This is a genomic window from Gracilimonas mengyeensis (assembly GCF_900182705.1).
Taxonomy (GTDB): Bacteria; Bacteroidota; Rhodothermia; order Balneolales; family Balneolaceae; genus Gracilimonas; species Gracilimonas mengyeensis.
On record NZ_FXTP01000008.1, the window covers coordinates 115,343 to 173,013 of the forward strand.

51 protein-coding genes (2 of these 51 running past the window's edge) are annotated in these 57,671 nt (G+C 44.6%); 24 read left to right on the forward strand and 27 right to left on the reverse strand.

Annotated elements, in window-relative coordinates; all coding sequences use genetic code 11:
* Together FN815_RS10330 and FN815_RS10335 are read left to right on the forward strand one after the other, a co-directional pair.
* Positions 1–113, forward strand: the 3' portion of a protein-coding gene (locus FN815_RS10330; RefSeq protein WP_142454565.1) for a CHAT domain-containing protein. It extends 2,815 nt beyond the left edge of the window; the window shows 113 of its 2,928 coding nt (coding positions 2,816–2,928); the start codon falls outside the window, past its left edge; it ends in the stop codon at positions 111–113.
* Positions 114–879: 766 nt separating this feature from the next.
* The gene (locus tag FN815_RS10335; RefSeq protein WP_142454566.1) at positions 880–2,532 is read left to right on the forward strand and encodes a M20/M25/M40 family metallo-hydrolase; all 1,653 of its coding nucleotides are present in this window, start codon (positions 880–882) and stop codon (positions 2,530–2,532) included.
* Positions 2,533–2,886: 354 nt separating this feature from the next.
* On the opposite strand, the gene FN815_RS10340 is transcribed toward FN815_RS10335, so the two are convergent.
* On the reverse strand, positions 2,887–4,515 hold the full coding sequence (locus tag FN815_RS10340) for a M28 family peptidase (protein WP_142454567.1): 1,629 nt from the start codon (positions 4,513–4,515) through the stop codon (positions 2,887–2,889).
* 35 nt (positions 4,516–4,550) lie between these two features.
* Positions 4,551–5,291, reverse strand: coding sequence for a segregation and condensation protein A (locus FN815_RS10345; RefSeq protein ID WP_142454568.1), 741 nt, complete (start codon positions 5,289–5,291; stop codon positions 4,551–4,553).
* Positions 5,292–5,497: 206 nt separating this feature from the next.
* On the opposite strand from FN815_RS10345, the gene FN815_RS10350 reads away from it, so the two are divergent.
* Positions 5,498–6,043, forward strand: a complete 546-nt coding sequence (locus FN815_RS10350) for an RNA polymerase sigma factor (protein ID WP_142454569.1) — start codon at positions 5,498–5,500, stop codon at positions 6,041–6,043.
* A gap of 82 nt (positions 6,044–6,125) precedes the next feature.
* The gene (locus FN815_RS10355) at positions 6,126–6,932 is read left to right on the forward strand and encodes a tetratricopeptide repeat protein (RefSeq protein ID WP_142454570.1); all 807 of its coding nucleotides are present in this window, start codon (positions 6,126–6,128) and stop codon (positions 6,930–6,932) included.
* Positions 6,933–7,034: 102 nt separating this feature from the next.
* Here the strand turns inward: FN815_RS10355 and ppk1 are convergent, their stop codons facing one another.
* The gene (ppk1, locus tag FN815_RS10360; protein WP_142454571.1) at positions 7,035–9,275 is read right to left on the reverse strand and encodes a polyphosphate kinase 1; all 2,241 of its coding nucleotides are present in this window, start codon (positions 9,273–9,275) and stop codon (positions 7,035–7,037) included.
* Positions 9,276–9,367: 92 nt separating this feature from the next.
* Between ppk1 and ruvB the strand changes: the two genes are divergently transcribed.
* The gene (gene ruvB / locus FN815_RS10365) at positions 9,368–10,384 is read left to right on the forward strand and encodes a Holliday junction branch migration DNA helicase RuvB (RefSeq protein WP_142454572.1); all 1,017 of its coding nucleotides are present in this window, start codon (positions 9,368–9,370) and stop codon (positions 10,382–10,384) included.
* Positions 10,385–10,636: 252 nt separating this feature from the next.
* Here ruvB and FN815_RS10370 read toward each other — a convergent pair whose 3' ends face one another.
* On the reverse strand, positions 10,637–11,941 hold the full coding sequence (locus tag FN815_RS10370) for an MATE family efflux transporter (RefSeq protein WP_142454573.1): 1,305 nt from the start codon (positions 11,939–11,941) through the stop codon (positions 10,637–10,639).
* A 167-nt stretch (positions 11,942–12,108) separates the two neighbouring features.
* On the opposite strand from FN815_RS10370, the gene FN815_RS10375 reads away from it, so the two are divergent.
* The 7 genes from FN815_RS10375 to FN815_RS10405 all read left to right on the forward strand — a co-directional run bounded on the left by FN815_RS10375 (position 12,109) and on the right by FN815_RS10405 (position 17,383).
* Positions 12,109–12,582, forward strand: a complete 474-nt coding sequence (locus FN815_RS10375; RefSeq protein ID WP_142454574.1) for a DUF350 domain-containing protein — start codon at positions 12,109–12,111, stop codon at positions 12,580–12,582.
* Entirely contained in the window at positions 12,582–13,442 is an 861-nt protein-coding gene (locus tag FN815_RS10380) for a hypothetical protein (RefSeq protein WP_142454575.1), read from the forward strand. The genes FN815_RS10375 and FN815_RS10380 overlap by 1 nt, the downstream gene beginning before the upstream one ends.
* 85 nt (positions 13,443–13,527) lie before the next feature.
* A complete protein-coding gene (gene rsmD / locus FN815_RS10385) occupies positions 13,528–14,082 on the forward strand; it encodes a 16S rRNA (guanine(966)-N(2))-methyltransferase RsmD (protein WP_142454576.1) in 555 nt (184 codons plus the stop codon).
* A 9-nt stretch (positions 14,083–14,091) separates the two neighbouring features.
* The gene (coaD, locus tag FN815_RS10390; protein WP_142454577.1) at positions 14,092–14,586 is read left to right on the forward strand and encodes a pantetheine-phosphate adenylyltransferase; all 495 of its coding nucleotides are present in this window, start codon (positions 14,092–14,094) and stop codon (positions 14,584–14,586) included.
* A 122-nt stretch (positions 14,587–14,708) separates the two neighbouring features.
* On the forward strand, positions 14,709–15,905 hold the full coding sequence (locus FN815_RS10395) for a pyridoxal phosphate-dependent aminotransferase (RefSeq protein WP_142454578.1): 1,197 nt from the start codon (positions 14,709–14,711) through the stop codon (positions 15,903–15,905).
* Between the two features lie 140 nt (positions 15,906–16,045).
* Positions 16,046–16,834: a zinc metalloprotease gene (locus FN815_RS10400; RefSeq protein WP_142454579.1), complete on the forward strand. Its 789-nt coding sequence runs from the start codon at positions 16,046–16,048 to the stop codon at positions 16,832–16,834.
* A 9-nt stretch (positions 16,835–16,843) separates the two neighbouring features.
* Complete coding sequence (locus FN815_RS10405) at positions 16,844–17,383, forward strand: gamma-glutamylcyclotransferase family protein (protein WP_142454580.1); 540 nt, start codon at positions 16,844–16,846, stop codon at positions 17,381–17,383.
* Positions 17,384–17,423: 40 nt separating this feature from the next.
* On the opposite strand, the gene FN815_RS10410 is transcribed toward FN815_RS10405, so the two are convergent.
* The 6 genes from FN815_RS10410 to hisG form a co-directional block, all read right to left on the reverse strand.
* Positions 17,424–18,953, reverse strand: a complete 1,530-nt coding sequence (locus FN815_RS10410) for a SulP family inorganic anion transporter (protein ID WP_142454581.1) — start codon at positions 18,951–18,953, stop codon at positions 17,424–17,426.
* A 424-nt stretch (positions 18,954–19,377) separates the two neighbouring features.
* On the reverse strand, positions 19,378–19,992 hold the full coding sequence (gene hisH, locus FN815_RS10415; protein ID WP_142454582.1) for an imidazole glycerol phosphate synthase subunit HisH: 615 nt from the start codon (positions 19,990–19,992) through the stop codon (positions 19,378–19,380).
* A 7-nt stretch (positions 19,993–19,999) separates the two neighbouring features.
* Positions 20,000–20,884, reverse strand: a complete 885-nt coding sequence (gene hisB / locus FN815_RS10420) for an imidazoleglycerol-phosphate dehydratase HisB (RefSeq protein WP_142454583.1) — start codon at positions 20,882–20,884, stop codon at positions 20,000–20,002.
* A 206-nt stretch (positions 20,885–21,090) separates the two neighbouring features.
* Complete coding sequence (gene hisC, locus FN815_RS10425) at positions 21,091–22,140, reverse strand: histidinol-phosphate transaminase (protein ID WP_142454584.1); 1,050 nt, start codon at positions 22,138–22,140, stop codon at positions 21,091–21,093.
* A 275-nt stretch (positions 22,141–22,415) separates the two neighbouring features.
* Complete coding sequence (hisD, locus tag FN815_RS10430) at positions 22,416–23,702, reverse strand: histidinol dehydrogenase (protein WP_185957269.1); 1,287 nt, start codon at positions 23,700–23,702, stop codon at positions 22,416–22,418.
* Positions 23,703–23,937: 235 nt separating this feature from the next.
* Complete coding sequence (gene hisG / locus FN815_RS10435) at positions 23,938–24,819, reverse strand: ATP phosphoribosyltransferase (protein ID WP_142454586.1); 882 nt, start codon at positions 24,817–24,819, stop codon at positions 23,938–23,940.
* 81 nt (positions 24,820–24,900) lie between these two features.
* Between hisG and FN815_RS19235 the strand changes: the two genes are divergently transcribed.
* On the forward strand, positions 24,901–25,026 hold the full coding sequence (locus FN815_RS19235) for a hypothetical protein (RefSeq protein WP_281286792.1): 126 nt from the start codon (positions 24,901–24,903) through the stop codon (positions 25,024–25,026).
* Between the two features lie 22 nt (positions 25,027–25,048).
* Here FN815_RS19235 and FN815_RS10440 read toward each other — a convergent pair whose 3' ends face one another.
* Positions 25,049–25,303, reverse strand: a complete 255-nt coding sequence (locus FN815_RS10440; RefSeq protein ID WP_142454587.1) for a TIGR03643 family protein — start codon at positions 25,301–25,303, stop codon at positions 25,049–25,051.
* A 123-nt stretch (positions 25,304–25,426) separates the two neighbouring features.
* On the opposite strand from FN815_RS10440, the gene FN815_RS10445 reads away from it, so the two are divergent.
* The 3 genes from FN815_RS10445 to FN815_RS18910 all read left to right on the forward strand — a co-directional run bounded on the left by FN815_RS10445 (position 25,427) and on the right by FN815_RS18910 (position 26,685).
* Positions 25,427–25,879 carry a DUF4174 domain-containing protein gene (locus FN815_RS10445; RefSeq protein ID WP_142454588.1) on the forward strand — a complete coding sequence of 151 codons (453 nt, stop codon included), beginning with the start codon at positions 25,427–25,429 and terminating at the stop codon, positions 25,877–25,879.
* Positions 25,880–25,936: 57 nt separating this feature from the next.
* Complete coding sequence (locus FN815_RS10450) at positions 25,937–26,356, forward strand: OsmC family protein (RefSeq protein ID WP_142454589.1); 420 nt, start codon at positions 25,937–25,939, stop codon at positions 26,354–26,356.
* Between the two features lie 158 nt (positions 26,357–26,514).
* A complete protein-coding gene (locus FN815_RS18910) occupies positions 26,515–26,685 on the forward strand; it encodes a YegP family protein (protein ID WP_020404701.1) in 171 nt (56 codons plus the stop codon).
* A 647-nt stretch (positions 26,686–27,332) separates the two neighbouring features.
* Here FN815_RS18910 and FN815_RS10455 read toward each other — a convergent pair.
* From FN815_RS10455 to gap, 3 genes are all read right to left on the reverse strand, one after another.
* Positions 27,333–28,241, reverse strand: a complete 909-nt coding sequence (locus FN815_RS10455; protein ID WP_142454590.1) for a M20/M25/M40 family metallo-hydrolase — start codon at positions 28,239–28,241, stop codon at positions 27,333–27,335.
* A gap of 139 nt (positions 28,242–28,380) precedes the next feature.
* On the reverse strand, positions 28,381–29,373 hold the full coding sequence (locus FN815_RS10460; protein ID WP_142454591.1) for an acetamidase/formamidase family protein: 993 nt from the start codon (positions 29,371–29,373) through the stop codon (positions 28,381–28,383).
* Between the two features lie 221 nt (positions 29,374–29,594).
* Positions 29,595–30,593 carry a type I glyceraldehyde-3-phosphate dehydrogenase gene (gene gap / locus FN815_RS10465; protein ID WP_142454592.1) on the reverse strand — a complete coding sequence of 333 codons (999 nt, stop codon included), beginning with the start codon at positions 30,591–30,593 and terminating at the stop codon, positions 29,595–29,597.
* Between the two features lie 234 nt (positions 30,594–30,827).
* On the opposite strand from gap, the gene pruA reads away from it, so the two are divergent.
* On the forward strand, positions 30,828–32,444 hold the full coding sequence (pruA, locus tag FN815_RS10470) for an L-glutamate gamma-semialdehyde dehydrogenase (RefSeq protein ID WP_142454593.1): 1,617 nt from the start codon (positions 30,828–30,830) through the stop codon (positions 32,442–32,444).
* A gap of 136 nt (positions 32,445–32,580) precedes the next feature.
* On the opposite strand, the gene FN815_RS10475 is transcribed toward pruA, so the two are convergent.
* The 7 genes from FN815_RS10475 to FN815_RS10505 all read right to left on the reverse strand — a co-directional run bounded on the left by FN815_RS10475 (position 32,581) and on the right by FN815_RS10505 (position 38,806).
* Positions 32,581–33,276 (reverse strand): ankyrin repeat domain-containing protein, encoded by a 696-nt coding sequence (locus FN815_RS10475; protein ID WP_142454594.1) that lies wholly within the window; start codon positions 33,274–33,276, stop codon positions 32,581–32,583.
* A 125-nt stretch (positions 33,277–33,401) separates the two neighbouring features.
* Positions 33,402–34,319 carry a methionyl-tRNA formyltransferase gene (gene fmt / locus FN815_RS10480; protein ID WP_142454595.1) on the reverse strand — a complete coding sequence of 306 codons (918 nt, stop codon included), beginning with the start codon at positions 34,317–34,319 and terminating at the stop codon, positions 33,402–33,404.
* A 36-nt stretch (positions 34,320–34,355) separates the two neighbouring features.
* Positions 34,356–34,922, reverse strand: coding sequence for a peptide deformylase (def, locus tag FN815_RS10485; protein ID WP_142454596.1), 567 nt, complete (start codon positions 34,920–34,922; stop codon positions 34,356–34,358).
* A gap of 7 nt (positions 34,923–34,929) precedes the next feature.
* The gene (gene ruvX, locus FN815_RS10490; protein ID WP_142454597.1) at positions 34,930–35,352 is read right to left on the reverse strand and encodes a Holliday junction resolvase RuvX; all 423 of its coding nucleotides are present in this window, start codon (positions 35,350–35,352) and stop codon (positions 34,930–34,932) included.
* A gap of 23 nt (positions 35,353–35,375) precedes the next feature.
* A complete protein-coding gene (locus FN815_RS10495; protein WP_142454598.1) occupies positions 35,376–35,696 on the reverse strand; it encodes an HU family DNA-binding protein in 321 nt (106 codons plus the stop codon).
* Between the two features lie 178 nt (positions 35,697–35,874).
* A complete protein-coding gene (locus tag FN815_RS10500; protein WP_142454599.1) occupies positions 35,875–38,121 on the reverse strand; it encodes a RelA/SpoT family protein in 2,247 nt (748 codons plus the stop codon).
* A 127-nt stretch (positions 38,122–38,248) separates the two neighbouring features.
* Positions 38,249–38,806 carry an outer membrane beta-barrel protein gene (locus FN815_RS10505; protein ID WP_142454600.1) on the reverse strand — a complete coding sequence of 186 codons (558 nt, stop codon included), beginning with the start codon at positions 38,804–38,806 and terminating at the stop codon, positions 38,249–38,251.
* Between the two features lie 251 nt (positions 38,807–39,057).
* On the opposite strand from FN815_RS10505, the gene frr reads away from it, so the two are divergent.
* Positions 39,058–39,627 carry a ribosome recycling factor gene (gene frr, locus FN815_RS10510; protein ID WP_142454601.1) on the forward strand — a complete coding sequence of 190 codons (570 nt, stop codon included), beginning with the start codon at positions 39,058–39,060 and terminating at the stop codon, positions 39,625–39,627.
* Positions 39,628–39,759: 132 nt separating this feature from the next.
* Positions 39,760–43,287 carry a chromosome segregation protein SMC gene (smc, locus tag FN815_RS10515; RefSeq protein ID WP_142454602.1) on the forward strand — a complete coding sequence of 1,176 codons (3,528 nt, stop codon included), beginning with the start codon at positions 39,760–39,762 and terminating at the stop codon, positions 43,285–43,287.
* 450 nt (positions 43,288–43,737) lie between these two features.
* On the opposite strand, the gene FN815_RS10520 is transcribed toward smc, so the two are convergent.
* From FN815_RS10520 to lysA, 5 genes are all read right to left on the reverse strand, one after another.
* Positions 43,738–44,817 (reverse strand): mannonate dehydratase, encoded by a 1,080-nt coding sequence (locus FN815_RS10520; RefSeq protein ID WP_142454603.1) that lies wholly within the window; start codon positions 44,815–44,817, stop codon positions 43,738–43,740.
* A 570-nt stretch (positions 44,818–45,387) separates the two neighbouring features.
* A complete protein-coding gene (locus FN815_RS10525) occupies positions 45,388–46,482 on the reverse strand; it encodes a bile acid:sodium symporter family protein (protein ID WP_142454604.1) in 1,095 nt (364 codons plus the stop codon).
* Between the two features lie 79 nt (positions 46,483–46,561).
* Entirely contained in the window at positions 46,562–48,010 is a 1,449-nt protein-coding gene (locus FN815_RS10530; protein ID WP_142454605.1) for a mandelate racemase/muconate lactonizing enzyme family protein, read from the reverse strand.
* A gap of 11 nt (positions 48,011–48,021) precedes the next feature.
* Entirely contained in the window at positions 48,022–48,966 is a 945-nt protein-coding gene (locus FN815_RS10535; RefSeq protein WP_142454606.1) for an RraA family protein, read from the reverse strand.
* Between the two features lie 443 nt (positions 48,967–49,409).
* Positions 49,410–50,582: a diaminopimelate decarboxylase gene (gene lysA, locus FN815_RS10540; RefSeq protein ID WP_142454607.1), complete on the reverse strand. Its 1,173-nt coding sequence runs from the start codon at positions 50,580–50,582 to the stop codon at positions 49,410–49,412.
* 255 nt (positions 50,583–50,837) lie between these two features.
* Here lysA and FN815_RS10545 point away from each other — a divergent pair, with 255 nt between their 5' ends.
* The 5 genes from FN815_RS10545 to FN815_RS10565 are packed head-to-tail and all read left to right on the forward strand — an operon-like array spanning position 50,838 to position 56,994.
* Positions 50,838–51,770 carry a DMT family transporter gene (locus tag FN815_RS10545; RefSeq protein WP_246075230.1) on the forward strand — a complete coding sequence of 311 codons (933 nt, stop codon included), beginning with the start codon at positions 50,838–50,840 and terminating at the stop codon, positions 51,768–51,770.
* 6 nt (positions 51,771–51,776) lie between these two features.
* The gene (locus FN815_RS10550; protein ID WP_185957261.1) at positions 51,777–53,519 is read left to right on the forward strand and encodes a polysaccharide biosynthesis/export family protein; all 1,743 of its coding nucleotides are present in this window, start codon (positions 51,777–51,779) and stop codon (positions 53,517–53,519) included.
* Positions 53,520–53,540: 21 nt separating this feature from the next.
* Positions 53,541–54,680 carry a GumC domain-containing protein gene (locus FN815_RS10555; protein WP_246075231.1) on the forward strand — a complete coding sequence of 380 codons (1,140 nt, stop codon included), beginning with the start codon at positions 53,541–53,543 and terminating at the stop codon, positions 54,678–54,680.
* Between the two features lie 2 nt (positions 54,681–54,682).
* Positions 54,683–56,080: an O-antigen ligase family protein gene (locus tag FN815_RS10560; protein ID WP_142454610.1), complete on the forward strand. Its 1,398-nt coding sequence runs from the start codon at positions 54,683–54,685 to the stop codon at positions 56,078–56,080.
* 5 nt (positions 56,081–56,085) lie between these two features.
* Positions 56,086–56,994 carry a glycosyltransferase family 2 protein gene (locus tag FN815_RS10565; RefSeq protein WP_142454611.1) on the forward strand — a complete coding sequence of 303 codons (909 nt, stop codon included), beginning with the start codon at positions 56,086–56,088 and terminating at the stop codon, positions 56,992–56,994.
* On the opposite strand, the gene FN815_RS10570 is transcribed toward FN815_RS10565, so the two are convergent.
* Positions 56,981–57,671, reverse strand: the 3' portion of a protein-coding gene (locus FN815_RS10570) for an oligosaccharide flippase family protein (protein WP_142454612.1). The gene runs 830 nt beyond the window's last position; 691 of the gene's 1,521 nt are visible here — the last part of the coding sequence; its start codon lies off the right edge, out of view — the gene reads right to left on this strand; the stop codon is at positions 56,981–56,983. The genes FN815_RS10565 and FN815_RS10570 overlap by 14 nt on opposite strands.

Below are 57,671 nucleotides of genomic sequence, written 5' to 3' on the forward strand. Positions count from 1 at the left end.
CGCTATTTGATTACAAAGCCAACGCCCTCCGCGATGCCAAACTGGCTATGATTGATCACCCCTACTACAATCACCCGGTGTACTGGGCTCCTTTTATTTTGGTTGGGAAGTGAGTTTTGGGCTCTATTGGAGCTCAAAGCCTCGTTTCAGACCTCACCTAAATCCTCTCCTTCATAAGGAGAGGACTTTTTCGAGACCTGCCCCATATTTGTTGTTTAATATAACTTTGATGGCTTAAATGAGTCCTCCTCCTTGCCAAGGAGGAGACAGAGGAGGTCAGGATAGTGGATTTGGGGCCCGCTGCTTAATTCGAATTCCTGAGTTCGTAATTCAACCTGAATGGGTTCTTTGCCTATCTAAAGTTCATAACCCTGCACTTTGACCTCTCCTATATCCTCTCCTTCATAAGGAGAGGACTTCTTCGAAGCCTGTTCCACATTTGTTGTTTATTACAACTCTTATGGCTTAGCAAAGTACTCCTCTTTACGAAGGAGGAGACAGAGGAGGTCAGGATGGTGAATTGGGCCCCGCTGATTAATTCGAATTCCTGGGAGTTCGTAATTCAACCTGAATGGATTCTTTGCCTATCTATAGTTCATAGCCCTGCACTCCGACCTCACCTAAATCCTCTTCTTCATAAGGAGAGGACTTTTTCGAGGCCTGTTCCAGATTATGTTGTTTAATATAACCTGATGCCTTAACAGAGTGCTCCTCCTTGCCAAGGAGGAGACAGAGGAGGTCGGGATGTTCGCCTCAAGATATCTGTATCCATCGAACCACGCTCACTAACCAAGACCATTTTACGCCCTTTCTTGTTGTACTTCAGAGTCCTATTTTTAGGCGTCTTTTCATAAATAATTATCTAATTCATCGCTTACCATGAAAACATTTTTGCTCTCGTTATCTGCCGTGTTTTTATTCATTAGTTGTAGTTCAGACCCCGCTCAAAAAGCTGCAAATGATATCCATAAAGATTCCCTGCTAAGGCATATTGAAACTCTTTCTTCGGATGATTTCATGGGCCGTGGTACCGGTACAGAAGGTGAACAAATGAGCGTGGATTACTTGGTGAATGAGTTACAGGAAATAGGAGCTCAGCCCGCTGCCGATGATGGCTCGTATGTTCAGGAGTTTCCTCTTTTAGGGCAATCCACTTCCAATGCAGAGATGTCGGTTTCAACCAATGGCCGTACTCCTTTCAACCTTCGTTATTTCGATGAGTTTATGGCATGGCCTGCAAATCAATCGGAAGAGGTGGATGTTAGCAACGCGGAGCTGATTTATGTGGGCTACGGTATTCAGGCGCCAGAGGAAAATTGGGATGACTTTAAGGGCACCGATGTGGAAGGCAAAATCCTGGTGGTAAAAAACAGCGATCCGGCCTATGACGAAGACCTTTTTGGGGGTGATGCCCGGCTTTACTACGGCCGCTATAGCTACAAGTATGAAAAGGCCAAAGAACTGGGAGCCCTTGGGGTATTGATTATTCACACCGATGAAACAGCGGGCTACGGATGGAATGTAGTTGCAAACAGCTGGAGCCGCGAGCGCTTTTATTTGAAACAAGGTGAAGATGGAAGCGCCGGGAACACCGAATTCAATGGTTGGCTAACCCAAGATGCCAGTAGCTTACTTTTTGAGGAAGCCGGACTGAACCTCATGGAACAACTGGAAGCTGCCGACGACCCTGCTTTCGAGCCCGTACCGTTAGAAGGCCTGAGCATGAACGTAAGCATGGAAGCCGAGTACCGCGAAATTCAATCCAAAAATGTGATTGCGAAAATTGAAGGGAATGATCCTGAACTTAAGGATGAGTACCTGATGCTCACCGCTCACTTTGATCACCTTGGAGTGACTACTCCGGTTGAAGGCGACTCCATCAACAACGGTGCTTCGGATAATGCGGCTGGCGTGGCAGCTTTATTGGAAATGATGGAGGGTTATAAAGAGCTGCAGCCTATTTTAAAACGAAGTGTGCTGGCGGTACTGGTTAGCGCTGAAGAAGTTGGGCTGCTGGGTTCTCAATACTGGGCCGAAAATCCCACGGTGGAACCCGGTAAAGTGACGGCCAACATCAATCTGGACGGTATGAATGTGTATGGACAAACCAATGATGTAGTCGTGGTAGGTTATGGGCGCACCAGTCTAAGCGATTTGTTGGAAGACGAAGCTCAAAAACAAGGTCGTACGGTAAAACCGGATCCCTATCCTGGTCGCGGTTATTTTTATCGGTCTGATCATTTCAATATGGCCAAAGTGGGTATTCCTGCGATCTTCCCTAACCCCGGAACCGAGTATGTAGGCAAAGGGGAGAACTTCCTCGCCCTCCGCGATAGTGTAGCCGATGCCAACTATCACACCGTCAACGATGAAATCAATGAGTACTGGGATTTAACCGGAGCTCAAATTGATACGCGATTGTTTTTCATGACCGGTTTCCGTGCCCTCAATGCAGAAAACCTGCAAACCTGGGATTCCGGCGACGAGTTTGAAGCTACCCGTCTGCGCATGCTGGAACGTATTGAGCAGTAAATTTTAGCTGTTTTATTTCCCTCTTGCGATTTTTCAATACTAAAACTGGTTCAAGCACCCGCTTGGACCAGTTTTTTTGTTTAAAGCTATGCTAACAAGGCCTGATATGGATATAATGAAAAGCTCCGAAGGAGCACAATCATCAACATAGGGCAAGGCCCTATGTTAACAATCGCCCCGTAACTAAGCCCAAACGGGGTATAATCTATTCAGCCCCATACGCATGGTACATCATTATCTTTTTAACGGTTATCGAAATTCCTGCTCAAAACTCATCTTGAAAAGAAGCACCTGAAATAAACATTCTGGATGTGTTATAAAAAGAACTCATCGCCATTCTGGAGCAATAACTCTCTACCGGGCCTCGGCCTGCGTTTTTTCGATGAATTCCTGGTTGTCCACCTTGGGACGTTCCGGAGAGTTGGCTAACAATGCGGTTAAATTATAGATAAGCCGGGTGCGCTGGGTGTATGGACCAAAGGTGATTTTTTCGATATGATCGGAGGGACGGTGGTAATCTTCGTGCACCCCGTTGAAAAAGAAGACAAAAGGCACGCCAAGTCGGCCAAAGTTCCAATGGTCACTGCGCCGGTAAAATTGATTGGGATCTTCCAAATCGTTGTAGCGATCGCTGAGGGTAAGATTTGGCCCCATCACGTTAGCCATTTGGCTGAGGCTATCCAGCGCCGAAGAAATAATTTCTCCCCCGATGATATACACATAACTGCTGTCATCTACGTGTTCAGGGTCTACCCGTCCAATCATATCCATATTGATGTTGGCAATGGTGTTATGAATAGAACGCGTGGGATGATCAGAATAATACCGCGACCCTAAAAGGCCTTTCTCTTCACCGGACACATTCAAAAACAAGACGCTTCTGCGTGGACCATGCCCGGCTTTTTTGGCAGCCATCATCGCTTCTGCCACCTGAATGGTGGCAGCCGTTCCACTGCCATCGTCATCAGCCCCATTGTAAATGGCATCGCCGGTGGAATCAGGTTCGCCAACGCCCACATGATCGTAATGCGAACTAAGCACCACTACTTCATGCCGCATAGTTGGATCACTTCCTTCCAAAAAGCCCAATACATTTTTGGATTGAACCAGGTTTTCATTGATCTCCGGATCGTGTAAAAGTGAAACATCCAGCGGACGAGATATGAATGCTTGTGGGCTGTCCAATATATCTTGCTGTAGCTCCATCAAGGTTTCCGTGTTATCAAAACCCAGCAGTTTAGCAGCTAATTCGGGGTGAATACGATTAAAGGCTGGGGAATTAGAGCCCGATTTATCCTGTAAGTATTTTAATGAAAGACCTCTGCCTTGCCCCAGATATTGTTGCCTGCTTTCGGCCTCCTGCTGGTAGTCTTCCACATCATTGCCTATCATTATAATAGCACCCAATGCCTTCCCGGAAGACAACACCTGCTGTACTTTCTGCATATTGGTTTGGCCTTCTACGTAAAACACAAGAATCCACGCTCCCGAAGCATCTTTAGGAAAATGATTAACCTGCTCTCCCGGGTTGAACATCCCGGTTCCGGCAAAATGGACCGGGCCTTCCAGTCGATCGCTGCCTCCAAAAATAGTTACAAAATCAGCGGTTTTTTCTTTAGTAAACGCTGTTGAACTTATTACGCTATCCCGGGAAATACTGTGTACTGTATACTCATAACCATTCACCGTGGGCTGTATCAAGTCAAAAGACTGGAACCAGGTATTCTCGTCGCTGCCTGGCTGTAACCCGATCTCTTCGTATCTATCAGAGATAAATTTTGCTGCTTTTTCTTCTCCCGGAGTGGCAGTTTCACGGCCCTGGAGGGAATCGTGAGCCAATACTGCCAAATCATTGTATAAGCTTTGTTCAGTTATATTCTGGGAAAAAGAATAGATGGTGCTGTCATTTTGGGCGCTTTTCTGCGTGGCACTACAGGCTGATACAACAAGCAGCAGAGCTGCTAACAATACATGTTTAGTCATAATGATAAGAGGGGGATAGCTTAAGAATTAGGTGTTTATGCGCCGATGATTTCATCAACGGGTTTCAGGTCGATATAAAAATCTGTGGGTTCGTCTTCGAGAAACAGGTTGATTTGCTGTTCCTTAATCATTTCAAGTACCGCCAGGAAGGTTACCACTACATAAATTTTGTTTTTAAGGGTAGCACATACTTCCATGAATGATTGGCGTCCATGTTCCTGCAACCGGTTCAGCACAAATTCAGATTGTTCTTCTACCGTGGTACTTACTTTTTCTACATGGTGTACGATATTTTTACGCTCAATATCCTGCAGTACCTTTTTGAAAGCCGCAATCAAGTCAAACATCGTCACGTCTTGAAGAGCCTCACCGGATGCCTGTTGCTCCACATCATCGGCCTCAGGATATCCGCGCATATATTGCTTACGCGTCTCATCATCCATGTCAGCCATTTTTACCGACATTTCCTTATACCGCTTATACTCAAGCAGCCGTTGTACCAATTCGTAGCGCGGATCGGTTTCATCCAATTCCTCTTCGTCCGAATCTTCCCTTGGAATCATCATCTTGGCTTTGATAGACATAAGCATGCTCGCCATCAGGATAAATTCGCTGGCTACATCCAGGTCCAGTTCTTCCATCACGTGGATATATTCCAAAAACTGGTTGGTGATATAGGAGATAGGGATATCGTAAATATCCAGCTCGTCTCTTTTAATAAAAAAAAGCAGCAGGTCGAGCGGTCCTTCAAAGTTATTTAATTGTACGCGATACATGCACTAAAACTACACTCTTAAAAACTAAATTTCTTTATTTTCTTTTTCTATGTGAATGTTATTTTAAAGTAATTGATTGATGCCAATATTAATGGGCACAATCAGCTCAATAAACTTTATAATATGATACGGTTGCGGGGTTAGTATCTCCAGGATTTGTACGCAACTTAAGAGCCGATATAAGTAAAAGGGCAATAATGAAGGGCATGGATTACTCAAAATTTGTGGACGCTGTTCTTGAAAAGGACGATGCTGAAATCAGTCGGCAGGTTAAAGTGATCACTGCTGTACTCATCAAATTTCTCACCGTCCGTATGGATGCACCTCTCGAAGATGCACAGGATTGCGCACAAAATACCCTGCTTATCGGTATAGAAAAAATCCGTAATGATGAAATTGACCACCCTGACGCCCTCATAAACTACCTGTTTACCACGGCTAAATATGAATACTTGAAGCGCGTAAACAAGAAGCGTGAAGTGCCTTATGATGAACTTCCCGAACACCATTCTGACAGCCCTGATCAGCTGAATCGCTTACTGGATAAAGAGAAAATGACCCTTTTAAAACGCTGCATGGAGGCTTTAAAGAGTGATTACCAAAAATACATCGAATATTGGTTTCAGCATCCGGGCTACGAAACATCGGTGGTTGCCGATTATTTTAATATCTCTGTCAGCAATGCCTGGACGAAGAAGCATCGCGTCATAAATTTGCTCAAAGAATGTGTCGAAAAAAAAATTCAAAAATAATTGTAAGGAATCGCTTTTTCATCGCTCTTACTTAGCAGGATGTAGTTAAGGATACATCCTGCTATGATTAAATAATTCAGCCATGGATAAATCAAAAGAAAATAACATACGTCAACAAATTGACGCCTATATAAAGGGGAAACTTGGCGAAGAGGAGATACAAGAGCTATGGACGGTATTTGCAAAAAATCCTGAATTGCTGGACCTGCTGGAGTTGGAAGTCAATGTAAAGGCCATTATTGAAGAACAGGCCAAACAACAAAAACAGTCGAAAAGCACCCTTCGGAAATTACCTTCCTGGAGTTGGTATGCCGCAGCCGCAGTAGTAATTTTGACGATTACTGTTGTACAATTCTTTCAAGTGGATACGCCTACCAGTCTTAACCAATTAGTGGTTCAAGATATTACAGCCGCACAGTTGGAAACGGCCGATGGTATCCGGGCCATGAAAAAAGATGACCGAATTACCACAGCTGATTCGCTGCTTAACCTTGGCTTTGAAGCCGTTATTTCCGGCAACGAGAACCGGGCCCTGGAAATATTTAACGAAGTTATTCAGAACCATGATGAAGAACCCTATGGCTCCAAAGCTTATCTGAATAAAGGCATTGTGCTTTATAATGAAGGTAATTACCCAAATGCCATTTCTGCTTTTAATGAGGCTATAGCCCGTGCAGAGCACAGCCGTATGATACAGGAAAAAGGGTTTTGGTACCTTGGAAATGCCCTGATCAATACCGGACAACTTGAAGATGCTCGTGATGCTGTATACAAAGCATATCAGCTGGATGGCGTCTTCAGAAAACCAGCGTTCCGCATATTGAAAAAACTAAACGACGACCTTGGAGAATCTGATTACGAGGAATTTGATACCCAGTCTTTAAACTAATTGAAAAGATCAGGCTAAACTGATATGTGGGGGTAAATAACAAAGCTCCGGCCAAGCGGTCGGAGCTTTGATTTTATAGTATATAGTAAATATGCCTAACTATTAATCCACAAGAGGAACAGGCTTCCGGGACTCTTTCATGTGAGCCATCAACAATTTATGTGTGCTGCACTTGGCCGTTCCTTTTTCTCGCTGCACCCGCTCATAGCTACCATCTGCCTGCAAAATCCATCGCTGGGTATTATCCCTTAAATAAACATTGAGTACGTACTGCAGATATTTTTTCAAGGGCTCCCTTTCAATTGGGGTGATGGCCTCTACCCGCGCATCCAGGTTTCGGTGCATCCAGTCGGCGGAGCCCATAAAATACTTATGCTCGCCGGCGTGATGGAAGTAATAAATGCGGGAGTGCTCTAAAAAACGTCCAATAATAGAATGCACCTGTATGTTTTCACTTAACCCTTCTTTACCGGGAATCAGGCGGCATACACCCCGTACAATTAAATCTATTTTTACCCCCGCTGCCGATGCTTTGTACAACTTTTGGATAATTAAGGGATCTTCCAGGCTGTTCATCTTGGCTATAATCCGTGCCGTATTCCCTTGCTCGGCCTCTTCAATTTCTTTATCGATTAAGGCACTCATTTGCTTGCGCATGTGCCGTGGAGCTACCAACAGCTTCTCGAAACTTTGCTCGGGAGCGTAGCCAGTTAAAAGATTGAATACATCCGTCACATCACTTCCGATATCATCATCGGAGGTAAATAGCGCCAAGTCTTCATATAGTTGGGCTGTATCGGGGTGATAATTACCTGTACCAATATGGCAATAGGTTTTAAGACCGTCATTTTCTTCACGTACCACCATAGTCATTTTAGTGTGAATTTTGAGCCCCGGAATTCCATAAGCTACATGCACGCCATAATTTTCCAGCTTTTGCGCCCAGTTAATATTCCGCTCTTCATCAAAACGGGCTTTGATTTCTACCAGCACCACTACTTGCTTGCCTTCTTCAGCGGCATTCATCAATGAATGCATGAGGGGGGAGTCTTTTGAGGTTCGGTACAAGGTCTGCTTGATAGCCAGTACTTTAGGATCCTCAGCAGCTTCTTCTAAGAAACGCTGTGTTGAAAATTCAAAGCTGTGGTAGGGATGGTGCACCATAAAATCACCCTTCTTGATCACTTCAAAAATACTGGGCAACTCTTCCTCCGGGTTGTGCTTTAACGCAGGATGCAACACCGGCACCCAATTGCGCTCTTTAAGCCTGCTAAAACCACTCAAACGTGCGATCTGCATTACATCTGCCAACCCGATGGTTCCCCTCATTTCATAAACATCCTTCCGGCTGATTTTCAGATTTTCAATCAGGTACTCTTTTATATGTCGGGGCGTTTCTACGTCAATTTCAAGGCGCACAATCTCTGCAAACTTGCGCTCTCGCAATTCATCCTCAATGGTTTCCAGCAGGTCCTCTGCTTCCTCCTCGTTCCGGTCCACTGACGCATTCCGGGTTACCCTGAAAATATGGGCACTTAACACATCCATCCCCGGGAAAAACTGATCCATTTTCTCATAAATCAGGTCTTCGATAGGTATCAGCACTACTTCCTGTTCTGCACGGTCGGCCTCAATAAAACGATTGCGATTGGCGGGTATCTTAAGCCTTGCAAACGATTTTTCTTTGGTGCGCGGGTTTTGAAGCTCTATGGCAAAAGAAAGACTTTTGTTCGATATAAACGGAAAGGGGTGTGACTCATCCACCGCCAGAGGTGTTACAATGGGATAAATCTGTTTCTGAAAATAACGGTCGCACACACTTTTCTGGAAATCGGTGAGCTCGGAATATCTTTTGATATGTATTCCCTTTTGATCAAGAGCTGGACGGAGTTCTTCAAAATAACTTTTCCGGTAGGTCTCAATCATACTTTTGACTTCCTTGCGGATGGCACGTAGCTGGTCAGAAGGCGTCATTCCGTCAACCGAAAGATCCTTGACCCGCGCCATCAGCTGTCTTTTCAAGCCGCCCACACGTTTTTGGAAGAACTCGTCCAGATTCGAACAAACAATAGATAAAAAAGTGATTCGCTCCAGTAGCTTATTCTTTGAATTTTGAGCCTCTTCCAACACACGCCCGTTGAACTTCAGCCAGCTCAATTCATAATTCAGAAAGTATTCATCCCCAAAAATTTTGAGGTTGCTGGACCTCAAATCTTTATGCATTCCTCTCCGCTTAAGAATTTCATTCTTTTTGGGATTGGCTTGTTTACTACCCATATTGGATCGTTGTTCTACGGATGGATCTAATTCAATTTCGTCCGGCGATAGGGAGTTTTTTTTCATCGACCTTATTTTTATTTAACCTGCGCAATTAGGCTTAAAACTAAGTATAATTCTGTAAACTTAGCGTTAACAAATCACTTTTTACACCCAACGTGAATAATCCACTTTTAAATCCCGAAGAAAAAGAAGAAGCGTTTGAGCAGACGGTACGTCCGGGTTCGCTTGAAGATTTTATCGGGCAAAAAAAGGCTATCAACAATCTTTCTGTTTTTATCAAAGCCGCACGTCAGCGGGGTGATGCCCTTGACCACGTGATTCTTTCCGGCCCTCCCGGCTTGGGAAAAACCACGCTGTCTTACATCATCGCTAATGAAATGGGTGTCAAAATTCGCCCCACCACCGGCCCTGTTTTGGAAAAACCCGGTGATCTTGCCGGTATGCTTACCAACCTGGAAGAGGGCGATGTTCTTTTTATTGATGAAATCCACCGGCTAAATCCCGTGATTGAGGAATACCTCTACTCGGCTATGGAAGATTACAAGCTGGATATCGTGATCGATTCCGGCCCCAATGCACGCAGCATCCAGATTGAGCTCAATCATTTTACCCTGGTAGGCGCTACTACCCGAAAAGGCCTGCTAACGGCTCCCCTTCGTGCACGCTTCGGCATCGACATGCGGCTGGATTATTACGATGTAGAATTACTTCAACGCATTGCTTTGCGTACCGCTCATATTATGGGCGTAGGTATCACGGAAGCGGGTGCTCATGAAATTGCCCGTCGTAGTCGTGGTACTCCCCGCATTGTGAATAAGCTGTTGCGCCGTACCCGCGATTTCGCCCAAGTGGATAACCTGGATACGATTGATGAAAAAATAGCGGATAAAGCTCTGAATGCTCTTGACGTAGATCAAAACGGACTGGACGAGATGGATATTCGTATCCTCAAAGCCATCATCGAAAATTACAGTGGCGGTCCGGTAGGTTTGAGCACTTTAGGCGTAGCTGTAGGTGAGGACAAAGGTACCATCGAAGAGGTGTACGAACCTTTCCTTATCAAAGAAGGCTTTATGCAACGCACTCCCAAAGGCCGCATAGCCACTCGCAAAGCTTACGAATACCTCGATATTTCTGAAGGGAAAAAGGAGCGGGATTTATTCGACGGGTAACAGGGAGTGTGATGCCTGTGATTTAAGTGATGTTCTATGATATTGTTCATCACAGTGCATCCAAATTATCACACCGATCACAGTTAAAGAGGAGTTAAATACTGTTTCTGCTTTACCTGCTTGCCCCTTGGAATAGAATTAGATCTGGATATACTTTCGCTTTAATAATCATTGTCAAAAACTGTGATGCCTGTGATTTAAAAGATATTCTGTAATTAAATTCATCACAATACATCAAAATTATCACACCCATCACAGTGACTGCTCGCCAAATATCCTCGAGGGCGCGTAAATACTTAGTATCACTCCCCGGGCAACCATAAAGCCAGTCATGGCCATCCAGAGAGCGTGAATGCCATAATCTTCTGCAGTGATGAAGTACACCGGCACAAATACCAGGAAGGTGGCCACCAGCATGGAATTACGCATAGCCCCCGTTGCAGTAGCCCCGATATAAACCCCATCCCAAATAAAACACACACTGTTGACCAATGGCGCTACAATCAACCAGATGACTACCGTCATGGCCATAGCTATCACGGGCTCCTTATCGGTGAACAGGGCAATGATTTCAGCATCAAATAGAGCATAAGCGATAGTACCAAATAAGCCTAATCCCAGCCCCCATAGCATATTGGCTTTAACGGCCAGTTTGAGTTTGTCTGGGGTTCCGGCTCCTTTAAATCGCCCCACTAAACTTTCAGCGGCGTAGGCAAAACCATCGGTGCCATACGAGCTGATGTACCACATTTGCAGCAGAATGGTATTTGCAGCCAGAACCACATCCCCCATAGCTGCCGATTTAGCCGTGAAAAACGCATAAGAAAAGATGAGGCATAGCGTACGAATCACAATATCCCGGTTCACTGTGAAAAAGCGTTTTATCTCGCTCGCTTCTATCAGCTCACTGAATTGGATATTCAGCTTCATCCCGCCGTACTTTCTTTTGTAGAGGATAAAAGCCAGGCCGAGTCCCAGGAAACTAGCCACTAAACTACCGGTTGCCACCCCGTCTACATTCATCCCAAACCGGAACACAAAAAGCAGGTTCAGCCCAATATTTACAAGGTTTAAAAATATGGTAACCGCCATGGGATAGTGTGAGTTCTGCATCCCCAAAAACCAACCATTGATGCCAAAAAGTGCCAGCGTAGCGGGAGCTGCAAATATGCGAATGTGATAATAGAGCCGGGTGTATTCTTCCACTTCCGGCGAGGCATTGATCAGGTAAAGCGAGAGCTCGATTATAGGCAGCTGAAGCAGCAGGATCGCCAGACTACTGATCGCGGCCACAATAAGCACGCGCATCAGTATTATACGTGTTTCCCGTTCATTACCGGCCCCGTAGGCCTGTGCTACCAGTCCGGTGGTGCCCATTCTCAAGAAACCGAATCCCCAAAAAATAAAATCAAAAATGATACTGCCAACGGCAATGGCGCCAAGGTAATACACATGTTCCAGCCGGCCAACCACGGCGGTATCAATGGCACCCAGCAGAGGCACTGATAGATTGCTGATGATGTTTGGTATGGCTAGCCGGAGGATTTGGCGGTTCAAGAAAAACAGGGATCTTAATTAAAATTGGCGGTGGAAAATACGGTCTGTAACTCAATAATGAATTCCTATTTTTAACTTTGCTTACGGTTGCATATCTATGGGTGTGCGTGTATTTTCTTTCTCTGTAAATTCTTTCACACAAATTATTCAACTTATTTGCTTTTCACATGGACATTGAAACCCGCAATAAACTTATCACATTTGTACTTGGAGTAATCATTATTGGCCTTGGATACTGGTTATATGATTCCCTGGTAACCCCTTATCAGGAAGTTAGAGAACGGCAGGCTATGCGCGAAGACGTGCGCCAGCGCCTGGTTGACACCAAGGATGCCCTCATCCAGTATCAAACCAGAAACGACACGTTTCCACCTACCGAAGGCGGGTTAGACAGTTTGGTTAACTTCCTGAAAACCGATTCCCTGATGATAGCAATGGGAGATTCTCTGTTCGGAACCACTTTTGATGTATACAATCCTGACTCTCTGGTATATTCTCCACGCCCACCGCACAACAAATGGGAATATACGCTGAACGATACGCTGCGTCCGCAAATTTATTTGTTGGAAGATCCTGATACCGATGATGCCGTTGGTAGCCTGGAACGCACTACTTTGCGTAATGCTCCAAACTGGAATTAATGAATGCAGCTTCTGCTAATTTAGGTGTTTGTTTTTTCTCGGATCGATTGTTCTATTCTATTAACGATCCGGAAAGGGACAAACACCTTTTTCGTATAGGCTCTTTCGATTTCAATTTCAATGTGATTGACGCTATTACCCGTCAACACTCCGATTACTTTCCCCACCTCGTTTCTACTTTCGAAGATTTTCGAACCCGGCATAATATAAAATCGGTCCGTGCACTTACCCATCCCGCGCACGAATGCTGGACCGTTTTCCCCAAAGTTGTGTACGACAATGCCGACGAACGTGAAGACCACCTCTCCATTTTGATGAAAGGCGTTGAACGCGAACATATTGAACCCACCTGGCACGAGCTGCACAACAACGAATACCGGTTTCTGTGCCTGAGACGCCGTAATTTAATGGACGGTTTTGATAAACTAACGACCCGCGTAGCCACTACCGACTTTAGCAGTGATTTTGAAATGGCCCAAAAGTGGTCGGCTTTTGCCAAGCCCGGCGGTTCTTTTATGATGATTGGCTGCCACCAAAACGTGCTCTCGGTTACCTCTTTTCTGCTAGGCAAGTTTCGTGCGGCTACGTACATTTCGTTTGATCAGCGGGAAGATTTACCGTATCACTGGCTACAACAATCAGCGCATTCCAGCTGGATGCGGGGTATTCACGAAACCATTTACCTGTTTGGTCATCAAACCCATGCCGTAGAGCAAGCCCTGAAGGGTTTTTGGGATGATTCGGCGGAAATATCACGCCTCAATAGCCTGGAAGAAATTGGGGTAGAAGCCGAAGAAGAAACCTATGGCTTTGATCTTGCAGCTGCTTTCCCCGCTATTTTGCTAAGCCTGGATTTTTGATTTGAAGCCTTAAATGCTCCGTTATAAATGTTAAATTGAGCCCTGCTTCATTTATCATTTATAACTTAAAATTTCATCATTCCTTATGCGGATTATTACCGGAAAACTAAAAGGAAGACGCATTAGCATACCGGACGGGCTGGACGTTCGCCCAACCACCGATCGCACCAAAGAAAGCATTTTCAACCTGATTGAAGCCCGTTATTACCTGGATGGAACTTCAATTCTGGATCTTTTTGCCGGCTCGGGCAACCTGGGCTTTGAAGCCCTCTCGCGCGGCTCTGATCACGTAACAGCCATCGAACACGATGCAGGCAACACCAAACTTATCGAAAAAACCGCTGCTGAACTTGGTGTTGAAGATCAAATGCGTGTAGTTTGCGCCGATGTACAACACTATCTAAGCGGGCCAGCCACCCCACATCATTTTATTTTTTGTGATCCGCCTTACGATTACCCTTCGATGGAAGAAGTAGTAGATAAAGTGTTTGCCAAAGACTGGCTTACCGAAGAAGGCTGGCTGCTTTTGGAACATGACAAATACAAGGATTTCAGCGACCATGAATTTTGGGCTGAATCCCGCGCATACGGCCGCACCATCGTTAGCATCTTTCGCCGCCAACCGGTAGATTCGGAGTAAAACAGCCTTATGAAAACTATCGCTTTATACCCGGGATCCTTTGATCCCATGACCAACGGCCACCTTGATATCCTTAAGCGGGCAGCCAAGCTATTCGAAAAAGTTATTGTTACCGTAGCCGTAAACAAGAAAAAGCAGGCCGTATTTACCGGAGACGAACGGGTAGAACTCATCAAGAAATGCATTGCCGATGAAGCATGGGCAAAGGATATTGAAGTCACACAATTTACCGGACTGCTGGTAGATCACGCCAAAAAAATGAAAGCCGATACCCTGGTGCGTGGTGTACGTCAAATCTCTGACTTTGAATATGAATTTCGCATGGCCCTCACCAATAAACGCCTGGCCCCCGAAGTAGATACCATCTTCCTGATGCCGGATGAGGAATTTACTTTTATTTCGGCCTCCATCGTGAAAGAAGTAGCATATTGGGGCGGAGACCTCAGCTCTTTTGTTCCGGATAATGTAGCCAGAGCCCTTAAGGATAAATATAAAGACCGTTAAGTCCGGCCTCTTTATTTCCTTACAAGCTTATTTCCCAATTTCCCTTCTGGTATAGTATATTCACTATCAGATTTAAGTATCTAACCAACAACTCACTCACATCATAGATAAACACTAAACAAATGATCTCACAGCGAGCACAAAACGTACAGCCATCCGCAACCCTGAAAGTAACAGGACGCGCTAAAGAGCTTAAGCGACAGGGAAAATCAATCATTTCGCTTAGCGCCGGCGAACCCGATTTCAAAACACCTAAACATATTTGTGATGCGGCCATCAAAGCTATTGAAGACGGCTTTCACGGGTACACCATGAACCCTGGAACCCCGGAACTGCGGGAAGCTATTTGTGCCAAGTTGAAACGGGATAACAAACTTGATTTCGAGCCCTCTCAAATTATTTGCTCCAACGGTGCCAAGCAGTCTGTTGGATTCAGCATTCTTTCCCTGGTTAATCCCGGTGATGAAGTGATTATCCCGGCTCCATATTGGGTGTCATATCCTGAGATGGTGTGTCTGGCCGAGGGTGAATCCGTGACGGTTCGCACCTCTTTCGAGCACAACTTTAAGCTCACTCCGGAACAACTGGAAGAGGCCATCACACCCAAAACCAAGGCACTGATTTTATGTTCTCCATCAAACCCAACAGGAGCTCAGTACACCGAAGAAGAGCTTAAAGACCTGGCAGAAGTGCTCCGTAAGCACCCGGATGTGTATGTGATTTCTGACGAAATTTATGAGTACATCGTATTTGACCGCGACCATGTGGGCATCCTGAATGTGGCTCCTGACCTTAAAGACCGCGTGCTGCTTATCAACGGCTTTTCCAAGGGCTTTGCGATGACCGGCTGGCGCTTAGGCTACCTCGCAGGACCCAGCGAAATTGTAAGCGCTGTGGCTAAAATTCAGAGCCAGGAAACCTCGGCGCCTTCCTCTATCTCACAGAAAGCTGGAGAAGCCGCGTATACCAACTCTCTTGATGAAGTACACAAGATGCGCGATCAATTTAAAGAGCGTCGCGACTACCTGATTGAGACGCTCAACTCCTTTGACGGTGTGAGCTGTTTTACTCCCGGCGGCGCATTTTATGTATTCCCGGATATTTCAGCCTACATAGGCGCTCAGAAGCCTGACGGTGAGACCATTGAGTCGTCCACCGACCTCTGCCTGTACTTGCTTGACGAGTACGGCTTGGCGCTGGTACCTGGTGATGCCTTTGGGGAACCAAACGGCGTACGCCTCAGCTATGCTGCTTCAAAAGAAGATCTTGAAGAGGCCATGAGCCGGTTTGAGAAAGGACTGAAAAGCTTGAAGAAGTAGAACCAAGACTTCCATTTTCAACATCATTCATTATCTCAAGGCTCTGCACACTTATGCAGGGCCTTTTTTGTGAAAACAGGTGGAACACTTTTAGCCTTCGTACCATTTAACATATTGACCGGCAAACAAATACTACGATCATGAATTATTATTCTCGTCGATTTTTGAATTCTTTTCTTCTGCTGATTTTGGGCGGCCTCGTCTTTGTCATTACTGCCTGCGACGGAGATCCTGCTTCTTCAGGAAATAATGACGACCTCTATTCTAATACCTTAAGTCCTGGGTTATCGGCGCATAGCTTTTTGTCTGATTCCACCTTTATAGAGTTGGTGGTTGAAATTGATTACATGCCTGGACATTCTCCAAATCAGGAGGCATTAAACAATCTTCAGACTTTTCTGGAGCAACGACTGAATAAGCAATCTGTTACGATTTTAGCACCGCAGGAAATTCCAGCTGCAGGAAACAACAACTATTCAGCCAATGATATCCGCTCTTTAGAAGAAGATCACCGCAATGAATTTTCCGAGGATGACAAATTAGCCGCCTACATGCTGATTACCGATGGATATTTTGAAAACAATAATGTGCTTGGTGTAGCTTACTATAACACTTCAACAGCATTTTTCGGAGCTGCCTATGATGACGCCACCAGTGGTTTTGGAGCTCCTTCAGACTATCAGATACAAGCCACATCTTTCCGGCATGAATTTGGACATCTTTTTGGACTGGTCAACATTTCCAACTCAGGCACCGAAATGCAAACCAACCACCAGGATGCCGAGCATGGCAACCATTGCACGAATGAAAACTGCTTGATGTATTACGCTATGGAACGTCCTGATTTAGTTGAACAGTTTTTTGGCAGCCAAGTCCCTTCTCTGGATGCCAACTGCCTGGCTGACCTTCAAGCAAATGGAGGGCAATAGCTCTTCAGGATGAAAAACCGATATTACTTTGCTTACGGTTCAAATCTGCACCCTTTGAGGCTGCGGGAACGTCTGGGCAAGTCTGAAGCTCATGGCCGTGGCCGGTTGCCTATGGCCAGATTGTTATTCAATAAATCGGCAAGAGATGGTTCAGGTAAAGGAAATATTGCATTCACAGAAAACCTTTTAGATGAGGTATTCGGCTCCATCTATAAACTTTCTAAAAAACAGGAACGGTTACTCAACCGATACGAAGCCTTAGGCCACGGATATCATAAAATTGATGTTGGCGTGGAGCTTGATGACAAACGCGAAATCACCTGTTTTACGTATCAAGCCATGCCCGGCTATACCGATCCCGAAATTTTGCCCTACAACTGGTATAAGCAATTGGTGTATCTGGGAGCAGAATACATGGAATTTCCTGAACCCTATCTTCAAAAAATTCAGCAAACACCAAGCATTGAAGATCCCCAAAAACGAAGAGCCAGAAAGAATAAACAGCTCATTCAAAAAATGCAGTTACAAAAAAAGCCCCAATCCAGCTGAACCGAACAGGGGCTTTGATCATAACCAATAGGTAACAGTCTTAAAGTTTATCGACGGCCAATTTGTAGGTGGGATCTTCCATCACGTTTACATCAATGATATCATCAGCATTTGAAAGCAATTTGCGACAGTCTTTACTCAAATGTTTTAGATGCACCTTCTTACCCACTTTCTGATATCGCTCCGTAATCTTATTTAACGCCTCAATGGCCGACATATCCACTACACGGCTTTCGGCGAAATCTATAATCACTTCCTCCGGATCATTGAGTACATCAAATTTAGAGTTGAATACCGTAACCGAACCGAAAAACAGCGGTCCATAAATTTCGTAGTGTTTGGCACCATTCTCATCGATGTGCTTGCGGGCACGAATGCGCTTAGAGTTTTCCCAGGCAAATACAAGAGCAGCTATAATCACACCAATTAAAACCGCTAAAGCCAGGTTATGCAGGAACGCGGTGATTAGAGTAACCAATACCATCACTATAATATCAGGTGTTGGCATGCGGTTAAATGTTCGCAGACTGGCCCACTCAAAGGTTCCCACAGCTACCATAATCATCAAGCCGGTGAGTGCTGCCATGGGCATCAGCTCAATCAAACCGGAACCAAACATGATAAACACCAGCAACATTACCGAAGCTACGATCCCGGAGATACGGGTTCGGGCACCGGAGGAAACGTTAATAAGACTTTGGCCGATCATCGCGCAGCCACCCATCCCTGAAAAGAAACCGGAGAAAATATTGGCAATACCTTGTGCCTTAGCCTCCTGGTTGCCATTTCCACGGGTCTCTGTAATTTCATCGATAATGTTCAAGGTCAGCAAACTTTCAATCAAACCTACTCCGGCCATAATCGCTGAATACGGTAGAATCAGCATAAAAGCTTCCCAGGTAAGCGGTATTTCCGGAATGTGAAACGGGGGGAAACCACCGCTGATAGAGGCTATATCGCCCACTGTGCGCGTTTCTATCCCAAAGGCAACTACCACTGCGAAGACCGTCACGATAGCCGTCAGAGAGGCCGGTATGGCTTTGGTAATCTTGGGCAGTCCCCAGATAATGAGGATGGTAAGTGCCACCAATCCCAAGATCGTAAATAACGGCTCACCGGATAACCATGCACCGGAAGGACCTTTAAACTGGTCCAGCTGAGACATAAAGATGATGATGGCCAATCCGTTTACGAAACCGAATATTACGGGGTGGGGGACCAGACGCATCAGCTTACCGAGTTTCAGTGAACCGGCAATCACCTGCAGAATTCCCGCTAGAATAACGGTAGCAAAAATGTATTCAGGTCCATGTGATTGCGCCAAGGCAACCAGCACTACGGCTACAGCTCCGGTTGCGCCGGAAATCATGCCGGGGCGTCCGCCAATGATGGAAGTCACTAATCCCATCATAAAGGCTGCATACAGTCCTGTCAAAGGTGACAGACCGGCAATCATCGCAAAAGCTACCGCTTCGGGAATTAAGGCCATAGCCACGGTCAGGCCCGCCAGGGTTTCAGTTTTATAGTCTATTTTATCATTGAGACCAAAAAGGTCCAGGTACTTCTTCATTACAGTTGATGAATGTTATCGTAGATTAAAAATGTGTTTTTTGGTAGGATGCAGCGAAGAGATGAGCAAGAATCGAAGAGCAATAAAGCATCCTGTCGTATTTGTACGACATAAAACTAAGCAACTATACAACCAGAAAGAATAGGAGAAAGTGTTTTTTCGTGTTACGAAATCATGAACTTAGTTGCATCTCTCGATAACATTTTTGGTAGCGGTTTTTTAGAAAAATAGCCGGAAATCACCCGGCCACAAACAGTGTGTTAAAAATCCAAAACACCCTTAATACCTACTTAAATACCCTTTATAGAAAAATTAAATAGGAAAAATAGCTTGGCCTTTTGTGCGAGAATCAGGACAGAGCAGCCAGATTAATCAACCTGATATTCCACAAAAAAGAGAAAAGAAATTTCTGCAGAAACTACCTTCAGGCTTTTACTTTTTCAGGTGAATACACCATATCCAGAAAATTTTGTAGAATAAGTGAACCTACGTTCCCCGATTTTTCGGGATGAAACTGTACCCCAATAAAATTGTCTTTGGCCACAATGGCTGTAAAGTCATTAATGTAATTGCAGGCTGCCAGTGTATCTTCACTTACCGGGGCATAGTAACTGTGTACAAAATACAGATAATGTTTAGGGATGATGTTCCTAAGAATCGGATGTGACTCAACCTGTAGGTTGATACGGTTCCAACCCATGTGTGGTACTTTGGCCTGACTTTCATCAAACTTCTCCAGGCCTCCGTCTATAATACCCAAACCTACCGTGTTACCCTCACTTGAGGTTTCATATAGCAACTGCATCCCAACACAGATTCCCAACACCGGCTTTTCGGTATTCTTTAACCATGTATCAATTTTTTGATCTTTAAGCGACTGCATGGCTGCACCGGCATGGCCTACGCCTGGAAAAATAATTCCGTCCGCTTTATTCAGTTCGTCAGGTGTTTCAGCTAAATAATAATCCGTACCCAGCCGCTCAAGTGCATTTGCGACAGAGGCTGTATTCCCAGCTTTATACTTGATGATAGCAATCATGAATGACCTACAAAGTTCCTTTGGAACTTGGAATTTGGTTTTTTATTCGCCCGTTTTGTTCTATAGCCATCTTTAGAGCCCGGGCAAGACCCTTAAAGCAGGCTTCTATTTTGTGGTGATCATTTTTTCCGGCAAAGCTAACATGTAATGTGGCTTTCAAGTTCATCGCCAGGCTATAAAAAAAATGTTCAATCATTTCAGTGGGAAAGTCACCTACATACTCTCTCCTTAAAGAGCCTTCAAAAACTAAATATGGCCTTCCAGACAAATCTATAGCCACCGTAGCTTGCGTTTCGTCCATAGGTAACACAAAACCATAACGTTCAATTCCCTTTTTTTCTCCAAGTGCTTTAGTAATCACTTCACCCAGTGCAATGGCTACATCCTCTATGGTGTGGTGCTCATCCACTTCCAGGTCACCGTCACACTTCAGTTTTAAATCAATGAGCCCGTGCCGGGCAATTTGGTCCAGCATGTGATCAAAAAAGTTTAAACCCGTAGAAATATCGGCTTTCCCTGTTCCATCCAGGTTTATTTCTATGTTAATGTCCGTTTCATTGGTTTTTCGCTGGATGGAAGCTGTTCGTGCTTTGGTGGTAATGAACTTAACTACAGCTCCCCAGCTCTCCGATTCAATCAATACCTCATCTTCTTTTTTCAGCACCAGCTTGCCCTCAACTTCATCAATCAAGAAATCAGGCTCGCCATCTTCAAAAAGAGAAACATTCTCTTGCTCTAATATTTTTTTTTGGTCTGGGGATAGGTCGGCTGTAGACACATGAATGTCCCGCCCGCCATCGGAAATACTTTTCAGGGATGATATGGTTTGTTCTCTGAACAGGAACTCCCCATTTGGATCATTCAGTGCTTTTTTAGTGATGGAAATGAGCATGAGTTTGGTTCCTTAGGGCAGACTGTTTGTCCGCCATGGTTAATAAAAGTTTCGATGTTGCAGTTTTTTACAGGCCTTGGTCACCTTACCCACCCCTTTATCCCCGCCCAAGCGGGGAAACTCTTTTAGTGAGAAGTGTTATCGATATTCTATTTCGGATGTCTTTGTTTGAGCAAAACTCAAAATTCAACATTCAGCATTCATAATTACAGACTTCCAAGCGCTTCAAAAAACCGGTCATTTTCCACTGAGGTTCCTACCGTCAGTCGCAGGCAATTTTCACAATGCGGTTCATTTCCGCGATAGCGAACAATCACGCCTTCATCTGCCAGCTTTTTATACACTTCCTGAGCATCATCAATACGAAACATTACAAAATTAGCATCCGTGGGGAATACTTTCTCCACCTGTGGAAAAGTAACCAGTTCAGCAATTACCCGCTCCCGCTCTTCCATGATGGCTTCAATATTCCGTGTAACATCATCGAGGCTGGAAAAAGCCTGCAGGGCTTTCTGAGAGGTGAGCTTATTCACATTGTAAGGAGCCTTTACTTTCATCATGTACGAGATGATTTCCGGGTTGGCCAGTGCTACTCCCAACCGAATGCCGGCCAGTCCAAATGATTTTGACATCGTTTGTAATACCACCAAATTAGTAAACTCTTCCAGGTTATTGGCGAGGCTACCCTGCTGGCTGAAATCAATATATGCTTCATCTACCACCACCATGCCATCAAAACCTTCCAGCACTTTCGCGATATCAGTCACACTCATGCTGTTGGCAGTGGGATTGTTGGGCGAGCAGATAAAAATCAGCTTGGTTTCCGGTTTCACTGCTTCTAAGATTTTCTCCGGCTGCAACTGGAAACCTTCTGTGAGCAGTACTTCATCCACTGCCACATCGTTGATGTTGGCCGACACTTTATACATCCCATAAGTTGGAGGGTTGATGATAATGCGATCCTTACCCGGCCGGCAGAATATCCGGAACAGCAGGTCAATAGCTTCATCACTGCCCACGCCTACAAATACATTTTCGCGATTCACGCCGCGAAAGGTGGCAATTTTATCCCGCAACAGCTCTTGGTATGGCATGGGGTAACGGTTCAGTTCAAGGTCGTCTGCGTAGGGAGCCCCAAAACTGTTCTCGTTGGCATCCAGCAAAATCCCGGAATCAAAATCATCCCGTGCACTGCGATAAGGTTTCAGGTTTCTAATGTTTTCCCTCACCAGGGAGTTGATGTCTATTTTCTTCATTTATACCGGTTTATATATACTTCTTTATTTGTCTCAATATTTTTAGTGGAACGCGGATGAACAAGACAATCGCCATCATGTTGTTTTCTAATCAATAATCATCCGCCAAATCTGTGTTATCTGTGTTCTAATACAATTTCTTTTAAAGGGTAAAGCTTTATGGCTGGCAACATTTACCCACCCCTCAATCCCCGCCCAAGCGGGGAAGCTTATCAAGCTAACTCCGAATCAATTCAACATTTAGCATTCAAAATTTAAAATTACCAGAAAGTTCATTATTCGATGTTTCTTAATCTCAGGCTCACTGCATTCTTATGCGCCTGAAGTTCTTCTAAATCTGCCAGTTTTTCCACTGCAGGTCCAATATTTTTCAAGCCTTCCTCATTTAGTGACTGCATGGTCACTGATTTTTGAAAAGCCGCCAGGTTCACCCCGCTGTACATTCGGGCATATCCATAGGTAGGCAAGGTGTGATTGGTGCCCGAGGCATAATCGCCCACGCTTTCAGGGGTAAGCTGTCCTAAAAACACCGATCCGGCATTAATGATTAGATCGGTGTATGACTCAGCTTCCTCCACATTCACTATCAAATGCTCCGGAGCATATTGATTGGAGAATGAAAAAGCTTCCTCCAACGAATCTACTACCAGCGTGAAACTGTTATCCAGGGCTTTCGCTGCCATTTCTTTGCGAGGCAACGCATCCAGTTGCACCTCTAATTCTGTATTCAAAACTTCTAAATTGAATTCAGCAGTGGCCACCAATACCACCTGGCTGTCTTTGCCATGCTCAGCCTGGGAGAGCAAGTCGGCCGCCACAAAAGCAGGATTGGCCTCACCGTCTGCAACCACCAATACCTCCGACGGTCCCGCCGGCATATCAATACTGATCTGTGCTTCCGAGTTTTGCAGAATCATCTTTGCGGCCGTCACATACTGGTTACCGGGACCAAAAATTTTGTCCACTTTCGGCACCGAATCAGTTCCCAATGCCATGGCGGCAACCGCCTGCGCACCGCCTGCCAGCAAAATGGTGTCAATACCTGCTTTCTGTGCTATGTAAATGATTTCCGGAGCTACGGTTCCATCTTTCCGGGGCGGAGTGGCCAGCACTTTGGTGGTACAACCAGCAATCATGGCCGGGATGGATAACATCATTGCGGTTGAAGGTAAAATGGCGGTTCCTCCCGGCACGTACAATCCCACCCGCTCAATGGGCCGCGTCACTTTCATACATCGCACACCCGGCATGGTCTCCACCTCCATGGGCTCCGGATATTGGGCTTTGTGAAACCGGAAGATGTTATCGAAAGCCACATCGATGGCTTCTTTTGTTTCCTCATCAACCGTCACTTCTGTTTCTTGTGGGTTGATAACCACGGAATCCAATTTCACCCCGTCAAATTGTTCAGTGAATTTCCTGACGGCCTCATCGCCATTTTTCTCTACCGCATCCAAAATCGGTTGTACTGTTTGGAAGATGGAACTGAAATCAATTTTGGGCCGCTTCAGCAGCTTGTTTGATTCTTCCTGCGATAATTCTGAGTAGTTATATGTTTTCATCATATTTACCTCTTGGTTGGAGGCTGAGCCTCCTAAAAGCATTCCGCAGCAGAGCAGCGGAGCGAGTGATATCGTTATTCAAAATGTCACGCTCCAACACAGAATGCGAGAGCGAGTAGCAGTAAGTGTTTGGGGAAATTCTGGCACTGATTCCTTGGCACCAGTTACCCTCCCCTCCCCGAATAACTCGGGGCCTCCCAAGAGGGGAATCTTGTGGAGTTGAATGTTCGATGTTCTACATAATCATGCTTTCAATGGGCAGCATCACGATGTCCGTGGCTCCGGCGGCTTTCAGCTCTTCCATTACCGTCCAGAATTTCTCGATAGGAATCACGGTATGAACAGCCACCATATCTTTTTCAGCCAGCGGCATTACCGTAGGGCTTTTCATAGAAGGAATAATTTTTTTGATTTCTTCCACTGAAGCCTCCGGGGCGTTCATCATAATATACCGGCTTTTTGCTGCTTGCTGATGGCCATCCATACGTACTAAAAACTTCTCAATCAGCTGCTGCTTGCCCGGTGAGAGTTCTTTATTGGTGCGAATGAGTTGCGTCTGGGATTCAAGAATAGTGTTCAGTTCCACCAAACCATTTGCTTTCAGCGTACCGCCCGAGGAAACCAGGTCAACAATGGCATCAGCCACTTCCAGCTGGGGGGCAATTTCCACCGCGCCGGCAATCTCAATAATTTGAATATCAATGCCACGGCTCTCAAAAAACTTCCGGGTCAGATTGGGATAACTGGTGGCTACTTTCTTTCCGTCAAAATCTTCCGGCTTTTTGATGTCTCCGTTTTTTGGAGCGGCCAAAGAAAGCCGGCATTTTCCATATCCTAAATCCCTGATGGCTGTTACATCGGCGCCGGTTTCCTGTGTTTCATTAGCGCCTACAAAGCCAAGGTCGCATACACCATCTTGCACATACTCGGGAATATCATCATCCCGAAGCAGTAGCAACTCTACATCAAAGTTGCGGGTTTTAACAATCAGGTTGCGCTTGTAGTTATCAAATTCAATGCCAATGCCTTCCAGCAAATCAATGGTTTTATCGGTCAAACGACCGCTTTTCTGGATGGCAATGCGTAATGAGGTAGAAGAATCCTTCGTTCGGTTCATAGTATTGGTAAATAAAAAATTGAGTTAAAAAGTAAGAATAAAAGAGGGTAGAAAAAGAGAGATCGAAGACGTGCGAAATTAATGCACATCAATGTGGTGATGTCCGCGATGGGCATGATGGACATCGTGATGAATATGATGAGTGATATGGAGGCTGTTTTTTATCACGGATTCAAAATAGGCATTGTTCAATTTCTTGACAACTAAGCAGCTAACATTTTCAGATAATTTAATATTGGTTCGGGCTTACAAAGCGACCCACTTCTTCTTTTCTCTTTTTGCGGTGTTTGGTATACCGCCCGCTTACCCGCTTTCTCCACATCTTAAAACTGGATCGTTTCATTTCTTTTCGCATCAGCGCGATGGTTTCCTCCTCATCCAGGCCAAATTGAAATTCGATGGCATCAAAAGGCGTGCGGTCTTCCCATGCCATTTCAATGATTCTGCTTTTATCTGCTTTGGATAGTTTATCTAAATCAGCCATAATTTCCTTTTTAATTTACCCATCCAATCAAATCTTCCCTCCATTCCGTTTCAAAAAATTAAAACTTTTCCCTCGCCTGCACTGTTTGAATTACATATTCATCCTAATTAAGAGACCTTGCTTATGAAATTCCTTCTCAGCGCATTAACCATTTTTATTCTCTTCGCTACTACCAATAGTTCAGCTCAATCCGGTATGGAACTGCAGCTGGAAGACTATCAATGGGAAAACCGGCTCTTACTTATTTTCTCTCCAAGCGTCAATCACAACGATTTTCAGGTAATGAATCAAATCATCGAAGAACACACGGAAGGTTTTACTGAGCGCGATTTAAAGGTATTCTATGCTGCTCCTGAAACCGATCTTTCCATTCATGGAACCCACATTGAGCAGAACAGTGCCGAAACGATCTCAACCAAGTTTGACCTCTCTGACTCCGCATTCACCGTTCTTTTGATTGGCAAAGACGGCACGGAAAAGCTACGCTCGGATGAGGCAATTTCATCACAGAAACTATTCAAAGTAATTGATGCCATGCCGATGCGTCAGCGGGAGATGAAGAGGGATGGTAAATAGAAGTGGAAGTGGTTAAATTATTGCCGACCACTAAAATCAGCAAAAAGACAATTACCCATGAAAATTGATGTGAACTGGCTGGGCGAAGGCCTGCATTTTGAATCAGAAAATGAAACCAATGGCAAAATCCGCATAGATGGCTCTAATTCCATCGGTGGGCTGGAGGGCGGACTTTCGCCTATGCAACTGTTGCTTGCCGGAGCCGGAGGTTGTAGTGCTATTGATGTGGTTAACATCCTGGAAAAACAAAAACAAAAGCTTACCGGGCTAAAAGTTGAAGTAGACGGAGATCGCCAAAACGTGGAAGGCGCCAGCCATTCCGAATACAAGTCTATTCACATGCACTATATTTTTGAAGGCGATTTGGATCCCAAGAAAGTAGAACGCGCCTTAAAGCTTTCTATCACCAAGTACTGCTCCGTTTCCAAGGCGCTGGAGAAGGGTTCTAAGATTAGTTATGATTATGAGATTAGATAATTGAAGATTAAAAGATGGAAGATTATTCTAAGAGCAATCTTCCATAGCGAAGCGTTTTAATCTTCCTTTTTTAATCGTGAAACCGTCTAAAATTGATTCTGAGCCACATTTTAGCTATATTTAGAGATATTAAATTACAATAAATCAGATACTTATCTATGGCTAAATGTGAGTTATACCAAGACGTTAAAGGCGAATGGAGATGGAGACGAGTTTCCAAAAGCGGTGATATTGAGGCCTTTTCCAGTCAGGGTTTTGAAAAAGAAGAAGATGCCCGCAAAGACGGGAAAGATTGCAACGAATGCACCAGCTATCTGAGAAAATTTTAACTGATTTTTTAGATCATCTTTTAAGCCTCTCCCCACCGGAGAGGCTTTTTTTGTTGGTCTCAGCTAAGGGTTTAAAACTCTGCTCTTCAATATTCCTAAAAATATACTCCCAGCAGTCATTCTGAAGCCCCGAATAAGTCGGGGGCTGAAGAACCTTAGCCAAAAAATGAATACAAACAGGCCAAAGTTAGTGCTCTAAGAGTCACTGGAAAAAGTGGTTCAGGAATGGTGTCCTAATGCTCTGCAAAATGCAAGATCTTTCGTCCCGAATCATCGGGATCAAGATGACCGGACACAAAGGGCACAGAAACTTTCAGTATAAGCCTTAAGATTTCAGCACAGGGGGGGTACATGGTCTTTGGTAACAGTGCCGATACTTATTCCACAGCCCTCTCTCTGGATTATAGCAGAGCTAAATCTGTCTCTCTCCTCCGAATGCTCGGAGCAGGCTAGAGAGATAAGTTTTTGCTTAAGAAAGATTCATTCTCTCAACTCACTTTTGTAAAAATACTGGCTAAAATAAGATTCCTGACTGCGCAGGAATGACCGCTAAAGATTTTTGGAGCTGTTGAATGTAAGCACCAAATAATAAATTGATCTGTTTCTTCAGACTACTGAGTTCTGAATCCTGAATTCTGCACATTTACTCACTGCTCATCAAAAGCCTCAATAGCATTCAGAATCAATTGCACCGAGCTCTTGTAAAAATCCTGGGGAATTGTTTCGAATTCATCGGTATGGCTGTGGTAATGCTCATGATCTTCCACCCCAAAGTACACAAAGGGAACGCCCTGCTGATGAAACGGTCCATGATCGGATGCATAAGTCCAGTCGTCTAAGTCACTATTCGGATCGTCGTGACCAAATTGGAGGTTGATTGCCCCGGTATCGATGCTATCCAACACGGTCTTTAATTCAGGGTAGTGATAGGTACCGACTGCATATAACTCATTTTCCTGATTTTGGGCAATCATATCCAGATTGATGTTCAGTTTCACCTTTTCCAGGAAAACGGAGTCCTGCACGAAAGCACGTGCGCCTCGCAGCCCCATTTCTTCCGCATCAAAAGCAGCAAAAACTAAGGTGTGATTAGGCTGTACCTGGCTGAAGTACTCTGCATATGCCAGCAATGCGGAGGTGCCTGATGCGTCGTCATCAGCACCGTTATAAATCAGAGAATCCTGCTTTCCCAAGTGATCATAATGAGCTGTAATTACTATTACCGAATCAGAATCACCCGTAATTTGCCCGATCACATTTACCCCGGTCATCTGCTCATCCTGCCGGTTAGTAAATTCAAATTCATGAGTGTAAGACCCCTGAAATGGCTGGGCGCCAGTTTCCTTGAATCGCTCAACAATGTATTCACGAGCAATGCGGTTGCCTTCCGTACCCGCACGGCGTCCTTCCGTAGTATCAGAAGAAATAAACCGAAGATCTTCAATAAGCTGCTCCGTGTCGAGCGTTGGGAGTGGGGTCTCTTCCTGCTGCGCTGAACAAGAGATAAAAAGAACAGCAAGAAAGAGTAGAAGCAGGGGGTTTTTGTGATAATTCATTCGTACAAATATGTCGTTATAATTTTGCCTTAAGATAGGCATTTTGGTCATCGCACATCCTAAATTATGTAAAGGCTGATCTCTAACTTGTATTAATACCAAGCTGAGAGTTTGCATCCCTCATGGAGGGGGTTGCATTTTAATCCTTAAAAATACTTTTGGGGATGTGCATGGATACCAGCATATGAGGTACATCCACAACCTCGGCTGTTTTCAGATCACCGGCCAGTGAGCACAGGGCATAGGCCTCATTGCGTCTCAAACCCTTTTCTTCTTCCAGATAATCAATCATATAGCGAGTCGCTTTTTTCGAAGCCTCATCAATGGTCTCGGCAAAGGCCGTAACCGCATAATAGTCTTCGGTTTCATATTGGGGTTCACTGATGGCCCGCCCGTTTTTAATCACTTCTACTTCGTAGATAATATTCATGGGAGCTTCAATAGCCGTACCGCAAACCTCTCCATGGCCTTGTGCGGCGTGCGTATCACCAATAGAGAACAAAGCGCCCTCCACAAATACGGGAAAGTAAATGGTAGAACCTTCTGTCATATTCGGGTCGTCCATGTTACCGCCATTGGCGCGGGGCGGAATGGTAGACAAACTGTCTTCGGTGTCCGGTGCAACGCCCATCACACCGGGAAAGGGCTTGAGTGGTATCTCAATATTCTCGGAAAATTTGGCTGTTTTGCGATCTTTCCCCAGTTCAAAAGTTTTCAGCCAGGGCTCATCAAATTCATCTGCAAGAAAACCAAAACCCGGAATGATGGCGGTCCAACCCCAGTCACCCATCTCAACCTCATGTAGTGTCACCTTCAGCACATCACCCGGTTCGGCGCCTTCTACATAAACCGGACCGGTTAACGGGTGAATAGGATCAAAACTCAGGTTCCCGAGGTCTTCTACCGTAGAGTTCATATCCAGCTGCTTGGCCGAGGCTTCTTGTGTAGCCACTTTAATTACCGAACCCGAGGGTACGGTTAGTATCGGATCAATATTGCCACTCCAAAATGCATGTACCTGCTCATCGCCTAGTTCGTAATCAACAGCTATTTCCTGTGCTGTTTCTGTTTGATTTGATGACTGATCGTTTGGAACACATCCTGCAACCATCCAGATCGCACCAAAAACCATTGTACATGCGCGTATTACCCTTTTTATACAAAACCTCCTTTGTTACCTCCTAATGTTAATGTCAGGAATGTGGGGAGATCAGACCAGTTTTACAAGTTAACAGATATAAAAAAGCCCCTGTCTCTGATTTAGAAACAGGGGGCTTGGTAACGCTCAAAAATAGTAAAGGCGCATCGGAATGCGCCTTTACTCAAACTTTAAGCTATAATTGTCAAAACAAATTATAGGATTTTGGAAATCAGATCGGCAGTACGTGCAGAATAACCTGCTTCGTTATCGTACCAGCCAATTACTTTAACCAGATTACCGTCAACTTTGGTGCTTAAGCTGTCAAAGATGTTGGAGTGTGGGTTTCCAATAATATCGCTGGATACCAGATCAATATCGGAATACTCAAGAACACCTTTCATTGGGCCTTCAGCAGCAGCTTTAAATGCAGCGTTCACTTCTTCTTCGGTGGTTTCTTTCTCAAGTACCACAGTGAAGTCCGTGAGAGAACCGGTTACAGTTGGTACGCGAACAGCGCCACCATCCAGTTTACCATTCAAGTGCGGCAGTACTAAGCCTACAGCTTTAGCAGCACCTGTAGTAGTTGGCACAATGTTTACAGCAGCAGCACGGGCGCGACGAAGATCCTTGTGAGGACCATCAACCAGAGCCTGATCGCCGGTGTAAGAGTGGATGGTCGTCATGAAGCCTTTTACAAGACCAAAACTGTCATCCAGTACTTTTGCCATTGGAGCCAGGCAGTTGGTAGTACAGCTGGCGTTAGAGTAGATCTCAACATCTTTGTCGATCTTGTCATCATTTACGCCCAGTACAATTGTCTGGATATCATCACCAGAAGCAGGAGCAGAAATGATCACTTTCTTGGCGCCGGCTTTCAAATGCTTGCCTGCGCTTGCAGCATCACGGAAAAAGCCTGTTGATTCAATTACAACTTCAGCACCTAATTCGCCCCAATTCAAGTTAGCGGGGTCGCGCTCGGCGCTCACTTTGAAGCTGTGACCGTCGATGGTAAGTTTGTCACCATCTACAGATACGTCGCCCGGGAAGGTACCCTGAGCAGAGTCGTACTTAAAGAGATGAGCCAAAGTCTTTGTGTCGGTCAGGTCATTGACTCCCACAATTTCAATGTTATCATGATTTGCCAGAATCGCACGGGTTACCATTCGTCCAATACGTCCGAACCCGTTAATTCCCACTTTAATATTTGCCATTTCTTATCCTGTTTATGATTGAGTTTTTATTCCTGTAACTTCTTATCTATAAGAATGTAGTAACTACCTGTAAAGTTCTTATGAAGGCCATAAAGCTACCATTATCGCTTCCCTTTTTCAATATTTTGCACTTCTGCAATCCGCTTAAAGCCTGCTCTTTGAATTGGGAGCGCTTTTCTGCGTATCTTTCGGCCATCACGCAAAAAACTTTTTCAAATAAATTATTAGATACCCATGCCTGATCGCACCTTAAAAGAATATAAAAACGAAACTTATCTCGATTTTTCTGACCCCACGAACGACAAAGCCCAAAAGAAAGCTATTGAAGAAGTTCGCTCAAATTTTGGGAAAGAATACGATCTTTACATCAATGGTGAATTTGTAAAGGGAGATGCCGGGACTTTTGAAAGTAAAAACCCATCTAATATATCCGAAACCATTGGCGTATTTCAAAGTGCAAGCAAAGAGCAAGCCTTCAACGCTCTCGGCAAAGCCTGGGACGCTTTTGAAGACTGGCAATATGTATCAGCCAAAAAACGTGCTGATTTCCTATTTAAAGCCGCCGATGTTGTACGACGACGACGGCTTGAAATCAACGCCTGGATGATCAGCGAAGCCGGCAAAAACTATCTCGAAGCCGACGCCGACACCTGCGAAGCCATCGACTTCATTGAATATTACGCTTACGAAGCCCTCCGCATTGACGACGGCATGGACGTGCTGTCCGAAACCTGGGGTGATCATAATAAATCATTCTACATGCCCATCGGTGCAGGCGTATCCATTTCTCCATGGAATTTTCCTTTTGCTATTTTTGTAGGGATGTCGGTAGCGCCCATAGCTGTTGGTAATACTGTAGTGGCTAAACCTGCCCCAGACACGCCTCGCATGGGATCTCTTCTTGCTGAAATTTTTGAAGAAGTTGGATTACCAGCCGGCGTATTTAACTTTGTAACAGGCGGCGATATTGAAGTGGGAGAGAACCTCGCGAAACATCCCGATACGCGCTTTATTTCCTTTACAGGATCACGAGCCGTTGGCCTTCACCTCAACAAGATTGCAGCCGAGACTCATGAAGACCAAAACTTCCTGAAGCGCATGGTTTGCGAGCTTGGTGGTAAAAATGCTACTGTGGTTGATGAAGATGCCGACCTTAATTCTGCAGCCACCGAAATTATTAAGGGTGCCTTTGGTTTCCAGGGGCAAAAATGTTCAGCCAGCTCTCGAGTTGTTGCTCACCAAGCCATTTATGATGAACTACTGGAAAAAGTAACCGAAAAAGCCAAAGCTCTTGAAGTAGGCAATTCCAAAGAAAACTACATTTCCGGCCCCGTTATCAACCAAAAAGCGGTTGATAAAATCATGAAATACATCGAAATCGGCAAAGAAGAAGGCCGACTTGTTGCCGGCGGTAAGCGCGCCGAAACCGAAAACGAAGGCTATTACATTGAGCCTACCGTATTTGCTGATGTGGATGAAAATGCCCGAATTGCACAGGAAGAAATCTTTGGTCCCGTTACGGCTTTCATTAAAGCAAAAGACACAGAGGATGCCTTACGCATTGCCAACGGCGTGGAGTATGGGCTTACAGGCGCTTACTTCTCTAAAGATCCCAAGAAGATCGACAATGCACTGCGTAAGTTCCGCGTAGGTAATCTGTACATCAACCGTAAGTGCACAGGTGCGTTGGTTGGAGCTCAGCCTTTTGGCGGCTTTAAGATGAGTGGTACTGATGCCAAAGCAGGCGGACGTGATTATCTCAAGTATTTCCTTGAGCCAAAATCAGCCACCCTGCGTCCTGCAGAAGGTGTAGATTACGATCTGGAAGACTTTGACTTTGCTAACGAGTAATCCGGACCTTATAAAAACTTTAAAAGCCCTGTTCTTTACGGAACAGGGCTTTTTTAATTTATCAAAAATTCCACGAGCAGGTTTCTACTTTAACAACCAATCCATCACTTAAAACTAAAAACTTATAAAACCCCTCTTAATCAAGATCGATATCATCAGGAGCTTCATCCTCATCAATCAGATCATCTACATCAGGAGCATCTGAAATATCATCATCGTCTTCGTCATCATCATCGGCTACCGAACCCGGATCTACTTTAGGCTTGGTTTCCGCTTTAGCTCCTGCCCGGCGCAACATCAGGGCAATATCATCCTGATCGTTATCCATGGCAATCATCATGGCTGTATCACCATTTTTGTCTCGCAATTTTACATTGGCACCCTGATCTATCAAGTACTTGACAACATCGGTATTCCCTGCCTTTGCAGCTACCATTAAGGCGGTATGCCCCCAGCGTTGTTGTGCATCTACATCAGCACCAGCCTCTACAAGAATTTTAACCGCATCCGGTTCATCAGCCCGTGCAGCTGCAATCAAAGCCAGATCGCCTATTTTAGCGCCTTTTTCGATGAGCATTTGCAGCAGATCTGTATGTCCATTTTCAGCTACCCGGTTTAAAGCCGTTCCACCCATTTTGGTTTCTACATTGAGGTCGGCTCCTTTTTCTACCAATAGCTTAACAACATCGGTGTGATCTTTTTCGGCAGCCAATATCAAAGCAGATGCCCCGCTTTTATTAGTTTGGTTAATGTCTGCACCATTGGCCAGATGCTGATTTACAGCTTCTAAATTTCCGTTCTTGGCAGCGTCTAAAAAATCTGATTGCTCCATGACATTTTGCTCTTATTATCATTGTAAGTGGCAGGATGATAAAAAACGGCAGGTATTTCTCAAATTAATTCTTCAACAAAATCAATTTATCTTCCGACCCATCTCAAAAAGGCCTCCTGTTAGCCCTAGAGAAGCTTTCCCTCAACTTCATATCCCCGGATAAAATCCCCGGCATCTAATTTTTTGGTGCCTGGCAGTTGTATTTTCAACAACTCAACGGTTCCATCGGCACATCCAACGTAAAGCCGGTCATCCTTAACCATAAGCTTTCCGGCTTCCGGTGACCCGGCATCATGCCCAATTTTTGAGCGATACATATTGAATTTTTCCCCATTCCATGTAGCCCAGGCGGTTGGGAAAGGGCTTAGCCCCCTGATTTTATTGTGAACTTCTTCCGCAGGACGATTAAAATCGACATGACAGTCGTCTTTGAAAAGTTTAGGTGCCGGAGTAGCCTCGTCATCATTTTGAGACTGTAACGAATAGCTTTTGTTGTCTATCTGGTCAATAGCCTCAACCAGAAGGTCAGCCCCCATTTCTTTAAGACGTTCATAGACCTCCCCGGTCGTTTCATTTTCACCTATCTCAGTTTTTTTCTGGATGATAATGTTACCGGTATCCACTTTTTCATCCAAAAAGAATATCGTGCAACCGGTGGTTTTCTCTCCATTAATTACCGCCCAATGGATGGGGGCAGCGCCACGGTATTTAGGCAACAAAGATGCGTGAAGATTTACCGAACCTTTCTTAGGGATGTCCAAAATAGATTGGGGTAAAACGCGAAAGGCTACTACCACCAACAAATCGGGTTGAAGCTCTTTCAGCTGCTCCGCAAAATCCGGATCCCTCAAATCTTCTACTTCTATAACCGGCAGCCCTAAATCAAGAGCTTTAGCTTTAACCGGGGTGGGAGACGTTTTGCCTCCGCGCCCCCTGCGTTTGTCCACATTGCTGACGACAGCTGTAATGGTATGGGAAGATGTATGAATTTGCTCCATACTGGGAATCGCAAATTCAGGTGACCCCATAAAAACGATGTTCATCCTATACCTCTTATGCGGTAATTTTGTAGATGCAGATTATTTCTCAACCGTATTTTTAGGAACGACGGGATATTTAATTTTCTTCTCGCCTTCTTCAATGGATTTGAGTTCCTTTTTATGCATTCTCTTTTTAAAAGCACTCAGGTAATCCAGAAACAGGACACCCTCAAGGTGATCATATTCGTGTTGAATCACCCTGGAAGTCCATCCGTTGGCTTCTAACCGGTGCTTGTTGAAGTCCCGGTCAAAAAACTCAATAACCACAGTTTCTGGCCTGAATACTTTGTCATTCACCTCAGGAATGCTCAAGCATCCTTCCTCCATGGGCACTTTGTTCCCTTTTTTTTCAAGGATAAGCGGATTGATAAACACCATGGGGCCGTAAGGAACTTCTCCATCTTCAATCATGGAATCGGTGTCCATCACAAACAATTTTATAGAACGACCAATTTGCGGGGCTGCGAGTCCTACTCCGTCCGCGTTATACATGGTCTCCAACATGTTGTCAATAAGGGTTTGCAGCTCAGGGCTGTCTTCTTCAATTTCTTCGGCCTGTTCTGTCAGAACCGGATCGTTGTAAGTTACTATAGGTAATACTGGCATTGTTTATTTATGAGTTCGAATCAAGATATTTTTGAAGTATAACGGCAGCGGCGATACGATCAACCCTCCCTTTTTGCTGCCTCTTTTTTTTGGGAACGCCGGCTTCAATCATTAAATCCTGCGCAATGTTAGAAGTGTATCGCTCATCGACCTTAACAATAGTTATGTCGGGAAAAGTTCGGTTCAGTTTGTTTATAAATTCTTGAACCATTTGGGTGGCACGGCCTTCTTCTCCGGCGGGATTTAGGGGCCATCCCACCACAAATTTATCAACTTTTGCCTGGCTAGTGATAGCCTTTAATTTACTTATAACTTCATCTGGGGCAAAAGTTCCAACCGGAGATGCAAAAGTTTTAAGCAAATCGGTTTGAGCTACTCCAATTCGCTTTTTTCCTACGTCTATACCAACAAGGCGTGCATAATTTTGCAAAAAACTAGACTATCCGGATTAGCTTATTTTTTCTTTACGTCTTCCAGCGGCTGGCGTAAAAACTTCTTCATCAGCTTACTGGGCTTAAAGTGTGTTTTACGATGCGCTGGCACGTAAATCACTTCATTAGTTTTGGGATTGCGAGCTTTTGGCTTCGCTTTGGTTTCTTTGACCTCAAAAACACCAAAGTCCCGAATCTCTATACGACATTCGGTGTCGGCAGACATCATAATCTCCCGAATCGCAACAATAACTGCATCCACCCATGGCTCGGCTTGGATCATGGGTTCATCCATTGATTCCGCCACCCTTCTAACTACATCACGTTTAGTATATGTCATCATGGTTCTGTTGTTTGTTTTTTTCGATTGTAGTGCTAAAAATTTTTGTATAGCAATATTTTAGTCCTTCCAAATTACTCGCAACTTTGTTTTAGTCAAGCTTTTTCAGCTAAAGCGAGTAATCCATTATTATTGTAAAGATAAGTTTAATAAAAATCTACCTAATATTATTAAGATTTGGCTACTCATAACGCAGCACATTCTTAACTCCCTCAACTTTCTCCAGCTTCTTCATAATACGGTTAAGGTGAGAAATACCATCCACATATAGAGTAATGATACCCTCGAACATTCCGCTATCGCTGTTCACATTTATACTCTTCATATTGGTTTCCAAGGATTTTGACAAGACGTCGGTGATGTCGTTTATCATACCCACCCTGTCGCCACCAATAACTTTGATAGCACCTAAGAACTTGGTATCAAGGTTCTTAGCCCAGTTAACATCCACAATACGCTCGCTTTCTGTCTTCAATAAATGCTGGGCATTATTACACATCGTACGGTGAATCTTAATATCACCGGTCCGGCTTATAAAACCAATCACATCATCACCGGGGATAGGATTACAGCAATTTGCATAGGAATACTTGATGTTGCTCAGTTCACCGTTGATGATAAGCGATTTCCCGTCGCCCACCGACCGGGCAGCATCAAAGTATGTTTTCTGAATTTCCTCTTCGCTGATGGGCGCCGATTCTACCTGCTCCTCTTTCTCAAGGCGCCCCGTGCTTTTGTATTTCTTAACCTCTTTAAACAGGTCACCGACATCAAATGCCCCGGAACCTATCGCAAAGAACAGGTCCTGCGTGGTTTCATATTTAAACTTCTTGGCAAACTGGGTGAGCTCCTGATCCGAAATTTCCAAATTGCCACGGTCAGCGCGTTTATCCCACAACTCGCGGCCTTTTTCAGCCACTTTACGCTGCTTTTGTTTGATGAACTGCCGGATACGTGACTTGGCTTTATGGGTCACCACATCATCAATCCAGTCGGGATTCAGGTTGATCTTGTTACTGGTGATGATTTCCACCTGGTCGCCATTTTGAAGCTTTTGGCGCAAAGGCACCATCTTGCCATTCACTTTGGCCGCCATGGCCCGCTCGCCGATTTCGCTGTGGATTTCAAAGGCAAAATCGATAGGCGTGGCATTTCGGGGTAAGGTTCGCAGCTCTCCGTCTGGGGTGAATACGTAGATTTCATCCTTGTATAAGTTTAGCTGAAAATCTTTGACGAAATCGGTAGCCGCATCGGGACGAGGGTTGTCCAGTACATCCCGCACCCAGTTCACAAACTTATCGAGCGTTTCGGAGCCTTGTTGTGCGCCTTCTTTGTATTTCCAGTGGGCCGCAAGGCCTTTTTCGGCGATATCATCCATACGCCGGGTGCGAATTTGCACTTCCACCTTTCGTCCTTTGTTGGTGATTACCGTGGTATGCAGACTCTGGTACCCGTTAGCTTTTGGCACTGAAATGAAATCCCGGAATCGCTCCGGTATCGGCGTGTACCAGTCGGTGATGATGGAATACACCCGCCAGCAGTCTTCCTTAGCATGAGGGTTTTCCAGGATGATGCGGATGGCAAACAAATCATAAATCTCTTCAAACGGCTTTTGCTGCCGCTGCATCTTCCGGTAAATAGAATAGATGTGCTTAGGACGACCCTTTATTTCAAACTTGAAATTGAGCTTTCCAAGCTCTCTTTCAATCGGCTCCATGAACTCCTGTATAAATTCCTCGCGGTCTTCTTTTTTCTCCCGGAGTTTACGCGCTACAAATTTGTAGGACGTGGGGTCAATGGTTTTGAAGCACAGATCTTCCAGCTCATTCTTAATCCGGAACAAACCAAACCGATGCGCCAATGGAGCGTACAAGTCCATAGTTTCGGACGCAATCTTGATCTGCTTTTCCCGCTTCAGGTGCTGAATGGTCCGCATGTTATGCAGGCGATCGGCAAACTTAATGAGTACCACCCGAATATCTTCCGCCATAGAAAGCAGCAGCTTCATAAAAGTCTCAGCCTGCTTGCTGTCCCGGCTTTTAAATACGCCGGCAATTTTAGTGACCCCGTCAATAATCACGGCTACTTCTTCGCCAAACCAGTGCCGGATATCATCCAGGCTCACATCAGTATCTTCCACCGTATCATGCAGGAGGGAGGCAATTACGGAAACATCATCAATGTTAATTTCGCTGGCTACAATCTTGGCTACTTCAACCGGGTGGTAATAATAGGGTTCACCGGAGGCTCTCAAAGCATCTTTATGAGACAAATAGCAAAGCTTAAAGGCATAACTTATGGCCTTTTCATCCACCTGCGAGATGTGTTCATGGCACACGTCTATTAACTGCTGCAGATCTTCTCTCTGAGCCTTTTTTAGGGTATAACCTTCCAGGTCATATTTATCTATGGAAGAAATTTCACTCATACAAAACAGCCTCGCCTTGCTATCGGCAATGTACCTATATCATTGAATTAAAGCACTTACCTGAATTTTTATCTACAAAAAAAGCGGACATGAAGTTCATATCCGCTATGATTTAACCTGAAATTATCTAAAAACTGAGTAACACGCCAAACATGATTCGCCCATTTTGTGCATCGGCCAGTGTAGGTTCACTTAACTCTTTGTTGGTGTAGCGATACTCTACAAATGGTTTCACCAAAGGAATGACCGTTACCTTGGCCCCGGCCGACATATTCCAGTAAAAATTTGATTCGTCTCCCTCTTGCTCTGGATAAGAGTCGGATAGTCCTTTTAGGTCTACATCAGTAGTTTCTGAACCAAGACCAACCGTAACAAAAGGTTGAAGCAGTCCCAAAGAAACCCCACCTACCGCAGCTACGCCAAAATCGTAGTTTGTTATTTCATTGGAATAGCTTACTCCATCCCGGCTTATATTATTATCCTCGTTGAAATAGCTAAAGTGAGCCCTCAAGCCAAGATCAACCAGAGGAATGCTTTCAAAAATGCCTTTCTCTACCCGGAGGCCAAAACCGTTTTTAGGTTCTTCATCCCGGAGTTCATACGAAGCGCCAATTTCGAATTGCGCTAAAGCGGTTGCAGAGGTAATTATAGTGACAAGCAGACTTAAAACTATTATGCGTTTCATAATTCTCTTTTTATTGATTTTAGGTTAAAGGTACAAAACCCTGCGGGTGATTCAATACGTTGATTTGTTTCTTGTATCCCGATTCCCCGAGTTAGCACGTGGATTAACGAAAGAATTCGCAATAGCTTATCCATCTTTTCGTGATTCTTCTGGATTTCTTTCGCCTTCCTGCTTCTTGCGGTTTGTCCTCACTTTTGAATTTGTTAACTTCGCAAAGTTACACTACAAGCATAAAATAAAGCTTTGGCATTATGATATCGGAAGAATTACAGGAAATTATTGATGAAGCGGAGCTTCACATGGATGAAGCCACCAGGTATTTCAAAAAAGAACTTTCTCATGTGCGTGCCGGGAAAGCAAATCCTGCCTTGTTGGAGGGCATTAAGGTGGAATACTACGGATCCCAAACTCCTTTACAACAGCTGGCTAACGTGAGCGCGCCGGAAGCCCGGCTGCTGGTTGTTCAGCCTTACGACCGTTCTGGCATGGAAGAAATCGAAAAGGCCATTATGTCGGCCGGACTGGGATTGAACCCCAATAATGACGGTGAGCGCATTTTGATTCCCCTGCCCGTTCTTACTGAGGAACGTCGTAAAGAGCTGGTGAAGCATTCCAAAGACATTGCAGAGAAAGCCAAAATCAGTATCCGGAATACCCGCCGGGATGCTAACGACTCTATCAAGAAAACCGTAGAAAAAGAATCCCTTTCTGAAGATTCAAAATATGAGGCGGAAGAGGATATTCAACAGCTCACCGATAAATACACGGAAAAAGTGGATGAGCTGCTGACCAAAAAAGAAGAAGAAATTATGACGGTGTAAGGTGTTAAGGTGCTTTAGTGTTACGGTGTTAGTGTATAAATCTACTATTAGATTATTGCTATATCATATATCGTAACCCGTAACACTATAACACTGTCGTACTGTAACACTATAACACCGTAACACCACCCCATGTACATATCCGAACTTGAATTACAGGGTTTTAAGAGCTTTGCCCATAAGACCAAGGTGAAGTTTGACAGCGGAATTACGTCTATCGTAGGGCCGAATGGGTGTGGTAAATCTAATATTGTGGATGCCTTGCGCTGGGTGTTGGGGGAGCAACGGCCATCTTTGCTGAGATCCTCGGCTATGGCTAATGTGATTTTTAACGGGACGGCTCAAAAGAAAGCCTTGGGGATGGCTGAAGTATCCCTGACTTTCGTTAACGATAAAGGCATTCTTCCGATTGAATACAGCGAAGTGACCATCACACGGCGCCTGTACCGTTCCGGCGATAGCGAATACCTGATCAACGGCACCACCTGTCGGCTCAAAGATATCATGGAGCTTTTTATGGACACCGGGATGGGCTCGGATGCCTACTCGGTGATTGAGCTGAAAATGGTGGAGGAAATCCTTAACGATAAAAACAACGACCGCCGGCGACTGTTTGAAGAAGCGGCCGGTGTTACCAAGTACAAAGATCAGCGCAAGAAAACCATTCGTAAGTTAGAAAGTACCCGTAAGGATTTGCAACGGGTGGACGATTTGCTGATAGAGCTCCGCAAGAAGGCGCGATCGCTGGAGATACAGGCCGAGAAGGCGCAAAAAGCCAAAGTGTATAAAGACGAGCTGGAACAGCTGGACAAAGCCCTAACTCTACATGATTTCAACAAGATTAAGGATGAGCTGGAGCCGCTGAAAGAGCGCATCGCTAATGCGGATAAAGAGAAGAAAGAAATTGCCAAAGCTATTGAGGAGCTGGAAGAAAATGATGAAAAAGCCCGCGCGGAATTGGTGGAAAAAGAGCGTCAGCAGGCTGAAGCTCAGCGCCGGGTAAGTCAGCTGCACAATACGCTCCGCGAAGCCGATACCAACCTGCGCATCACCCGTGAAAAGATCGAGAATGAGAAAAAGGTGATTGCCGAATATGGCAAGGATATTGAAAGCGGGGAAAAGGATCTAAAAGAGCTTAAAGACCTGCTGGAATCAAGTCGTGACAAGCTGGAAGGCTATGACGATGAGATGGCAAAATCCGTGCAGGCGCTGGAAGATTCCAAGAAGAAATACAACCAAATTCAGCAGCAATATAACCGCGAGCGCAGTGAACTTTATGAGATTGAAGTAGAGTTGAGCGCGGCGAATAATGAATTGAGTCAGCTGCAGACCAAGCGCATCAAAATTGAAAGTCGGCTGGAAAACACTGAAGGCGACCTGGAACGCATTGATGATGAAATCACCGACCTGAATGATGAGATTGAAAACCTGAACGGGGAGCAGGGACTCATTGAGAAAAAGCTGGACAAACTGGTAGTTAACCGCGATGAACTGGAGGAAGAGCTGGAAACGGCGCGTGAAAAGCGTGAGCAATTCGCCGACAAACAGAACGAAATTAAAGACGAGCTCCGAACCCTTCAGAGTAAAAAGGAGTCGCTGGAATCAGAGATCAACTTGATGAACGATCTGGCGGCTTCCAATGAAGCATTCCCCGGAAGCGTGAAGTACCTGATTGAAAATCACCGCTTCGACTTTAAAGAGATGACAACGGTCTCCGAGATTTTCAACACCGATCAGGAGCACGCCGTGGCGCTGGAAGCCGTGCTGGGCGATGTACTTAATTTTGTGGTTGTAAAAACCTTGGATGAGGCGCAGCGAGCCGCCAAAATCCTCAAAGATAATGAGAAAGGCCGGGCCACTTTTATTCCGCTTGATCAGCTGGCCGCAACCTATCCCGTTAAAGACGGGAGTTTGTTTGATGAGGTCAAATCCAAGCGGGATCATTCCGCCCTGAAACAACTGTTGCTTGGAAATGTACTGGTGTTTGATTCGGTGGAAGAAGCCTATCAAGGCACCAAAAACCAAGATGATGTAGTTGGAGTGACCTACGACGGTGAAGTGGTTACCGACAACAAATTTTTCCAGAGCGGAAGCAAGAGCAAGAATGCCGGTATCCGCGTGGGGCTGAAGGACAAAATTGAGAAGCTGGAGAAAGAAGAAGCGAAAGTCTCCAAAGAAATCACCAAGCTGGAAGAATATCTGCAGCAGATCGTAGAGAAATACGAGAAGCTGGACATTGGCAAGCTCAGCCAGATGCTGAAAGAAAAAGAGCAGGAAGTGCGCCGGCTGGAGCAACAGCAACAGAGTTTGAGTTCCAAAGTATCGGTGTATCAGAAGAATATCGGTGAGCTGGTGAATCGTAAAGATCATTTGAAAAGCAGCGAGGGCACGGCCCAGGAAGAACTCAACTCCATTCAACCCAAACAGAAAGAGCTTCAGCAAAAAATGCTGGCGCTGGATGAGAAACAGCAGGAGAAAAAAGACCTGCTGGAGACGCTGGAAGAAGAACGCTCCATCGCCCAAAGCCGCTACAACGATACCCAGCTCAAGCATCAGGATTTAAAGAACAAGGTGGAAAACCTGGAGCGGGATGTGCAGCGGGCCGAGACCGGCATCGAAAACGTGAAGAAGCGAATCGAAAACCGTACGCGTCTTACCGAAGAAAGTAAAGAGCGCATTGAAACGCTGACCTCCAAAACCAAGGAGCTTCAGGAAACCATCACCACCAACAGCGAGCTGAAAGAGAAAGCAGACGAGACGCTCAAAAAAGCCGAAGAAGCGGCCGCCAAACAACGTGGTAAAATCAACGAGATTGAGAAAGAGCTGAAGGAAGTGCGTCGCCGTAAAGAGGTGAACATGGAGCTGGTGCATCACCTGGATATGGCCCGCGAGAAGATGGAAATGCAGAGTCAGACGCTGTCCGATCACATCTGGGAAACCTACGGCGTGCTGATGAAGCAGATTGATGAAGAGCTGCCGGAAGACAAGACGCCGGAAGAGGCTAAAGAGCGCATCAGCTGGCTAAAACAGAAGCTGAATCGCATTGGAGAAGTAAACCCACTGGCCATTGAGGAATACAAGGAAGAGAAAGAGCGGCTCGATTTTTATGAAGAGCAGATCATGGACCTGGAAGAGGCCGAAGAGCAGCTGCTGGAAACCATTGATGAAATTAACGAGACGGCTACTGAACGTTTCAATACTACGTTTGAACGCATCAGGCAGAATTTCCAGAAAGTATTTAAAACCCTGTTTGAAGCCGATGACTATTGCGACCTGATTATTGAACAGGATGTGGAAGATCCGCTGGAAGCCCGCATTGAGATTAAAGCCCAGCCGCGGGGTAAGCGTCCTTCGGGTATTTCGCAACTGTCGGGTGGGGAAAAAACACTGACGGCCATTGCCCTTCTTTTCGCCATCTACCTGGTAAAACCGTCGCCTTTCTGCGTGCTGGATGAGGTGGATGCCCCGCTGGATGACGCCAACATTGAGCGCTTCGCCAAGATGATCAAGGATTTCAGCCACGATACGCAGTTCATCATCATCACGCACAACAAAAAAACCATGAGCAAGGCCGAGATGATGTACGGGGTTACCATGCCAGATACCGGTGTTTCCCGCTTGGTTGGGGTGAAGCTGGACGAAGTGGAAGACGTGCTGTAGAATATCGAATATTGAATACAGAACATTGAATGTTGAAGTGCTTTATTTAAAAGCTGCTTTTTTCTAAGCACTTATCTCATCTCAAAGATTGCTTACCTAACTTTCTTATTGTTTAGGATTACAGAAATATATCCGGTACAAGCCACCGTTCTGAGAACGGTACTTTTCTTATCAATATCACTTTCTGGAACAAATCTAAACTTTGTGTTAAAGATTGATGGTATAAATTACAGACTCAGTTCCTCATCTTACCAACTCTCAAGCTTTCATTATATGACTTAACCTCACGTAAAATTATCATTACTTGCTATTAGTTATAGAAAGGAAATTAAATTTGGTCGAGGCACCCTTTCCGCCGTATATTGGAAGCAGTTATTCAAAAAACAAGTCCACAGAGGTAATCTGGCGGGCTATTTTTATGCCTTTCTGTTATCAGTTACTGTCGCATTCTTAACGGTATCCATATTCTTTAGCTACTGCTTCCATCAGGCCCTTAATGTATCCAATAGCGAATAATGTCCCCATGGTACTGTAGCCTGGATGTTCATTTGAATCCCCGGCCACGGTGGGTACATGATCCGGGCGTAGTGGTCCTCGAAAGCCTACTTCATAGTATGCCTTCATTGCCTCATACATGTCTGTTTTACCATTATCGTGCCACTCCTCGCTGAAATTGGTGGTATGCCCGGTTACATCCCTGAAGTGCACAAAATGAATTTTGTTACGTGAACCGAAATATCTAATAGCTTCTGGAATGTTGGTATCTTTCTGGCTGGCAAAGCTACCCTGACAAAAACAAATTCCGTTGTAGTCACTGGAGTTCATTGTAATAAGTCGCTTGAAGGCATCCACATTGGTAAAAATACGGGGAATACCACGGATTTTATCCACCGGGGGATCATCAGGATGTAAAGCCAACTTCACGTCGTATTCTTCTGCCACTGGAATTACCGCATCTAAAAAATACTGCATGTTTTCCCAGAGTTGCTCTTCGGTAAACTCTCCATATTCCGTGAGTGAATTATCTTCGATGTCCTCATAATCAAAAGCCGTGACCAGCGAACCGCCCCGGTTTTTACGGGCTGAGTCGGTTCGCGCCCAGCTGATAACGGGCATCCAGTTGTAACACAACACTTTGATACCCAGCTCCGAGCAGCCTTTAATCAACCTGATGAGCTTTTCGATGTCTTCATCCCGGCCATCCACTCCCAATTGGGCCCGGCTTAGATTCACGCCTTCCAGCACCTTCCACTCCAGTCCGGCTTCTTTGAAGCGATCGTAGGTTTCTTTCAGGTTATCTCGCTCTGAAGTCACCGCGCCATACGCACCCATTTGAGTTGAAAGCTGCATCCGGATTTCATCAAAACCAAAAAAGTGGGCCAGACACAAATCCATCCACTCGTATTCTTCTTTGCGCAGTATTTTTTTTGGGGTGATGCGGCCCGAGGCCTGCAAACCAAATCCACCAGAGGCCGTTAATGCTGCCAAAGCCGCACTTTTTTTAAGGAAATCTCGCCTTGAGTTACTCATAGTTTCGGATTTTTGGTTTTTTAAAAGAGACCTGTCAGGTTTGCAAAACCTGACAGGTCTTAGGGAATTACTATTTTGGATCGTCCCTGTGGGACTTTTTCCTATTTCATTTTTACAACGGAGTGAACTCCGTGGCTACATTCGGTTATCCCTACAGGATTTTTTGGTTGAATTGTAAAAGCAATAAAATGTGATTTCTATGATACTTTTCATCATAATACATCAATTTCATCACGCCTATCACAGTTAAAAGCAGATGCGCACAAAAGATGCAAAGAAAGTCATTACCCACCCGAGATCTCTTAAGTCTTTAGCGAAGCAAGCAACTCTTCCAGGGATAATTTCTTTGCCGAGCGGTGACTTAAAGAGTTCAAGCACTGTAAGTCTCCTGACTTACGTCAACAAATGGCCTTTTTTATCACGCGAGTCCGGAGACTCGTAATGCTGTTACTTTCCAGTCTCCGCTTCGCTAAAGACTGAAAAGATCATTGGGGGGCCAAATCAACTCAAAACTCATCACTCAAAACTAAAACCTGCTTTTTAGGACATAATCTTTGTTTCTGCAGGCTCTTACCCGGGAGCTTCGCCGGCTTTGGATTCTCGCATCCAGTAATTGGCCAAGGTGGAGCCGGTCACATTCATCCAGGGACCAAATACGGCTGGGGCGAGCCCTACCGTTGCTACTTTCCCCATCTCTACGGCAATGCCAGAAGCCATGCCACCATTTTGCATACCCACTTCCAAAGCTACCGTTCGAGCCGATGTCTTCTCCATACCCAATGCCCGTGCACCCCAATAGCCAAACACATAACCGGCCGCATTGTGGATAATGGCGGCCACAATCAGCAACACCCCCACGGCAAGAAGGGAATCACGACCCGCCGCGGTAATTATGGTAATGATAACAGCAATACCGACCATCGAAATCACCGGCATGGCATCATCCAGCCATTTCATCTTACCGTGCAAAAAACGATTGAACAACACGCCCAATACAATAGGAATGATGATCATTTTGATAATGCTCCACATCATAGAAGTAAATTCAATAGGCACAAACTGACCTGCAAGCAGTTGCATCAAAAACGGGGTTAAAAGAGGCGAGAGTAAAGTGGAAACAGCCGTTAATGTGATAGAAAGAGCGAGATTTGCGTTGGCTATATAGGCCATTACATTTGACGCCACACCGCCGGGCGAAGATCCAATTAACACAACACCAGCTGCGATCTCTGCGGGAAATCCAAAAGTCAGCGCCAGACTGATTCCAACAACGGGCATTACGCTATACTGCAACACTACACCAATGGCCACACCTTTGGGCATCTTTAATACATTCATGAAATCCTTTACGCTTAGGGAAGTGCCCATCCCAAACATGATGATTTGAATCAGTGGTACAATAAGTGCGCTTAACTTAAAATTACCAACTTCCAGAAACAGCCCCGGATAAAACATAGCCAGGGTAACAGAGGCAAAAATCCAGAAGGTAAAAGCAAAGGATTTGAAGAGTGTATCCGTGCCCCGCACGCCTAATGCCAAGCAAACAAACATCCCGGTCATCAGCGGACCTAATACGGGCGAACCGCTGTCCACCAGCAAAGTCACTATCACCCCAATAAAACAGGCAAGACTTAAGTAGAGTAGTACTTTTTGCAGTTTCTGCATGTGGTTGGTTATTTGTCAATTAGGGTATTGGCTAATGGGGCCCCAAACAACAAAAACCCCAATAACCAATAACTAAAAATCAGCTCCAGATTCGGTCCCAGCTGCGGATTTCATTCCACTCGGGTGTAGGCTCAAAATAGCCGGCATCCTCAATCAGGTGTTCTTTCACCGCTTCCTCGTTGATGGTAACGCCGAGGCCGGGCTTTTCAGGCACCGGACAGTAGCCATCCTGGAAAATGTCTGATTTATCTTCCTGCACCAGGTCATACCAGTTGGGGGTATCTACAGAGTGATGTTCCAAGGCTGTAAAATTTTCTGTGGCTGCTGCAGCATGAACAGAAGCCATAAACCCAAAAGGCGAGCCGGCATAGTGCAGCATCATGGCGATGCCGTTTTGCTGGGCATAATCGCCAATACGCTTGGTTTCCAGGATGCCCCCGGCCGAACCAAGATCGGGATGAACCAAATCCACTGCTCGCTTGTCGATGAGTTCACGAAAACCGTCCAGTGCGTAGATATCCTCGCCGGTCATCGTGGGTGTGGTGGTAGCTTCAGTGATTTCGCGCCACTCATCTACGTATTCCCAGCCAATTAAATCCTCTATGTAAGCCAGGGTATACGGTTCGGCTGCACGGGCAATTTTTATGCATTCGTTCACCCCAAAATGTCCCCAGTGATCACCTCCTAAAGGAATTTCCCATCCTATAGTATCGCGCATCACACGCAGGTATTCCATCATGCGCTCCAGGCCTTTTTCGGTTACTTGTACACGGGTGAAGGGGTGATCAATCTGTCCATACTCTCCCCGGTTGGACGAGTATTGCGACTGCAGCCGTCGATCCCCCTTGGGACTGTGTTCACGTGTATTAACGAGCGAGCCCTGTTCCTCATCTATTAAATCGATTCCAATATCCATTTTCAGGAAGGTGTAGCCCATATCCACCCGCTCTTTCATGCGGCGGGCGTATTCGTGTGGATCTTCGGAAACCGTAGTATCACAATACAAACGTACTTTATCGCGATAGCGGCCTCCCAAAAGCTGATATACGGGCACGTTGTACGCCTTCCCGGTTAAATCCCAAAGGGCCGTCTCCACGCCAGACACGCCGCCGCCTTGCCTTCCGTGACCGCCAAACTGTTTAATGATCTTGAAAATCTTTTCCACATTGCATGGATTTTCGCCCAGAATGCGGCTCTTCAAAAAGAGGGCGTACTCCTTGGCTCCATTGTCGCGCACTTCGCCGTAGCCGGAAATCCCCTGGTTGGTATCAATGCGGATAAGCGGTACCCGGAAGGGGATGTTATCAATTTCGGCAATCCTCAGGTCGGTTATTTTTAACTCCGATGGATTGGAGTTCCGGTTCACCTTTGAAGTCAGATGTGCTATCTGATCTTCAAAGGGAGCCGAGAACAGGGCCCCTAAACCCAAACCTCCGGCGCCGGCTTTCTTTAAAAACCCGCGCCGATCTACGTGATATTTTGTTTTGTCGGTGGTGTCATTCATATCCCTTTTACTTTTATTCCCCATAATGTGCTCCGTTAGATTTCCCTGTTTTCAATAATACGGTTGATGGTCTGCAGGCCTATACCGTGTTCCTCATGTAGTTTGTTTTTGTTTGATTGCAGCCACTCAAAAAAGTCAGCTTTGATGTCTTCCGTCCAGTCCGTATCCATTTGTCCGGCGGTATAAGTGCCTTCCTGAACGCTTTGATGTGCGAAGATGTCGGTGAGGCGAATTACTTCAGATTGATCTACTACCACTTCAGCCAGGTGAGCCGGAATGAATATGATCCCGGTTTTTTTGGCCAGCACCACATCGCCGGGCAGCACGGTGGCTTCGCCAATCATAATGGGTGTGTTGAGGCCCATCAGCATCATCTGCTGCAGGTAGGAAGGATCCCATGCGCGCACAAAAGCGTTGAAGCCTTCAATTTGTGAGAGTCCTTCCATGTCTCGCGAGGAGCCGTCAAAAACCACTCCGTTGCCGGAATTGGCGTAGATGGTGGTTCCGAGGCGATCCCCAATCAGGGTGCCGTCTTTTACCTTGCCGAAACCATCGGCTACATACACATCACCCTGCACCAGTTCGTCGATGGGCCAGGTGTTCATGGGCCCAGACCGGCCATCCGCTTCTCCGTTATTGATAATCCGTTCCTCTATCGCCGGACGCGTGGGCATATACTGCGCCGTCACCGCACGACCTACCACAACTTCACCGGGATTCAAAATTCTCCAGTTGCCCCCGGCAAACTGGTTGTGATAGCCATAATTCCGGATAATACCCCAGGCTTCCTCGATGGAAACATGCTGCATACGCTCTAAAACGTGATCAGGCACTTTAGGACGGCCGTCCTCAAAGCGTTCGCCTTCCCACTTTGGAGTTAGCCAAATGAGTTTTTCTTTGGAAATAGTCTGAGCTTGCGACCCTGCTTGTACCCCGAGTACTAAGCAAAACAACAGCAAACATCCGCTAAGCTTTTTCATAATTAAAAATGGTTGGTTAGGGTTTACTCCATCAACAAACAATGAAAGCGCTTTTTCAAATAAGAAGAATATGGGAATTAATCAATACTATTGATTAATTAATTAGCTTCAGTATGATTTAGGATGCTGTAATCAGCAAATATTTAGAAGAGAAGTAATTAGAAAAGGACATAAAAAAACCATTCCCGGATCAAAATCCAGAAATGGTCTTTAATTCTACCTCCGAAAATACCCAAACCCTATGGTTAAGCTCTCCCTTAACCAGCCATTGAGTAAGAGTGATCAGGGAGCAATTCCTTACAAAAGGATTCAACTTTTCTGTTTTTATGAAAAATGCCCCGCAAAGAGATTTTAGGACCGTTTTTTCAGACACATCCCTTCCATTTAAGCTTTAAGTGTAAATTTTTTTAAGCAAATAAGAGGCGCTTTTGTGCGAGGATAAGCTATTTCTTGACCGCACTCACAATTTCATCAGAATATACAGAAGGATTTTCGGGACGTAAATTGTAGGCACTGCGCATTACTTCTCCGTAAGCACCAGCACTGCGAATGGCAATAATATCTCCGCGCTGAACTTCGGGTAATTCCACTCCTTTACGGAAGGTGTCGGAGCTTTCACAAATAGGGCCTACCACATCGTACGTTTTCTTTTCTTTGTTGCTGGTAAGCACATCAATTCGGTGGGCGGCTTTGTATAAAGCAGGACGGATGAGCTCGGTCATGCCGGCATCTACTACGGCAAAATTTTTGACCTGACCGGTTTTGGTGAATAGCACTTCAGTTATCAGGCTGCCGCACTGGCCGGTAACCGAACGTCCCAGCTCAAAATGCAGGTTTTGGTGTGGTTTTAGTGTGATATGCTGTTCAAACAAACCAAAAAACCGTTCAAAATCGGGAATGGCATGTTCATTAGGATGATCGTAATTAATCCCAAAACCACCGCCCACATTAATTACAGTGAGCTCAAAGCCTTTCCCTTCAATGTAATTATTCAGCCGGTTGGCTTTATCACACAGCTCACGGAATGGCTTCATGTTTTCAATCTGAGAACCGATATGAAAATGGATACCAATAAGCTCCAGGTTTTCCAGCTTCGGCAACAGTTCAAGTACCGTATCCAACTCACTTTCGTTGATACCAAACTTATTTTCATTCAGCCCTGTGGTGATGTATTCGTGCGTATCGGCTTCCACATTGGGATTCAGGCGTAGCGCAATGCGGGCTGTTTTCCCATGTTGGCCAGCTAATTCGTTTAATACTTTAAGCTCCTGCAGTGACTCACAGTTAAAACAAAAAATATCATGCTTCAGTCCCAGCTCCATTTCCTCATCACTCTTACCCACACCGGCAAAGGCGATATCATCCGGAGCAAAGCCCGCTTCCAGGGCCCGATTGATTTCTCCACCACTCACGCAATCCGCACCCAAACCCGCATCTCGAATAGTTTCCAGCATCCGCAATTGATTGTTGGCCTTCAGCGCAAAATGGATGTGATATCCTTTTGAGAGCCCGTGTTTTTTAATCTGATCCAAAGTGGCATTCAACACATCCAGATCATAAAAATAAAAAGGCGTTTTTTGGTTACGAAAATAGTCGGTTACTTCCGATGGAAACATGAATGATATACCGTTTAACTGTGAGTGAGTGTAATTTTAGAGCATTTAAGATAAGGAAAATATAGGCAGGGTGTAATAGAAGCTTATATGGGCCGATGTTAAATCTTTTCTATTGGAATGAGGTTTAAGGTGCAAGTCACAAGGTTCAAGACTCGAAACTACGGGCTGCAGCTCTTTATGTATCCCATTTTACTTGCAACTTGCACCTAGTACCATGAACCTCAAATTCGGTTTAAACGGGAATTCCCCTTACCTTTGGCCTCACTTAAAATCACCCCATTGCTACGAAAATATTTAATTGACTTAAGCCTTATTCTGGTAGCCATCATCTGGGCGTTAAACTTCAGTGTCGTCAAAGTTTCACTGGAAGAAATGGATCCGTATAGCTTCAATGCCCTTCGGTTTATATTTTCTTCTTCGTTATTATGGTACGCTGCTCGAAGGAAGGGATATTCTCTTCGCATAAAGAAAGAACACTTCTGGCAACTGGTAGGGATTGGTATTGTCGGCAACATGTTCTACCAGCTGCTCTTTATTATCGGGATCAACTACACTTATGCGGCTAACGCAGCCGTAATGCTTGGCACCATCCCCATCTGGGTGGCTTTGCTCTCGCAGTTTTTCACCGACGAGAAGCTTACCCTGTATAAAGGTCTGGGTGTACTTTTTGCCTTTGCCGGGGTCACGCTCATTATCCTTGGCAGCAGCGATAAATTATCTTTTGAATCTGAAACATTCCTTGGAAATATCATTACCTTGGTGGCCGCTTTATGCTGGGCGATATATACGATATTATCCCGCCGGTATTTAAAAGTATACAGCCCTTTGCAATATTCGGCTTTTATGTCGGTTATTGGGCTGGCGGGTTTGCTAGCAGTAGGCCTGCCATTTTTAGTACAACTGGATTGGTCCGGCGTTTCGCTGCTTGGCTATGGAGGCATTTTCTATAGTGGAGCACTTTCGGTAGGTTTAGCCTACATCATGTGGAACAACGGCGTAAAAAAGATAGGCGCCGTACGCACCGCCGCCTACCAAAACCTGGTGCCGGTGCTCGGTCTTTTGTTTGGAGTGATATTATTAGGTGAAGAACTTGCCACACTTCAATATATTGGGGCTTCTTTAGTGATAGCCGGCATCATATTAGCCCGCAAAAAAACGGCCCGCGAACTCAAAGTTAATTTTAAGTGAATGAGAATGAATAGTTATAAGGCATTATTTCCATTTTTGTTAGTAATTGCTTTTTTGTGTACCCCTTTTCAAGTATCCGCACAGGACGATGGAGGAAGCCGGCAAACTCCTACCAATTATGATCTTGACTTTGGCCCGGCAATTGATATTCAATACTATCAAGATGCATTAAGCCCATTTTTGGGGGCTAACCCATTATCATTTTCCGAAGAGATTAACATCAACAGCTACACGTTAGGTCCCGATGACCTTATTACGGTAACTATCCAAGGAAACCAGACCGTAGTATTAAGGGCTTTGTTAGTTAATCCACAGGGTGATATTGTATTACCGATGCTTGGCTCTATACATGTTGATAATCAAACGATTGCAGAGGCTCAAAAAACAATAAGTGACGCCGCAAAAGATGTTTTTAAAGACCCCACAGCTACTGTAACACTTGAAAAAGCAAAAGCCTTAAAAGTACATGTAAATGGCGCAGTACCTCAACCCGGAAAACATATCATAGCCCCCTTCTCAAGGGTTGATGCTGCTGTTTTTAGCGGTGTTTATGATATTCAAGAGGCCGGCTCTTCAACCGAATCAGATAATGTTATAGCTCTTCGGCCCATTACTAACACCGTGCGGCTTTTAGAGGCAGACAACCTTTCTTTGCGTAATATCAGGATCATTCATTCGGATGGCAGTACCTCCCAAGCCGACCTCTATGCTTATTTCAAAGCCGGAAAGCTTTCCGCAAACCCCGTGGTGCAAAATGGTGATCGGATTATCGTAAATAACGTTACCCGCGACACCCCACGTATTGGTGTTTCGGGAGCAGTAATGAATGCATATGAATTGGAGTATACTGACTCTGACACCCCCGCTTTATTACTCGAAATGACAGGTGGGTTCAGGCCTGACGCAGATACATCCAAAGTTTTTGTATTCAGATATCAAAACGGCAGCACTAACAAAATAGAAGTACCAAGAAGTGAATGGCCAGAATTTGAATTAATGCCCAATGATCGTCTGATAGTTCCAACCAATAAATCTAATAATAACTCAGCATCCGCCTGGGTACATGGGGAGGTATCAAATCCCGGAAATTATCCCATCAGAAATGGAGAAACCTCTGCTTTGCAATTAATACAAATTTCAGGTGATCTAACGGACAGAGCGTTGCCTTCGGCAGCATATTTAAGCAGGGGTTCCATCGAAAATGAGATTCCCAACCAGTTTAATACTGATATACTGAAAAGAACTTCCGATCAACTGGCGCAAGGGTTTGAGTACCTGGACCTGGAGACCCGCTTAAGCCAAAATAAAGTTCATATTGACTTAACAGATGAAGAGCAGTTGTCTAAGGTTAAAATTTACGATGGTGATCGACTATACGTGCCCCGCGACGAGGCCACAATATTTGTTTTTGGCCAAGTCAACAATCCCGGTTATTATCCCTTTACCGGCATAGAGCAAGACCCGATGGATTATATTCAACGTGCCGGCGGATTCGCTTTATCTGCAAACAAAGATAGAATTTTTATCATTAAAGCAGGCAGTGGAACATGGTATCGTCCGGATGAAACGGAATTGGCATCTGGCGACCGTATCTTCATTGACAGGGTTCCTTATGATGAATTGAATGCTCAGCGGACTTATGAAGTTCAAAGACAACAGATCAAAAACACCCGTATTCAGCTTATTATGACTGGTTTATCTACCATAACTGGTATAATAACCACCTACCTAGCCATACAGAGAAATTAAGCCAGAAAATTTTAACAACTGATGAAACCAACTTTTAATACGCCTGATTGGGCTGATACATTTCGTTATCTGTATGCCAATAAAATTAAACTTTTTGGTATACCATTCGCTATTGCTGTTGTTATAGCAATATACACTCTTTTCATCCCCAACCGGTTTACTTCAACTGCTAATTTACTTCCAAGTCAGCGCCCTTCTCTTGGCTTTGACTTATTCTCTGAAGAGGGCGGTCTGCAGTCTCTGGCCAGTTCTGTTTTAGGAGGTGAATCCGAAGAATCTAACCGGTACATCATTCTTCTTAGTAGCTATTCTACCAGTAAAAAAGTCATTGACCGGTTTGATCTAATGCAACAATACGATGTGGAGCTTGTTAAGGACGCCATAGATATACTTGCAGAAAGGACTACATTTGAAAGTATGGAGGAAGGTAATTTCATCATCAGCGTACAGGATGAAAGTCCTGAGCAAGCCAAAGAAATGGCGGAATATTATGTTGATATACTTAATGAACTAAATACCGAAATAGTATCTAAAGACGCCCGCCAATACCGGCAGTTTATTGAGAAAAGATATAATAAGTCTCTTCAGGATATCGATAGCCTTAAAACAGAAATTATTGATTTCCAGCAAGAAAACGGGGTTTTTCAACTACCGGATCAGGTTTCGGAATACTTTTCTTTAATCAGTGGACTTACTGTAAAACAACTTGAAGCTGAAATTAAATTAAATTTGTTGGATAAAACCGTTCAACAACAGAGTAACACTTATCAGAATGCCCGTTTTCAATTAGAAACAATCCGGGAAAAACTTGATGAAGTATATTCAGATACCAGCAGCCAAAACCTGATACTCAATTTCGATAATTTGTCAGAGCTTGGAGCCCGTTATTATGAACTTGAGTTAAGCCGGGAAATTCAGACCGAAATTCAGAAATTTTTGCTGCCTATCTACGAACAGGCAAAAATGGAGGAGGCTAAATCCCTTCCGATCGTCAGTGTTGTAGATGAACCACATGTAGCAGAGAAAAAAAGCTATCCTTCGAGGTCTATCATTGTTATTATTTCCGGGATATCTGCTTTCTTCTTAGTGTTATTATATTTCATAATGAAGTTTTCTTGGATTAAAAATCAGGACTACATAGAATATCTTCAAAACAAATAGGTTTGATTGCAGAGCGAATCCGATATGAACTTAATGAGTGGCTGATCCTGGTCACACTTGTCTCGGCCAGCTTTATCGGGCTGTCTGCATTATCGGGAGATTATATACTCTATATCATCCCTGGCGTTACCGGGGTAGTATTCCTCGGCTATTTGCTTATTATCAATCCTTCTTGGTTCCCATTACTCTATTTACTTGGCAGTATTTTGTTCCTTGAGAATGAACCGGGCATACAACCTTTGGAACTTCCCTTTTATGCCCTCAATATAATTGCTGCTGCTTACTTATGTTTTGATATTGTAAGGGGTAACCTAAAGCTTAAAACTACCCTTGACTATCTCTTCTTATTGTATCTGCTACTCATTCCCTATGGTATTTCACTAGGCATTCTCCATGGTGCGGCCCCATTTAAAGTGGTTGGAGAAGTAACCTATTTTTTTGGCCTCTTCATCTATTTCATTCTTAGAAAATATATGCATGATGAAGGTTTCCAGAAAAAGGTCTTCTTTATAGTAGGATTAATTCTCACTTATATTTTAATCCGAAATGCTTTGAACTATCAAGCCTTACTCATACAGGCTGTGGCACCTTGGGAACTTGAATTGGCACGTTCTGCAGCTAATGAACTGTTTATCGTACTTGGTGCCAGCTTCTTTCTCGCAGCAACAGCAACCACCAAATCCCGCTGGCTGCAGCTTATATACACAGGCACTTTCATTGCTTTTGTAGGCGGACTTATATTAACGCAAAGCAGGGGCTATTGGCTGGCTTTCTTTTTAGCTGCTGTAGTGATTTTCATTTATTTGAATAATAAAGGAAAGCTCAGGCTACTGATAAGCTTTTTAGTGCTTTCCGCTATATCTATACTTATTGCCAAAATCTTTTTCGGAGATTTATATGATTTTATAAGTCAGGCCCTGATCGACCGGGTTAGTTCAATCGGCTCCACATTTTCAGGTAAGCTTGACCTCTCATTAAGAGAAAGGGTGCTTGAATCCCAAAGTGTTTTTGAAAAAATATCAGACAATCCTATTGTTGGCCACGGATGGGCAACCACTTATACCAAAAACAATATTTTCCAAGACTTTTTTTTCCAAACCAGTTATGTTCATAATGGATATTTAGCTGGATGGTATAAATTTGGAATTTTCGGTCTTGGAATCATCCTGTCTGTGTGGTTTTACATTATCCGTTATGCTTATGTCATATATTCAACATCCAAACACCAAATGCACAGGGTGTCGGCCCTTACTATTTTTAGTGTTACTATAGGCATGCTTCTGGTTAACATAACCAGCCCTCAGATTCTTGCTTATGATAGTATGCTTATCACTGTGATAATGGGCTGTTTTTGCAGCACACAGTATTCTCAGATCCAATCAGAATCTGACGGAGGTTAGTAGCTATGTCAACAAACCCCAAGGTTTCGATTATCTTCGTAAACTATTTTTCAGAAGATGACATAAAAGCTTCTATTGCATCTATTGTGGAGCAAAGCATACATTCCAACTTTGAGATTCTGATTGTATCAAACTCTACCATCACACAAAAAAACCTTTCCTCACTCGAAAGCAAACACCACCAAATTCGCATTTTTGAACAAAATGAGAATACAGGCTTTGCCAAAGCTTGCAATTTCGGGGCTTCAAAGGCTCGCGGTTCTTTCCTTTTTTTTCTAAACCCGGATACCTCTTTTAAAAACAATGTTATTGATCATTTGCTTGAATTTCAGCTTGCCCACCCGGATGCCTGGATAATAGGCCCAAAGACTTTAAACCCTGATAAAGGAACCCAGAGTGCAACCATTAAGCATGATTTTAATTCGGTCTCATTACTGGCATTAGCCTTTCCACTCTTAAAACCTCTGATCCCTGCAGAAAAAAAGAAGGATCATTTCAAGGTTAAGCAGAGTATGTCTGTGCCTATTGTAAATGGCCACGCTTTATTTGTGGAAAAAGAAATCTACAAATCCCTCGGTGGTATGGATGAAAATTTCTTCATGTATTATGAAGAAAATGACCTATGCTTGAGAACCCGAAAATCCGGAGGAAAAGTCTATTTTTGTGCTAAAGCAGAACTGTATCATGCTAAAGGCAGCACTACCAGTCGCTATTTTGTACCTATGGAAATAGTAAAGCACCAGTCCAAAAAAAAATTCCTCAAAAAACATTATCCGAGTGGTATCAAATGGAACCGAAGTGCTCATATAATAGGCTATATACAACGGCTTTTGGTTGCTTTGCTAATCTTTAAAAAAAACAAAATACAGCAATATTATGCATTGCTTAAATGGTACCTGTTTAGTTACCAATAACAGACCTTATTTTACTGATCATATACTCATCTAACAGCCATTTCCAGCTTACTATGGCAAAGAGTAAAAGTAGTATTCCCAACAAAAGCATTTCATACAATAGACTAAGTGACAACATTGGAATTAGCAAAATCAAAGCTAATGGCAATATTAAAGCTACTTTTCTAAAAAGCTCTTTTTGAAAGTGGGACTGCAACTTTAGGGTAGCATATATCAGAAGCAAGAAGTCAAGAACCGTAACGCCTAATCCAGCATAAGCTACATAAAGAATCTCACCAGACTGCCCTGCAAAATAAAAGATTGCAGCACCTATGATTATTTCTGCCATATGGAATTTGGCGGTAAGGTCAGGTCGATTGATACCTTGCAGATAAATGGAAGGAATATAGGCGATCCCTCTGATAAAAAAAGTAATGCAGAATACATGAGCTACAGTTGCGCTTTGGGTAATGAAATCGGAACTGGCGTTTCCTAACCATAGCGTCAGCCCTTCTTCTGCAAAAAAGGATATCATTAACAATGCAGGAAACAAACTTATCATTACCAGACTAAGGCTTTGAAGCAGCAAGCGATCTTTAGTGGTTGAATTGGAAGTAGCCAGAGAGGAAAAAGCCGGAAATAGTACAGATACAAAAGACATCGGCAAGATGAGAACCTTTGAAAGAATATCCATTGGA

Excerpts from the sequence above, each read along its gene's own strand:
- FN815_RS10335 (WP_142454566.1), top strand. The coding sequence starts at position 880 with ATGAAAACATTTTTGCTCTCGTTATCTGCCGTGTTTTTATTCATTAGT.
- FN815_RS10340 (WP_142454567.1), bottom strand. The coding sequence starts at position 4,515 with ATGACTAAACATGTATTGTTAGCAGCTCTGCTGCTTGTTGTATCAGCC.
- FN815_RS10345 (WP_142454568.1), bottom strand. The coding sequence starts at position 5,291 with ATGTATCGCGTACAATTAAATAACTTTGAAGGACCGCTCGACCTGCTG.
- FN815_RS10350 (WP_142454569.1), top strand. The coding sequence starts at position 5,498 with ATGGATTACTCAAAATTTGTGGACGCTGTTCTTGAAAAGGACGATGCT.
- FN815_RS10355 (WP_142454570.1), top strand. The coding sequence starts at position 6,126 with ATGGATAAATCAAAAGAAAATAACATACGTCAACAAATTGACGCCTAT.
- ppk1 (WP_142454571.1), bottom strand. The coding sequence starts at position 9,275 with ATGAAAAAAAACTCCCTATCGCCGGACGAAATTGAATTAGATCCATCC.
- FN815_RS10375 (WP_142454574.1), top strand. The coding sequence starts at position 12,109 with ATGGACATTGAAACCCGCAATAAACTTATCACATTTGTACTTGGAGTA.
- FN815_RS10380 (WP_142454575.1), top strand. The coding sequence starts at position 12,582 with ATGAATGCAGCTTCTGCTAATTTAGGTGTTTGTTTTTTCTCGGATCGA.
- rsmD (WP_142454576.1), top strand. The coding sequence starts at position 13,528 with ATGCGGATTATTACCGGAAAACTAAAAGGAAGACGCATTAGCATACCG.
- coaD (WP_142454577.1), top strand. The coding sequence starts at position 14,092 with ATGAAAACTATCGCTTTATACCCGGGATCCTTTGATCCCATGACCAAC.
- FN815_RS10395 (WP_142454578.1), top strand. The coding sequence starts at position 14,709 with ATGATCTCACAGCGAGCACAAAACGTACAGCCATCCGCAACCCTGAAA.
- FN815_RS10400 (WP_142454579.1), top strand. The coding sequence starts at position 16,046 with ATGAATTATTATTCTCGTCGATTTTTGAATTCTTTTCTTCTGCTGATT.
- FN815_RS10405 (WP_142454580.1), top strand. The coding sequence starts at position 16,844 with ATGAAAAACCGATATTACTTTGCTTACGGTTCAAATCTGCACCCTTTG.
- FN815_RS10410 (WP_142454581.1), bottom strand. The coding sequence starts at position 18,953 with ATGAAGAAGTACCTGGACCTTTTTGGTCTCAATGATAAAATAGACTAT.
- hisH (WP_142454582.1), bottom strand. The coding sequence starts at position 19,992 with ATGATTGCTATCATCAAGTATAAAGCTGGGAATACAGCCTCTGTCGCA.
- hisB (WP_142454583.1), bottom strand. The coding sequence starts at position 20,884 with ATGCTCATTTCCATCACTAAAAAAGCACTGAATGATCCAAATGGGGAG.
- hisC (WP_142454584.1), bottom strand. The coding sequence starts at position 22,140 with ATGAAGAAAATAGACATCAACTCCCTGGTGAGGGAAAACATTAGAAAC.
- hisD (WP_185957269.1), bottom strand. The coding sequence starts at position 23,702 with ATGAAAACATATAACTACTCAGAATTATCGCAGGAAGAATCAAACAAG.
- hisG (WP_142454586.1), bottom strand. The coding sequence starts at position 24,819 with ATGAACCGAACGAAGGATTCTTCTACCTCATTACGCATTGCCATCCAG.
- FN815_RS19235 (WP_281286792.1), top strand. The coding sequence starts at position 24,901 with ATGCACATCAATGTGGTGATGTCCGCGATGGGCATGATGGACATCGTG.
- FN815_RS10440 (WP_142454587.1), bottom strand. The coding sequence starts at position 25,303 with ATGGCTGATTTAGATAAACTATCCAAAGCAGATAAAAGCAGAATCATT.
- FN815_RS10445 (WP_142454588.1), top strand. The coding sequence starts at position 25,427 with ATGAAATTCCTTCTCAGCGCATTAACCATTTTTATTCTCTTCGCTACT.
- FN815_RS10450 (WP_142454589.1), top strand. The coding sequence starts at position 25,937 with ATGAAAATTGATGTGAACTGGCTGGGCGAAGGCCTGCATTTTGAATCA.
- FN815_RS18910 (WP_020404701.1), top strand. The coding sequence starts at position 26,515 with ATGGCTAAATGTGAGTTATACCAAGACGTTAAAGGCGAATGGAGATGG.
- FN815_RS10455 (WP_142454590.1), bottom strand. The coding sequence starts at position 28,241 with ATGAATTATCACAAAAACCCCCTGCTTCTACTCTTTCTTGCTGTTCTT.
- FN815_RS10460 (WP_142454591.1), bottom strand. The coding sequence starts at position 29,373 with ATGGTTTTTGGTGCGATCTGGATGGTTGCAGGATGTGTTCCAAACGAT.
- gap (WP_142454592.1), bottom strand. The coding sequence starts at position 30,593 with ATGGCAAATATTAAAGTGGGAATTAACGGGTTCGGACGTATTGGACGA.
- pruA (WP_142454593.1), top strand. The coding sequence starts at position 30,828 with ATGCCTGATCGCACCTTAAAAGAATATAAAAACGAAACTTATCTCGAT.
- FN815_RS10475 (WP_142454594.1), bottom strand. The coding sequence starts at position 33,276 with ATGGAGCAATCAGATTTTTTAGACGCTGCCAAGAACGGAAATTTAGAA.
- fmt (WP_142454595.1), bottom strand. The coding sequence starts at position 34,319 with ATGAACATCGTTTTTATGGGGTCACCTGAATTTGCGATTCCCAGTATG.
- def (WP_142454596.1), bottom strand. The coding sequence starts at position 34,922 with ATGCCAGTATTACCTATAGTAACTTACAACGATCCGGTTCTGACAGAA.
- FN815_RS10495 (WP_142454598.1), bottom strand. The coding sequence starts at position 35,696 with ATGATGACATATACTAAACGTGATGTAGTTAGAAGGGTGGCGGAATCA.
- FN815_RS10500 (WP_142454599.1), bottom strand. The coding sequence starts at position 38,121 with ATGAGTGAAATTTCTTCCATAGATAAATATGACCTGGAAGGTTATACC.
- FN815_RS10505 (WP_142454600.1), bottom strand. The coding sequence starts at position 38,806 with ATGAAACGCATAATAGTTTTAAGTCTGCTTGTCACTATAATTACCTCT.
- frr (WP_142454601.1), top strand. The coding sequence starts at position 39,058 with ATGATATCGGAAGAATTACAGGAAATTATTGATGAAGCGGAGCTTCAC.
- smc (WP_142454602.1), top strand. The coding sequence starts at position 39,760 with ATGTACATATCCGAACTTGAATTACAGGGTTTTAAGAGCTTTGCCCAT.
- FN815_RS10520 (WP_142454603.1), bottom strand. The coding sequence starts at position 44,817 with ATGAGTAACTCAAGGCGAGATTTCCTTAAAAAAAGTGCGGCTTTGGCA.
- FN815_RS10525 (WP_142454604.1), bottom strand. The coding sequence starts at position 46,482 with ATGCAGAAACTGCAAAAAGTACTACTCTACTTAAGTCTTGCCTGTTTT.
- FN815_RS10530 (WP_142454605.1), bottom strand. The coding sequence starts at position 48,010 with ATGGGGAATAAAAGTAAAAGGGATATGAATGACACCACCGACAAAACA.
- FN815_RS10535 (WP_142454606.1), bottom strand. The coding sequence starts at position 48,966 with ATGAAAAAGCTTAGCGGATGTTTGCTGTTGTTTTGCTTAGTACTCGGG.
- lysA (WP_142454607.1), bottom strand. The coding sequence starts at position 50,582 with ATGTTTCCATCGGAAGTAACCGACTATTTTCGTAACCAAAAAACGCCT.
- FN815_RS10550 (WP_185957261.1), top strand. The coding sequence starts at position 51,777 with ATGAATAGTTATAAGGCATTATTTCCATTTTTGTTAGTAATTGCTTTT.
- FN815_RS10555 (WP_246075231.1), top strand. The coding sequence starts at position 53,541 with ATGAAACCAACTTTTAATACGCCTGATTGGGCTGATACATTTCGTTAT.
- FN815_RS10565 (WP_142454611.1), top strand. The coding sequence starts at position 56,086 with ATGTCAACAAACCCCAAGGTTTCGATTATCTTCGTAAACTATTTTTCA.